This is a genomic window from Bacteroides sp., from assembly GCF_028690125.1.
Taxonomy (GTDB): domain Bacteria; phylum Bacteroidota; class Bacteroidia; order Bacteroidales; family Bacteroidaceae; genus Bacteroides.
On the sequence record NZ_JAQVBV010000022.1, the window covers coordinates 1 to 57,671 of the forward strand.

The 57,671-nt window shown below is 38.0% G+C and carries 41 protein-coding genes, 2 pseudogenes and 1 riboswitch (1 of these 44 running past the window's edge); of the genes and pseudogenes, 25 read left to right on the plus strand and 18 right to left on the minus strand.

Going from position 1 to position 57,671, the window contains the following annotated elements:
• Positions 1-655: 655 nt before the first annotated feature.
• Positions 656-1,507 carry an RteC domain-containing protein gene (locus PHO71_RS14710; RefSeq protein ID WP_300204762.1) on the minus strand — a complete coding sequence of 284 codons (852 nt, stop codon included), beginning with the start codon at positions 1,505-1,507 and terminating at the stop codon, positions 656-658.
• Between the two features lie 168 nt (positions 1,508-1,675).
• On the opposite strand from PHO71_RS14710, the gene PHO71_RS14715 reads away from it, so the two are divergent.
• Positions 1,676-3,094 carry a PLP-dependent aminotransferase family protein gene (locus PHO71_RS14715; RefSeq protein WP_300204764.1) on the plus strand — a complete coding sequence of 473 codons (1,419 nt, stop codon included), beginning with the start codon at positions 1,676-1,678 and terminating at the stop codon, positions 3,092-3,094.
• Here the strand turns inward: PHO71_RS14715 and PHO71_RS14720 are convergent.
• On the minus strand, positions 3,086-4,282 hold the full coding sequence (locus tag PHO71_RS14720) for a PLP-dependent aminotransferase family protein (protein WP_300204767.1): 1,197 nt from the start codon (positions 4,280-4,282) through the stop codon (positions 3,086-3,088). The genes PHO71_RS14715 and PHO71_RS14720 overlap by 9 nt on opposite strands.
• A gap of 720 nt (positions 4,283-5,002) precedes the next feature.
• On the opposite strand from PHO71_RS14720, the gene PHO71_RS14725 reads away from it, so the two are divergent.
• Genes PHO71_RS14725 through PHO71_RS14735 form a run of 3 tightly spaced genes read left to right on the plus strand, consistent with a single transcriptional unit; the run spans position 5,003 to position 6,664 of the window.
• A complete protein-coding gene (locus PHO71_RS14725; RefSeq protein ID WP_300204770.1) occupies positions 5,003-5,317 on the plus strand; it encodes a hypothetical protein in 315 nt (104 codons plus the stop codon).
• The gene (locus tag PHO71_RS14730; RefSeq protein ID WP_300204773.1) at positions 5,310-5,690 is read left to right on the plus strand and encodes a transposase; all 381 of its coding nucleotides are present in this window, start codon (positions 5,310-5,312) and stop codon (positions 5,688-5,690) included. The genes PHO71_RS14725 and PHO71_RS14730 overlap by 8 nt, the downstream gene beginning before the upstream one ends.
• A 41-nt stretch (positions 5,691-5,731) precedes the next feature.
• Positions 5,732-6,664: an IS3 family transposase gene (locus PHO71_RS14735; RefSeq protein ID WP_300204877.1), complete on the plus strand. Its 933-nt coding sequence runs from the start codon at positions 5,732-5,734 to the stop codon at positions 6,662-6,664.
• Between the two features lie 487 nt (positions 6,665-7,151).
• On the opposite strand, the gene PHO71_RS14740 is transcribed toward PHO71_RS14735, so the two are convergent.
• The gene (locus tag PHO71_RS14740) at positions 7,152-7,499 is read right to left on the minus strand and encodes a DNA alkylation repair protein (RefSeq protein ID WP_300204776.1); all 348 of its coding nucleotides are present in this window, start codon (positions 7,497-7,499) and stop codon (positions 7,152-7,154) included.
• A gap of 70 nt (positions 7,500-7,569) precedes the next feature.
• Positions 7,570-8,802 (minus strand): PLP-dependent transferase, encoded by a 1,233-nt coding sequence (locus PHO71_RS14745; protein ID WP_300204778.1) that lies wholly within the window; start codon positions 8,800-8,802, stop codon positions 7,570-7,572.
• Positions 8,803-9,211: 409 nt separating this feature from the next.
• On the opposite strand from PHO71_RS14745, the gene PHO71_RS14750 reads away from it, so the two are divergent.
• A complete protein-coding gene (locus PHO71_RS14750) occupies positions 9,212-10,102 on the plus strand; it encodes a DMT family transporter (protein ID WP_300204781.1) in 891 nt (296 codons plus the stop codon).
• A 26-nt stretch (positions 10,103-10,128) separates the two neighbouring features.
• A complete protein-coding gene (locus tag PHO71_RS14755; protein WP_300204783.1) occupies positions 10,129-10,974 on the plus strand; it encodes a hypothetical protein in 846 nt (281 codons plus the stop codon).
• 20 nt (positions 10,975-10,994) lie between these two features.
• On the opposite strand, the gene PHO71_RS14760 is transcribed toward PHO71_RS14755, so the two are convergent.
• Positions 10,995-15,044: a response regulator gene (locus tag PHO71_RS14760; RefSeq protein WP_300204786.1), complete on the minus strand. Its 4,050-nt coding sequence runs from the start codon at positions 15,042-15,044 to the stop codon at positions 10,995-10,997.
• Between the two features lie 150 nt (positions 15,045-15,194).
• Between PHO71_RS14760 and PHO71_RS14765 the strand changes: the two genes are divergently transcribed.
• The gene (locus tag PHO71_RS14765) at positions 15,195-17,606 is read left to right on the plus strand and encodes a TonB-dependent receptor (RefSeq protein ID WP_300204789.1); all 2,412 of its coding nucleotides are present in this window, start codon (positions 15,195-15,197) and stop codon (positions 17,604-17,606) included.
• A 38-nt stretch (positions 17,607-17,644) separates the two neighbouring features.
• Complete coding sequence (locus tag PHO71_RS14770; RefSeq protein WP_300204791.1) at positions 17,645-18,496, plus strand: DUF1080 domain-containing protein; 852 nt, start codon at positions 17,645-17,647, stop codon at positions 18,494-18,496.
• Between the two features lie 261 nt (positions 18,497-18,757).
• Here PHO71_RS14770 and PHO71_RS14775 read toward each other — a convergent pair.
• Positions 18,758-19,108: pseudogene (locus PHO71_RS14775) on the minus strand (arginase family protein); the annotation flags it as partial.
• Between the two features lie 204 nt (positions 19,109-19,312).
• Here PHO71_RS14775 and PHO71_RS14780 point away from each other — a divergent pair.
• A complete protein-coding gene (locus PHO71_RS14780; protein WP_300204794.1) occupies positions 19,313-19,552 on the plus strand; it encodes a hypothetical protein in 240 nt (79 codons plus the stop codon).
• Positions 19,553-19,738: 186 nt separating this feature from the next.
• Here PHO71_RS14780 and PHO71_RS14785 read toward each other — a convergent pair whose 3' ends face one another.
• Positions 19,739-20,644 carry a mechanosensitive ion channel domain-containing protein gene (locus PHO71_RS14785; protein ID WP_300204797.1) on the minus strand — a complete coding sequence of 302 codons (906 nt, stop codon included), beginning with the start codon at positions 20,642-20,644 and terminating at the stop codon, positions 19,739-19,741.
• A gap of 131 nt (positions 20,645-20,775) precedes the next feature.
• A riboswitch (TPP riboswitch) is annotated at positions 20,776-20,873 on the plus strand.
• Between PHO71_RS14785 and PHO71_RS14790 the strand changes: the two genes are divergently transcribed.
• The 5 genes from PHO71_RS14790 (at position 20,873) to PHO71_RS14810 (ending at position 28,152) form a co-directional block, all read left to right on the plus strand.
• A complete protein-coding gene (locus tag PHO71_RS14790; RefSeq protein ID WP_300204799.1) occupies positions 20,873-23,110 on the plus strand; it encodes a TonB-dependent receptor in 2,238 nt (745 codons plus the stop codon). (Overlaps the previous riboswitch by 1 nt.)
• 9 nt (positions 23,111-23,119) lie before the next feature.
• Positions 23,120-23,719 (plus strand): nicotinamide riboside transporter PnuC, encoded by a 600-nt coding sequence (gene pnuC, locus PHO71_RS14795; RefSeq protein WP_300204801.1) that lies wholly within the window; start codon positions 23,120-23,122, stop codon positions 23,717-23,719.
• A 5-nt stretch (positions 23,720-23,724) separates the two neighbouring features.
• The gene (locus PHO71_RS14800; protein WP_300204804.1) at positions 23,725-24,354 is read left to right on the plus strand and encodes a thiamine diphosphokinase; all 630 of its coding nucleotides are present in this window, start codon (positions 23,725-23,727) and stop codon (positions 24,352-24,354) included.
• 171 nt (positions 24,355-24,525) lie between these two features.
• A complete protein-coding gene (locus PHO71_RS14805; protein ID WP_300204806.1) occupies positions 24,526-25,377 on the plus strand; it encodes a TIM barrel protein in 852 nt (283 codons plus the stop codon).
• A gap of 282 nt (positions 25,378-25,659) precedes the next feature.
• Complete coding sequence (locus PHO71_RS14810; protein WP_300204879.1) at positions 25,660-28,152, plus strand: glycoside hydrolase N-terminal domain-containing protein; 2,493 nt, start codon at positions 25,660-25,662, stop codon at positions 28,150-28,152.
• Positions 28,153-28,760: 608 nt separating this feature from the next.
• Here the strand turns inward: PHO71_RS14810 and thrC are convergent.
• The 3 genes from thrC to thrA all read right to left on the minus strand — a co-directional run bounded on the left by thrC (position 28,761) and on the right by thrA (position 33,823).
• A complete protein-coding gene (gene thrC / locus PHO71_RS14815; RefSeq protein ID WP_300204808.1) occupies positions 28,761-30,062 on the minus strand; it encodes a threonine synthase in 1,302 nt (433 codons plus the stop codon).
• A gap of 87 nt (positions 30,063-30,149) precedes the next feature.
• The gene (locus PHO71_RS14820; RefSeq protein WP_300204809.1) at positions 30,150-31,358 is read right to left on the minus strand and encodes a cofactor-independent phosphoglycerate mutase; all 1,209 of its coding nucleotides are present in this window, start codon (positions 31,356-31,358) and stop codon (positions 30,150-30,152) included.
• Between the two features lie 29 nt (positions 31,359-31,387).
• Positions 31,388-33,823 carry a bifunctional aspartate kinase/homoserine dehydrogenase I gene (thrA, locus tag PHO71_RS14825; RefSeq protein WP_300204811.1) on the minus strand — a complete coding sequence of 812 codons (2,436 nt, stop codon included), beginning with the start codon at positions 33,821-33,823 and terminating at the stop codon, positions 31,388-31,390.
• A 396-nt stretch (positions 33,824-34,219) separates the two neighbouring features.
• On the opposite strand from thrA, the gene PHO71_RS14830 reads away from it, so the two are divergent.
• The 3 genes and pseudogenes from PHO71_RS14830 to PHO71_RS14840 all read left to right on the plus strand — a co-directional run.
• Positions 34,220-34,495 carry an asparaginase domain-containing protein gene (locus PHO71_RS14830; protein WP_300204813.1) on the plus strand — a complete coding sequence of 92 codons (276 nt, stop codon included), beginning with the start codon at positions 34,220-34,222 and terminating at the stop codon, positions 34,493-34,495.
• Complete coding sequence (locus PHO71_RS14835; RefSeq protein ID WP_300204814.1) at positions 34,492-34,689, plus strand: hypothetical protein; 198 nt, start codon at positions 34,492-34,494, stop codon at positions 34,687-34,689. The genes PHO71_RS14830 and PHO71_RS14835 overlap by 4 nt, the downstream gene beginning before the upstream one ends.
• Positions 34,602-34,901: pseudogene (locus tag PHO71_RS14840) on the plus strand (L-asparaginase 1); the annotation flags it as partial. The gene PHO71_RS14835 and the pseudogene PHO71_RS14840, both read left to right, overlap by 88 nt.
• 434 nt (positions 34,902-35,335) lie before the next feature.
• Here PHO71_RS14840 and PHO71_RS14845 read toward each other — a convergent pair.
• The 7 genes from PHO71_RS14845 to PHO71_RS14875 form a co-directional block, all read right to left on the minus strand.
• A complete protein-coding gene (locus PHO71_RS14845; RefSeq protein WP_300204816.1) occupies positions 35,336-36,205 on the minus strand; it encodes a hypothetical protein in 870 nt (289 codons plus the stop codon).
• A gap of 80 nt (positions 36,206-36,285) precedes the next feature.
• Positions 36,286-36,564: a PqqD family protein gene (locus PHO71_RS14850; RefSeq protein WP_300204818.1), complete on the minus strand. Its 279-nt coding sequence runs from the start codon at positions 36,562-36,564 to the stop codon at positions 36,286-36,288.
• Between the two features lie 31 nt (positions 36,565-36,595).
• Positions 36,596-38,083 (minus strand): MBOAT family protein, encoded by a 1,488-nt coding sequence (locus PHO71_RS14855; RefSeq protein ID WP_300204819.1) that lies wholly within the window; start codon positions 38,081-38,083, stop codon positions 36,596-36,598.
• Positions 38,061-39,344 (minus strand): GDSL-type esterase/lipase family protein, encoded by a 1,284-nt coding sequence (locus PHO71_RS14860; RefSeq protein WP_300204821.1) that lies wholly within the window; start codon positions 39,342-39,344, stop codon positions 38,061-38,063. The genes PHO71_RS14855 and PHO71_RS14860 overlap by 23 nt, the downstream gene beginning before the upstream one ends.
• A 19-nt stretch (positions 39,345-39,363) precedes the next feature.
• Entirely contained in the window at positions 39,364-40,809 is a 1,446-nt protein-coding gene (locus PHO71_RS14865; protein WP_300204823.1) for a hypothetical protein, read from the minus strand.
• A gap of 236 nt (positions 40,810-41,045) precedes the next feature.
• Positions 41,046-42,179: a helix-turn-helix domain-containing protein gene (locus tag PHO71_RS14870; RefSeq protein ID WP_300204824.1), complete on the minus strand. Its 1,134-nt coding sequence runs from the start codon at positions 42,177-42,179 to the stop codon at positions 41,046-41,048.
• Between the two features lie 779 nt (positions 42,180-42,958).
• Complete coding sequence (locus PHO71_RS14875; protein WP_300204826.1) at positions 42,959-44,938, minus strand: tetratricopeptide repeat protein; 1,980 nt, start codon at positions 44,936-44,938, stop codon at positions 42,959-42,961.
• A gap of 546 nt (positions 44,939-45,484) precedes the next feature.
• On the opposite strand from PHO71_RS14875, the gene PHO71_RS14880 reads away from it, so the two are divergent.
• The 6 genes from PHO71_RS14880 (at position 45,485) to PHO71_RS14905 (ending at position 53,380) form a co-directional block, all read left to right on the plus strand.
• A complete protein-coding gene (locus tag PHO71_RS14880; RefSeq protein ID WP_300204827.1) occupies positions 45,485-46,246 on the plus strand; it encodes a hypothetical protein in 762 nt (253 codons plus the stop codon).
• Positions 46,246-47,613, plus strand: a complete 1,368-nt coding sequence (gene radA, locus PHO71_RS14885; RefSeq protein ID WP_300204829.1) for a DNA repair protein RadA — start codon at positions 46,246-46,248, stop codon at positions 47,611-47,613. Before PHO71_RS14880 ends, radA begins: the two co-directional genes overlap by 1 nt.
• Before the next feature lie 42 nt (positions 47,614-47,655).
• Positions 47,656-49,314 (plus strand): NAD(P)/FAD-dependent oxidoreductase, encoded by a 1,659-nt coding sequence (locus PHO71_RS14890; protein WP_300204831.1) that lies wholly within the window; start codon positions 47,656-47,658, stop codon positions 49,312-49,314.
• Positions 49,315-49,353: 39 nt separating this feature from the next.
• A complete protein-coding gene (locus PHO71_RS14895) occupies positions 49,354-50,211 on the plus strand; it encodes a hypothetical protein (RefSeq protein WP_300204832.1) in 858 nt (285 codons plus the stop codon).
• Between the two features lie 8 nt (positions 50,212-50,219).
• Positions 50,220-50,822 (plus strand): LuxR C-terminal-related transcriptional regulator, encoded by a 603-nt coding sequence (locus PHO71_RS14900; RefSeq protein WP_300204834.1) that lies wholly within the window; start codon positions 50,220-50,222, stop codon positions 50,820-50,822.
• Positions 50,823-50,980: 158 nt separating this feature from the next.
• Positions 50,981-53,380: a TonB-dependent receptor gene (locus tag PHO71_RS14905; RefSeq protein WP_300204836.1), complete on the plus strand. Its 2,400-nt coding sequence runs from the start codon at positions 50,981-50,983 to the stop codon at positions 53,378-53,380.
• Positions 53,381-53,512: 132 nt separating this feature from the next.
• Here PHO71_RS14905 and PHO71_RS14910 read toward each other — a convergent pair whose 3' ends face one another.
• The gene (locus PHO71_RS14910; protein ID WP_300204837.1) at positions 53,513-54,415 is read right to left on the minus strand and encodes an AraC family transcriptional regulator; all 903 of its coding nucleotides are present in this window, start codon (positions 54,413-54,415) and stop codon (positions 53,513-53,515) included.
• A 203-nt stretch (positions 54,416-54,618) separates the two neighbouring features.
• Here PHO71_RS14910 and PHO71_RS14915 point away from each other — a divergent pair, with 203 nt between their 5' ends.
• Positions 54,619-55,659, plus strand: coding sequence for an efflux RND transporter periplasmic adaptor subunit (locus PHO71_RS14915; RefSeq protein WP_300204839.1), 1,041 nt, complete (start codon positions 54,619-54,621; stop codon positions 55,657-55,659).
• A protein-coding gene (locus PHO71_RS14920; protein WP_300204840.1) for an efflux RND transporter permease subunit crosses the window boundary here: on the plus strand, positions 55,659-57,671 show its 5' portion. 1,158 nt of this gene lie beyond the right edge of the window; 2,013 of the gene's 3,171 nt are visible here — the first part of the coding sequence; it begins with the start codon at positions 55,659-55,661; the stop codon falls past the right edge of the window. The genes PHO71_RS14915 and PHO71_RS14920 overlap by 1 nt, the downstream gene beginning before the upstream one ends.

Sequence of the window (57,671 nt, forward strand, 5' to 3'; positions counted from 1 at the left end):
TGTGATAAAAAAAAATGATATTATAGATGGAGAGCCGTATACATGGAGACGTGTAAGTACGGTTCGGGGGCAGGCTGATGGAAACCTACCACTGCAAGGTGGCAAGGCGCCATCTGCCGAGCCTACGGATTACCGATGTAAAGGTTAGCAATGATATGGAAATGTTGGCACAAAAGTTAGATATTGCCAAATGAATTTCAGATTACTGAAATTTGTTATCGTCAGATAACAGCAAGGTGTGTTCAGAGCTGCGGAGAATTATCTCCGCAGCTCTGAACCTTTTAGGAAAATCACTCCGAAGTCGTGTTTCCAATGGAAGAAAAGTTACTCAATTAAACCATTCTTCGCTCGTCGGGACGGGTGGTCCCGCCCCTTGCCGCTGGGCGTTCCCCGACCTATGAGCTTTTAAGTGAAGTATTGCAATGTTCTTTTCTTGAAATATTGATGGCTTGATAACTTGTTTTCTTGTTTCTTTGATTTCAAGATGGCAAGATTACAAGATAGCATGAAAGCACTATTGCAAAATAGCTGGATTGGCAGACTGCATTATATCTTTCGCATACAGATAAAAAACACTTTCTCTTTTCAAAAGTCCATATAGTTTATGAGGGACTTGCGAAAAAAGAAAATAATTTAGTAAAACCTTATAGTCAAGTTAAGTATCGTTTTCGTCCATTTTCCGCAGGAGCTTTTCGATGAGACTATTAAGAAAGGCTGTCCTATCTCTTTTACGCTCCCTAATTGTAAGATAAGTACGATAGTAATCACCTAAGTCTACTTTGAATGATGCCTCTATATAGGTCATTATTTCCTTTATATCAGCATTTCCATTGTTTAGAACTCCGGCAGCATATATTGCATATCCCAATTCAATAGCAGCAACTTTAGTTCCTGTCCATCGAAATGGATTATCAGGCAAAGAAGCTCGGCTGGTTTCTATCACTTCTGTTCTCTCTACATCCTGTAATCTCTGATGCAAATAGATTTCCAACATATCATAAGCCAGCATCTTGGCTACCCTATGATCACAACAAGTAGAGAACAAAGGGTCTCTATCCAATAAGCCACAATTATGGCATAACTTGTAGTTCTCATGCCCTCTGAGAAAGTAATATTTATCCAAATGTATTGCTTTGGAACGATAATATTGATAGAAGTCAAGATTATTATTACAGAAGTCTACGATTGCCGATTGCTTTTTCTTGTAATGCTCCTTAACTACCTCTTTATTGCCATTTGGCTTTCTTAATTCAAGCGTATAAATATCATTGTAGTATATTAGTTTGCTTAGAATTAACGGTTTGCTATTTTTAAAGAAGTCTATCTCTTCCTCGTTATCCCGAAAGTTATATTTGTGTATATACTCTCTTAGTTCTTCAAACAATGGTCTGATGAAATCAATCATATACAGAGCCTTACTTGAAGATATATCACTATCTATACAAAATGTTTCTATCTCTGCGTTGATTTTCAATATCAGTTCATTGGAAACCTGTTTTACTGTCATTTTATCTATTATATAGGTTTATATTATACGGCTAAATATAATACTCTATTTTCCTTTTATTTAGAATATAAAGAAGAGCATTAAAATCAGTTTGCAAAAGTAACTCTAAATCAAAAGCAGATACAGATATAGTTTTTGTATATTTGCAGGGTACAGATTAGGTGAATTATGAAAAAGGAAGTCTTATATCAAGAAATAGCGAGAAATATTGCTTGGCAGATAAAAAAGGGTGTATGGAAAGTTGGTGAAAAGCTGCCCTCTTTACGCACTATAAGTAATGAAAATGGGGTAAGTTTAAATACGGCAATTCAAGCATACTATGAATTGGAAAAGGACGGCTACATAATATCACGCCCTAAATCGGGATATATTGTCAATTATAAGCCAATACGCTTATCTGCTCCAGCCACCACACAACCATCTGTGAAAAATGAAAGTAAAGAAGTCGTGGAATTAATTGCTGAAGTATATCGTTCATTAGAAATTGGAGATAAGTCTATTACCCGATTTTCTTTAGGGATGCCTGAAGATGTTTTATTACCAATAGCAAAACTCAATAAGGAACTAATAAGAGCAATACAAACACTTCCGGGTAATGGTACTCGGTATGATGAAACACAGGGAAACATCCACTTGCGTAAGGCTGTAGCTCGCTTCACTTATAGCTGGAATGGAAATTTGACAGAAGAAGATATAGTAACTACAGCAGGAGTCACTAATGCTGTTGCTTTAGCTTTATCTGTGATTGCCAAGGCAGGAGATACGATTGCCGTCGAAAGTCCAGTTTATTTTGGAATGTTACAGCTTGCCAATAGTTTGGGATTACGTGTTTTAGAACTACCAACAAATCCCGAAACAGGCATTGATCCCGATGCTCTAAAAAGAGTTTTGCCACAAATTAATGCTTGCCTGCTTATAAGTAATTTCAATAATCCATTAGGAAGTTGTATGCCTGATGAACACAAAAAAGAGGTTGTCAATATGTTGGCTGAACATAATATACCACTAATAGAAGATGATTTGTATGGCGACATATTCTTTGGAAATTCAAGACCTAAACCTTGTAAAGCGTTTGATAAAGAAGGAAATGTATTGTGGTGTGGGGCTGTATCTAAAACGCTAGCACCGGGGTATCGAGTAGGTTGGATTGCTCCCGGAAGATTTAAAGAGGCTATTATTCGTCGGAAAAATATACATCTAATCTCTACACCTACTCTTAATCAGGAAGCCGTCGCTAACTTTATGGAGAATGACAGATACGAAAATCATTTGCGTAAACTTCGTCGAGAGCTTTGTGCAAATAGTATTCATTTTGCTCATTCTATTATGGATCATTTCCCTGAAAACACAAAGATTGTAACTCCACAGGGGGGATTTATGCTTTGGGTGGAGTTAGACAAGCGAATTGATACAACAGAGCTTTATTACAGGGCTATGCAGCGGAAAATAAGCATAGCCCCCGGACGTATGTTTACCTTACAAGAACAATACACGAACTGTATGCGCTTAAGTTATGGGCAACGATGGACTCCACTCCTTGAAGAACGTTTAAAACGATTAGGCGATATAATCAAAGAGTCACTCTGATGGGCTGATGTGTACCTGTAGAACTTCTCCTATGATTTGAAGCCCCTTTATTATTCGTTCTTCCGGCATATTGGAGTAATTCAGTCTAAGTGTATTTTCTTTGTGTTCGACAGGATAGAATGAGCCACCAGGAACAAAAGCTATTTTTCGTTCTATACACTTTTTCAGAATCTCACGTGCTGAAATTTCTTCGGGTAATTCAATCCAAGTGAATAATCCGCCTTGTGGATAGGTATATCTGATGTTGTCAGGAAAATAGCGTTCTATACACTCCATAGCTATATCTCTACGTTTTCTGTAAACTTCTACGATTTTGCCAATATGTTTATCAATATCATACCGTTTCAGATATTCGGTAATAGTCATTTGAGCTATCGTGTTACACTGCAAATCTGTACCCTGTTTAACTAGAACATACTTGCGGATAATATCTTTATCGCCTGCAATCCAACCAATACGAAAGCCAGGACAAAAGATTTTAGAAAAACTACCGGTACACAAGATATTACCTACCTTATCAAATGATTTTATAGAGGGCAAATATTCTCCCTCAAACCTTAATTCTCCGTAGGGATTATCTTCAATAACAGGAATATCATACCGGGCAGATAGTTCCGCAAGTTTTTTGCGTCTCTCCAAGCTCCATGTTTTTCCGGTGGGGTTCTGAAAAGTGGGTATTACATATATTAATTTCACTTTTGGGGTATTATTCAGTACATCTTCCAATACAGTCATATTCATGCCCTCTTCGTCCGTAGGTATCTCCACAAAGTTGCATCCGTATGACTTAAATGCGCTAATTGCAGCTAAATAAGTAGGACTTTCACATAATACGATGTCACCATCATCCAAGAAAACTTTACCTGACAAATCCAATCCTTGCTGTGATCCATGTGTGATAAGAATATTATCTTTATCAAACGATGTTCCTAAACGTTCATTCATTCGTTGGGCAATCCATTCACGTAAAGGAGAGTACCCCTCAGTAGTAGTATATTGGAGAGCTTTTGCTCCTGCTTCCTTTAATACTATTTGAGTCATTTGATTAATTTCATCTATTGGAAATAATTCAGGGGCAGGTAGTCCACCAGCAAATGAAATAACATCTTCTTGCTCTGTCACTTTGAGTATTTCTCGTATTTCCGAAGCCTTTATATAAGACATTCTATTTGCAAATTTCAACTTCATAATCATTAAATGTATTTGAGAACTAAAATATTGCAAAGTAAAGCATAAAAGAGAAACAGAAACAGATACAAATTATGCAATATTAATAGATACAGATTTTCTAAGGCAAGTGAGTTTTAGATACAAGGCGTAAGCATAGATATGCATACATCGTGAAAATGTAGAACTTAGTATTGACAAGCAACGGGATCAGCAAAATCAAAAGTCACCAATTCAAGAAGAAAACCAACCCCGGAAATCAGACAAATATAGATTTTATCCCAAGTTATTTCAAGTTTTTTACACTCTTAGTTCACAGACAGGGCAGGGCGAGGAATGCGACCACAAATATTGTCTTCCGCTGGATAGAGTTAAACAGTCCGGCGATGCAGTTGAAATTAAACAATATTTTATCGATCATGCCACTAGCACCTTATACCTTTATTGCGTTATAACAGAGCTAATATCACCACAAACAGGATACTTAACACCCGCCATAAAGTCCATAGCTTTTACCCAACCTCTCAATTCATCTTCTTGCTGTATAATCAATTCGTTTTTAATTGTTCGACAATGGAATTAAAATGCGAAAGCAAGAAGATAAAGATGTCCCGAGGCTACGTTTGCACAGTGTGGTAGTTTGTGGCGTTATTACATAAAATTAAAGTATATAAGAGGTTATACTTTCTGTTTCTTAAATATTTGCTAAATTTGTAGCCATACAAATTTTAGAGATATAAAATGAAAGACTGGAAACAGCATATTGAACAACGATTACAACAGCAGATAAACAGTGTTGCCAAAATCAACATTGACAAAGTGACTGTTCACTACTCTGAGAAAATTAAACAGAACAGGGTTTTAAAATCACTGACAGGTGACGAAGAGGTGGTAAGAGCATTTCTTCTTGACCGCTTAGTTAACGAACTTGACTACAAGCCTGAAAACATCGAAATAGAAAAAGAATATTCGGTAAAAGCAGGACACGGAAAACTGACTTGTCCTAAAATAGCTTTACACAGTAATAACTATAAAAAGTGTACAAGTTATGATTAGACGAGAAAGGAAATTCTATTCAGAAGAATTCCGTGAGCGTGTTTTGACTGCTTACTACAACAGTAATGAATCAGTCAATATGATAGCCCGACGCTTTCAGGTAAAGAGAGATACGGTCAGTAGTTGGGTTCATCGTAAAAGAGTTGCTTCCAATCCAGAAGAAAGTAGTAAATTCGTGGTATCAAGTATAATACCTATGAAAGAAGAAAAGCTACCTATTGAAGCAATGGAAGAACGTATCCGTGAACTAGAGCAACAACTGGCGAAAGAAAAAATGCGTTCCACTTGTTTAGATACTATGATTGATATTGCGGAACGTGAGCTAAAGGTTGATATAAGAAAAAAATCTGGTGCCAAACAGTCCAAGAAGTAAGGCAAAAGCATCCATCATATAAGATAGATGTTTTATGTCGGCTGTTTGGCAAAACCCGTCAGGCTTACTATGAAAAGTCTCATTATGTTGCCAATAAGAATGTGGAAGAAGATGTAATCTTGTCTCTGGTACACAATGCTCGAAAAGATTTTCCACGTATGGGTGCGAAGAAGTTATTAATCTATCTTCAACCTACATTCCAAGTGATGGGTATACACATAGGTCGAGATGCTTTCATTGAATTACTGTATCGTAATTATTTATTAGTCAGAAGGGTGAGAAATAAGAGAAAAACGACTTTTTCCAATCATTGGATGCGTAAATACCCCAATTTGATAAGGGATTATACACCAACGGCTCCCAATCAATTATGGGTAAGCGACATTACTTATATTGAGATGGCAGGGCGTTTTGCTTATCTAGCACTTGTAACAGATGCCTATTCTCATAAGATCGTTGGTTGGGAGCTTGCTCCATCACTTCGTGCTTGCAATGCTCTTGCTGCCTTGAAAATGGCATTAAATAGTTTACCGGAAGGATATTCCAGGCTTATTCATCATTCAGACAGAGGAAGCCAATATTGCAGCGCCAGTTATGTTAATTTGCTAACGCAGCATAAGGTACAAATTAGCATGACGGAAAGTGGCGATCCACTTGAAAATGCAATAGCAGAAAGAATAAATGGCATTCTGAAAACAGAATGGATATACGATGTTAAGCTAAAATCATGGCAGGAAACTATTAACTTCATTAGTCGAATTATTGATTTATATAATAATCAAAGACCACATCAGAGTATCAGTTATATGGTTCCTGCCTTGGTTCATCAAGCAAATATTAAAACAGAACGTAGATGGAAGAATTATTATCGAAAGAAGAATGTACTTAATGAAGAAGTTCCTATCTTAGATCCGAAGTGTAAAGGCATAGCAGGACTAAAACACTCAATTCCTGATAATGTCAAGCTCATATAGGACAAAGTAATATAATCTGTAAAGTTTTTCTAGGACAAGATAACGGTTTAGTGCAAGGTGCAAGCGTATATGTATATATACGGCTTGCACCTTGCACTTGAATTTAAGTATTAACTATCAATGACTTGCATATTTAGGAAATAATGTATACTTTTGAGCCCAAGATATAAGCAGACAGGCACTGGACAGAAGTGGAGAGTTTTTTAGGACTAAAACGTGGCAGGTACAAGGCTTATAACTCCAAAGATATTGATTTATAGGAGAATATACCACAAGGTTCATGAACCAGGTGGACCACTGAAAACAAAAGAAAAATCAAGCAAATCCCTGATAATCAAACATTATCGGGGATTTATTTTTTCTAGCAGGTAGCATAAAATAGCCATTTCAAGCATATTATGGGTGGATAAATCGTGGGACTAAAATTTAGTTCAAAAAAGTCCCACGAATTTGCATCTTTCTCACTGATTAATAGTATTTTGCACAATCATACTTTGGAAGAGAATACATAGTTTTGTAACTTTAAAAACGATGTAAAAATGGCTCGTAAATCATTTTTTATTTTGTTCTTCAGCAGATCACATAGTGCAAATATCTCCGCTTTTGTTCTTCCACTCGCTTCTTTATAAAATTCTTTGGCTATCTTTCCAACCTCACACATTCTGACTCCATGAACTTTCGCCTGCTCACCTTGTTTGAAAAAGCGGTCGGACGATCCTAATGTCTTTGAATCAATACTCTCTTTGAGCATTTGGCGCACTACTTGAATGGAATCTTCTGCCAGCATAATATTTTTGTTTGAATATCCAATTAGATTTATTTCATCTGAAAACATAATATAATTGGTAACATATTCACCTCCACTCTACTTCATAACTGTCTTATATAATATTACCCTACCAATATTAAAACAAGGCTTGCATAATATCGTTGAACAAATCATCACCAGCTTCCAGACCAACGGACAAGCGAATTGTCTGCTGGCTAATCCCCATTTCCTGACGTTCTTCCTCAGTAAATGTACCGAAAATAGTACTTGCCGGATGGATAGCCAACGTCTTGTTATCAAAAAGATTAGTAGCCCGACGTATTAATTTCAGTCGGTTCATGAATGCAAAACACGCCTCGCGTGAAGACAAATCAAAGGTAAGCATTGCACTTGGATATGCACCAAACTGAGCTGTACTCAACTTGTAATAAGGATTATCTTTCAACCCGGTATAATTAACGGAGACAATCCCATCCAATGTTTGCAAGCGACCTGCCAGTTCCAAGCAAGTAGATGCCATCCGTTCAAAACGGATCTGCATTGTTTCCAGTCCAAGAGTTTGCATATAAGCAACTTGTGGTGTCATATAAGCACCCAGATTCCGATGAATTTCCTTTCGCATACGAGCAGTAAAAGCTTTGTTACCAAACTCTTCATACCATTTTTTCAAAGTAATAGAATGACTGTAATCGAATGTTCCATGGTCCAATATCAAACCACCCAAACTCGTAGCCCCACCGGAAATATATTTCGTACTGGATATTATTTCTATATTAATACCAAAATCCTGTCCACGGAACACTGAAAAAGGCACAACAGTAGTATCGGCTATCAACGGAATATGACATTCCGTTGCAATCGTAGCAAGCGCTTTCAAATCAGCCACTTCAAGTTGTGGATTAGTGATCACTTCCAGAAAGATAGCACACGTATTATGATCAACATTAGCCAATACCTCCGACATATTAGTCAGATTACAAAAACGAACTTCTAAACCGAAAGCAGAAAGCGTATTTTTTAATAACGATACTGTGTTGCCAAACAAATGTGGAGAGGTCACAATATTTGCACCGGCTCTACCAAGTGTCATCAAAACATGGGTGATAGCAGCCATTCCGGAATTAAGAGCTGTAACGCTCATGGCCTCAGTCACAGCACGTACACGATTTTCAAAATACTGGACTGTCGGATTTGTTATTCGTGAGTAAGCATAATCCATAGTGCGTCCACAGAAAGCAGCTTCCATAGCTTCAGCCGACTCGAATTCATAAGCTGCACAGTTGTAAACCGGCATTGACAAGGCATTATATGCATCTTGCTTCTCGAAAGTCGTGTGAAGCACTTTTGCTTCAAAACTGATATCTCCCATTTTCGATGATATATAGTTATGTTTCTATTTGACGCTACAAAAGTAATGTTTCCTATTGACATTATATAGTTTGAAAGCTGGTAAAGTGACATGATCCATTCCAATTGAAACTATTTTAAATCTGATAAACAGACAAGAAGTATATACAAAAGTATCCTTTTAGGCTCCCTACTTCCATTTTGGAATAATGAATACTTCTCAAAATTTCAATTTGAGTAATGATTAAGGTTTTCTCATTTACTTGAATTCCAAAGAACTTTCGTTCACCAAATTTATTTATTGAATGACGTATTTTCACTACATAATCTTTGTTACTATTTTAATATCACTTAATTTTGTCCCGTTTTGCAAAACATAAACGGGACAAAAAAATATATTTAATAATGGATACACAATTAATCAACCTTTTATGAATCGTATAAAAGGTATATTATATGCGGCAGCATCCTCATCTACCTTTGGATTAGTGCCATTTTTCACAATTATTTTGTTGATTGACGGGTTTTCTATATTTGAATTGTTGGCATATCGGTGTGGTGTGGCTGCACTTGTCATGTGGTTGGCAGGAAAACTTTCAGGTAAAAGTTTTCGTTTAACGGGAAAAGAATTTTGTGTTGTTTTTATGCTGAGTTTATTTTGTGCGATTACCGCCTTTAGTTTGGTGATAGCTTATCAAAATATTGCGAGTGGAGTAGCTTCAACTATCCATTTTATGTATCCTTTAGCTGTAGCATTGACTATGATGTTCTTTTTTAAAGAAAAGAAATCAATATGGGTGATAGTGGCTATTTTGATGTCATTAGTGGGAGCCTATTTGCTTTCTTCAGGAGATTCAACAGTAAAAAATGGAAATACATTCCTCGGAATAATGACAGCTTGCATTTCCGTATTTTCTTATGCAGCTTATATTATTGGAGTCCGAAAAACAAGAGCAGTGCGGATTAATTCTACTATATTGACTTGCTATGTCATGGGAATCGGAACTATATTCTATATTATCGGATCCTTTTGCACTTCAGGACTTCACCTTGTGACAGATTGGTATATCTGGTTGTTAATTCTTGGATTGGCTATTCCGGCAACAGCTATTTCAAATATTACATTAGTTTTGGCTATCAAACATGTAGGACCAACATTAACAGCTATTTTGGGAGCCTTAGAACCTCTAACTGCTGTAATAATTGGAGTTTTGGTATTTCAGGAAACATTCACAGTAAATAGTGCACTTGGTATTTTATTAATTGTGACAGCTGTGTGTATAGTAGTACTCAGAGAGAACAGAACAAAAGGAAATAGATAGCGAGCTATAATTCAAAACATAATAACATGAAAACTAAACATTCATTCAGGATATTTCTTTTGCTCCTATGCATAATCAGTTTGGAAGGCTGTAACGATGACGATCAAACAGCGATAACTCTTGAGTACGAAGATCCACATATTATTTTTAATAACGAAGGCCGTTCTATGACTCTGACGCCTTTCAGTGGAGAAACAATAGCTTTGTATATAAAAGGAGGCGACGGAAATTATACAGTTGTGAATAGTAATAAAGAGGTTGTACAAGTCAATTTTGATGGTGAAAAGATCACCTTTAACCCTCTTAGATTGGGAACAGTATCAATCAAAATTGAAGATAAATCAAACAACATATACATATTAACCATTACAGTAAAATACTGGGAAGAGACTAACGCTGTTTACCAAAAGAAATATATCATCCAAGGAGATAATATAACCGTAGGTGATAAAACTAAACTGGAAAAAGAAATAGAAGTATCAAACATAGAGAAAGGATACAATTTTGTCTACAAGGAGCCTGAAGAAGCCGGAGGAACCATACGAATTTATTATCAGAATGGTCAATCAAAAGAAACTGATTTTAAGAAAGAACATATTATTTTAGACGAAGAAAGTGCAATCACCATTATTGAAAACACAAAACTTTATGACTATTGGCGTGTAACAGTCAAAGATGATAATAGCGTTTTCTATATTACACGAAATTTCTTTCAACTCATCGAGCAACAGCACCTAAGAGCCAACTTTACTCCTGCTCCGACATATTGCTATATCAAAGATGTAACGAAAAAATATATAACAAAATACCCGGCTGTTGAACACGTATACATCATTTATGAAGTAGTTGGAAAGAAGAACACCGGAGTGTAGCATGACAATCTGTATGCATCTTACATTTCAATGTTATATGTGTTCCTATATTCCGTAGGTGTGCAATTATATTTCTTCGAGAAAGCTCTATAAAAAGTAGAGCGATTCGTAAAGCCGGATTGAAAGACTATTTCATCAATCGTTAGTTTAGTTTTCACGAGTAGGTCAGCCGCTTTTACCAGTCGGCAACCGTTTATTAATTCAGCAAGAGTCACACCTTCAATCTCCTCCAACTTACGATAAAAAGAACGAACCCCAATATTCATCTTTTCAGCGATGAAATGAGCAGACAATTCCTTATTACTAATATTCTTATTGATAATTTTCAAAATTTCATTGATAAATTTCCGATGTTCTTTATGAGAGAGTTTTCCATTTTCTAAAGTATATGAACTCAATGGAGAAGAAAAATATTCCCTCAAGCTTTCTTTCCTTTCCAACAAACGATGCACCGAAGATTTTAAGTAATCAACATTAAAAGGTTTTGTTATATATACTTCCGCACCTGCATTCAGTCCCTCCGTCTGTACTTCAACATCTCGCTTTGCAGACAAAAGAATAAAAGGAATATGTGCCGTTGCCTCATCCGATTTCACCAATCTGGAAAAATCCAAGCCATCCATTTCTTGCATAACCACATCACTAATAATAACATCCGGAGAAATATCCTTCAGTATCTCCGTGGCTTCCTTAGGACTAGCCGCTGTCAGCACATTATAATCATCCTTAAATATATCGACAATAAGCCACCGGATCTCTAATTCATCATCGACAATTAAAATAGTTGGCTTTAATTTATCAAAACTATTTTGTGGAATTTGCAAAGTAGAATCTGTGAAATGATATTCAAGCCCATGATCAGGCAATGCAATCACCTCTTCCTTATTTAATTCAGTCCGAGATACTTCAAGATAAGGTAACAGTATCCGGAAATGAGTCCATTCATTTGGAATACTTTCCACCTTTATCGTACCATTCAACAGACGAACCATATTATTAGAAATAGCAAGCCCCAACCCATTCCTCGACCAGAAGTTATCATTTTGCTCAAAATTCTGTAAGATACGATAACGGTCAAACAATGATGAAATATCTTTTTCTGCTATTCCTTTACCTGTATTGGAAACAGTGATACACAAATTATCCTGATCAATTTGAACCTTTACTCTTACCACCCTCTCGTTCTCCGTATATTTAAACGCATTTGATAAAAGGTTTAGAAGAATAGTTACTATAAAATCTTTATCAGAATTCCACCTTAAAGAAAGAGATATCTCCTTTTCAAAAACTATATTACGAGATTCAGCCATATCTGTAAACGACTCCACCAGCTTTCCAACCGTATCAGTTATATCAACAGACACAATAACAGGCTTCTTATATCCTGATTCAATTCTATTAAATTCAATCAGGTCCTGAATCAAAGAATTTAGTCTTTCAGCATTTTGTTTGATTACAGAAGTATACCTTTTAGCAGCATCAGTAAGATTTTTCTGCTCCATAAGACGGTTACAAGGAGCATAAATCAACGTAAGTGGCGTGCAAAACTCATGCGATATATTTGTAAAAAACTGAAGTTTGGATTCATATATTTCCTCTCTGTGCTTTTGTTCCATCTTTTGCAGACGATCTCTTTTCTTTTTTTCATTCCGAACCATCCACATTCTTATCATCAATAACACTATACCTAACGTCAATAAGACATAAAGCAAATATGCTAATGGGGATGCATACCAAGGAGGGAGTATTTTTATATCCATTTTGCAGATATAACTTTCTTTCCCCAACGCCTTATTATAGTACTTCACATATAATCTATATTTTCCGGGATGCAAATCAGCAAACGATACCACATTGGAATTTCCATTGTAAGTCCATTCCTTCCCAGCACCATCCAACCTATAATAATAAGAATAACTATTCCCGTTCAAATGATCAATTGCAGCAAAAGAAAGGGTAAAGAAGTTCTGTTTATAAGATAAACTCAGGAAAGTCTCATCTCCTGACTGCGAAAGAAATTTTTCAACCGGATATTGTTGATCCCGTATGGTTATGGTATTAAAATCAATAAGAGGCATATAGTGCTGGCCTTCATCGAAATAGTTTCTTCTAATAGTTACAAGACCATTGACCCCTCCAAAAAAAAGAATTTCATTCTTCTCATCCTTAAATGAAGCCCCTTCTTTAAATTCCAATACCGAAAGTCCGTCATGGTGATCATAAACTCTGATAGATTCTGTATCTGTATTATATGAAATAAGTCCCCGGTTCGTACTTAGCCAGTAATCAGAATTAGAATCGAACAGAATACCATACACACTATTAGTCAAAAATCCATCAACATTATTCAATATTTTATGTTTATTGGAACTATACTTCACAAGCCCTGAACTTGTTCCAATCAGATAGTCTCCATGATAATCTTTACATATCACATTCGTTTCATTAGTTGTATACCTTCCAAAGCGTATATTCTCCATTCTCGATGTGAATATATTTAGCCTGAAAGCTCCTTCACCTTCATTCATACACCATAAAATAGAATCATTCCCTAAATAAATATCCTGAAAATGATTTGCTAACTCATCCCTGTCTTTTACAGTGAACCGCCTGGCTACAGTCAGTGCAGGTTTACCATTCGTCCATGCAAGATCTACTTTAAAGATTCCCATTCCTATCGTAGAAATCCATAATAAAGAATCCTGTTCATATATATCTGAAATATATTTTACCTCTTTTCCCTCATATGACAATTTCAAAGGATTAATGCGCTGCTTTTGATAATCAAAATAACTAAGCCCCGTTTCACTTCCGATCCATAGATTACCTAACCGGCTTTTTGCAATAGAAAGAATTGTATTATCTCTTAATTGACTATTACCAGCTGTTATCAACCTTGTACGATGATCCTTTACTTCTTTATCAATCTGAAAATTAATGACCTGTAGAATACCGTCTCCATTGCTACCCACCCATAAATTATTCTCTTTATCTACATATAAAGCATTTACAGGCTGGCGAAAATCAGGAACCATATCAGTCAAAAGAATAGATTGGATAGAATACATATCTATAGAGTAAGTATATATCCCATGTCCCGAAGTTCCAATCCACACAATATCTTGATATTTATCCTTATACAAGCAATCAACCCCTCCCGAAACATTTATTTTCTCGCAGCTGTATCCCCGATCATTTTTTCTAAGCAATGATAATCCTTTCGTTTTAAAACCAATAAAATAGTCATTATGGAATTTTAAAAGAGAAGTAATATCATCTTCTCTGGATATATACTTCTTCAAATCACAAACAAAAAGAACTTTATGAGTAACGGTATCATATTCATAAAGAGAATAGGTATCATCCACTAAATATAATATATGTTCTCCCCCATTCGTACAATACAAAATATTCGCCTTATGTTTATAACCGGTTACAGGTTCCAGTTCCATATTCCCTTCTTGGCTGATTTTTATAGCAAAGCAGAGATTATCACCATTCCGTTGAAATACCCATAACTTATCGGTATTGTCAATAAAAAGATGAACAATATCATTTGCCCTCAGGTCAGGAATAAAAATTTGTTCAAATCGTTCCTGATTTTTCAATTTATAATAAATGCAATGGTTGCCCTGTATCAAGAAAATATTTCCATAACGATCCTTATCAAGAAAAGCAATCCGGTTAAACATATCAAAAGACGTTATAACTGAAGATTCAAGATTAATCTGATGCAGACCATGATAAGTCTGAACCCACAATAAAGTATCCGTAGTTTGTGTAATTGCGTCAATCCGGCTCCCTGTAAAAAAGTTTTCGTTGAGTTCTGGGCAATACTTCATCACACGTTTACCATCATAAATGTCCACCCCGCGATTGGTTCCGATCCATATCAGTCCTTTCTCATCCTGATGAATGGAAGAAATAATATTGCTGGAAAGGTTCTCCGAGTTATTTATCCTTCGCAAGTTGAAGGCTCTCGCAGGAATAATCACCTGCAAAAGAAAAAAAGAAATCAGCAAACAGATGATCGTTTTCTTTCTACTACCAATGTCGATAAATGAAATCATGGACAAATATAGCCATATTTCTTCTCTTTATTATGTCTTACAGTGACAAATGTATCTCTCTCCATGACATCAGTATTTATACCAAACTCCCTATTATTCAGATAAAAATGACTTGATTAGCTTTGCAGAACAAAATAAAAAACTACAATCATGAAAAGTACATTTATTCTCATTCTTTTTATTTTCAGTTTCAATTCTATTATGGCAATTACTCCACAAATTAAAGGAGTAGTCCGAGAGAAAGGCACAGGTAATCCAATCGAGTTTGCAGATGTCATATTATTAAAGAATGGTACTGTGACCGTATCTCATACCCTCACAGAAGCTAACGGATATTTTCAATTATCAGGCATTGAAAATGGAAAGTATTCATTAATGGTGAGACTTATTGGTTATGATATTTATACAAAAGACTCGCTTACTCTCAGTTCTTCGAAATCGACTTTAGACTTCGGAGTCATTGAATTAAAGCCCTTAGAAATCGGCATAGCCGAAGTAGTAATAAAAGGGGCTAAAAGACAGATCGTTTATAAGTTAGATAAAAAAATTATAGATGCATCAAATACTTTGATGAGCAGTGGCGGCACAGCAGTCGATATTCTCGAAAACACTCCTTCGGTTCGAGTCGATGTAGATGGAGAGGTTACTTTTAGAGGAAGCAGTGGTTTCAAAGTATACATCGACGGCAAACCTAGTTTTTATTCAGGTTCGCAGGCACTGCAACAGATACCCGCCGGACAAATTGAGAACATAGAAATTATTACTACCCCTTCTGCACGTTACAATACAGACGGAGAAGCCGGAATGATTAATATCATTACCAAAAAGAGCCAACAGCAAGGAATTAACGGAATCGTCAATACCTATGGCAGCACTGCACTTTCAAATGGAATTGACTTCCTCATATCTCAACAGCACAATAAATGGCAGTGGAATTTCGCCGGACACTGGAATCAACCGATACGTGAAAGTAACTTTGAGCAAAAGAAAACTACAATTGTTGATAATATAACCACTACCTCCCTATCGGACGGGCCCAGAAAAGGAAAAAATTACCACTATGGATTACGGGGAGGCGTTGAATATTCTTTCTCTCCCCGGACATCTGTTAATGCAGAACTACAGGTATATTACGATAAGTTCACCCGTCAAGGAGATTTGAATTATACAGAAACTCATAAAAATGGAAATGAAGAATCAGACCCATTCAATTATAACAGTCAAGATGATTTCGATCTACATTCAACTGTAAATATGGGAAAGGCAGGATTCTCCCATAAATTCAATGATGAGGGACACACACTTACCGGTAGTTTTATGTTAGGTTACGAAGGAGATCCTCTTGAGTATTTCCAAAGTGATCTATTGGACAAAACCGGCCAACGGCAACAGGGACATCGCGCTTGGGAGGATGAAGTTCGTTGGACAGTTCAGGGGAATATAACCTACAATTATCCTTATAGCAAAACCGGACTCTTGGAAAGTGGTTATCAATATCATTCCTACTTGGAAGACGGAGATTATAGTATGCAATTCTGGAATCCTGAGAAAAGAGAGTTTTATTGGCGGGAAGATATATATAATACATTCTATTTTCAACGGGGAATCCATTCTGTTTATCTGATGGGTAGTGACAGCTACAAAGCTTTCGACATACAAGCCGGAATAAGGGGGGAACATACACACCAAGTATTAAATAGTTCTATAAAGGGAGCCAACCGGAAAGTAAACCGCTTTGAAATATTTCCTTCAGTACATATCGGATATACGCTGCCACATGAGCAAAAGCTCACATTTGCCTATTCTTATCGGACCAATCGACCGGAACTCTTTTACATGGAGCCCTATATTACTTATCGTGATTATTATACGGCCGAAATTGGAAATCCTGATATACGTCCGGAATACATTCACTCCTTTGAACTAAATTATAAAAAGAACTTAGGTAATCAGGTGATACAATCCAGCTTATTTTATAGATCACGAAAAGACAAAATTGAGCGTTTACGTATTCCTTATCAAGCAGGAGTTACTTTAGATTCAATGGCAAATGTAGGAAATGACCATTCACTGGGCATGGAACTTAGCGGACAATTAACGCTAAACAAATGGTGGGGGCTGAACATAAACGGGAATGTATATTATTACAAAGTGGTAAACAATATCAATTCGGGAGGAAAAAAAGAAACCAGTACTAATTATGATTTTACGGTAAACAATCTTTTCCGTGTTCATAAGAACACCCGTATTCAGTTGGATGGAAACTTTGTTGGTCCTTCTGTCACTACACAAGGACGCTCATCATCCTTTTGGTTTGTCAATTTGGCTATCCGTCAACAATGGTTCAACTCCAACTTACAATCCACTCTGTCCTTCCGTGATATATTCAATTCCGCTCGTTATAAAAATGAGATCACGACACCCACTCTGGAATCAATCACACATATACGACCGAAATTTCCCGTCATCACTCTGTCCATCAGCTACACCTTTAACCATTTTAAACGAAATTCACAGAGTTCACGAGATAACCGAGACTTGTTTGAAGGTGTCAATCACTAAGAAAAAGCTATATTTACACCCGATAAATTCATTGAATTATGAAACAAATCTATCAATTGGCTTTTCTTATCTCTATTTTATTCATTGCAATATCCTGCAATGGACGGCCATCATCATGGCATCAAAACAAGGTTACCAATAAAATAAGTCCGGAATTTGAAGATATAAAAAAAGAGCTTGTCAATCTATCAGACTTTCCAACTGACAAAGAAGGTTTTATCTGTTTATTCGACGGCAAATCTTTAAAAGGATGGCGTGGATACGGAAAGAACCATTTACCGGAAAAATGGTCAATTGACAATGAAACCTTGGTTCTCCACAGTTCGGGAACCAAGGAGGGTGGAGATATCATTTTCGCTTCACCCTTCAAGAACTTCGAATTGGAACTGGAGTGGAAAATATCAAAAGGAGGAAATTCCGGCATTTTTTATCTTGCACGTGAGATTATGACTAAAGACATCAATGACAAAAGTCGCTTAGAACCTATTTATATGTCCGCTCTTGAATATCAGATTCTTGATGATGAGAACCATCCGGATGCTAAGTTAGGAAAGGGAAACAATCGGATATCCGGTTCTCTTTACGACATAGTTCCTGCTATTCCGCAAAATGCAAAACCTTTTGAAAAATGGAACAAATCCAAGATTATAGTCAATCATGGTCACTTAATTCATCAATTAAATGGAGAAAAAGTAGTCGAATGCCAGCTCTGGACTTCAGATTGGAAGAAAAAGCTCCAAGAAAGTAAGTTCAGCGAGACAAAATGGCCGTTGGCCTTTGAATTGATGAATAACAGGGATGAAAATGCAAGAGAAGGATACATCGGATTACAAGATCATGGACATGATGTATGGTTTCGCCATATCAGAATAAAAAATATCACAGAATAATATATATTAAAATCCCTCTTATCAATGTTTTAATAGATCAGACAAAACAAACATAAAATCAGATTACACATTTAACAAAGTTATTAACAGGCTAATCTTTCCCTATTGTTCATAAACGGCTGTTAAAAACCCACATATATCTATTAAACAGCCAATTAACCTGTTAATAACTTTGTTGGTTATCTATAATTTCTTGACCTCACCAGCAGGTTATAAAAGCCAATTATACATATTTCAATATTACTTCTGCTCTTACCTCTACATTCCATCCGATTCAACACCTATGCCGGCAATAATTTCAGCAGGGTCCAACACATCCAAATCGAAGTGGACAACCACTTTAGAAGCACCCCTATTCTTTAGCCAATCTAATATAGCCGAACTATTATCAGTAACTTCTGCCGGAGATAATCCCATGATACCTAACTCCTTTTAAAGATCTTCCATTCCTTCATCCCAAGAGCGAAGACTTACAATCAATACTTTAGAAACTTCCACCTTCCGCGGTAACAAATTCATAATCTCCTCATCTCCCATTCCCATACAAGCAGCATGATAATCTTTATAATCATCATATGGCAAGTTTACATCAGGATGTGCATCCATCCAAATAGATCAAACGAAGGGTAGACATATTATTTTCCATTTCTTGATTGTTAGTTAATGTCCTTTCCTACAAATTTACAGAAAAAAGTCCGGTAAACAATGTTGTTAAAAAAACTATTCTCTATTGAAGGTTCTGAAAGTGAATTTCCTCCCTTGAACTTTCCATCCTTACGGAACGTTATAACAATGTAACTTTAAAACATTGCAGTTATGGAAAGATATTTAATACACAGCAACGAACTACATCTGATAGAAACAGAAAAAATCCATCAGGCAGTAGAAAAAATGGTAGAATCACTCGATATGGCCGCAGGATCAACCAGTAATTTCGACCTTTATCAAGTCGTGGAAAAGTACTTCAGGGACCTGGAAAAAAGGAAAAAGATTAATCACCTGCTAGGGATTAAAGAAGACAAGTATGAACTGGTTGAAGATTTCGGCATACTATAAAAAGCTCGGATTACTCATCAAACCAGACATAATATTAATATCATAAATCACCACAGATTACACAATTTACAGACAAGCGTATAGCTATCCGATTATTATATTCAAAACGATTTGAATATTTGTGTAATCTGTGGTGAAAATATTTTCTGTAATAACTTATCGGTTTGTTATATCCGATAAAGTTTATCAATTGGCTTTGTGTACAGTAAGTTGAGGGAAGGGGAAATTGATACCTTTCTCATTGAAAGTCTCATAAATCAATTTGTTGATATCAAAATAAACTCCCCAATAATCTTCACTTTTCACCCATACACGGGCAACAACATTCACACTGCTGGCATCCAACGCATGAAGCGCAACAAACGGAGCAGGATCACTCAGAATACGTTTATCAGTATCCAGCACATCATTTACAATTCGTGCTACCTTTTCATAATCCTCACCATAATCAACACCTATGATCCATTCTACACGGCGAGTCAACTGGTGACTGTAGTTTATCACTACTCCGTTACTCAATGCACCGTTAGGAATATAAATTATTTTATTATCCGCTGTGGCCAGGATCGTATGAAAAATCTGAATTTCTCTTACTGTGCCCGAATAGTTTTGGCTTTCTATCCAGTCACCCACTTTATAGGGTTTGAACAATAAGACAACCAATCCTCCGGCGAAGTTCTGCAAGTTACCGGACAAAGCCATACCGATAGCCACACCGGCAGAAGCTAACAAAGCTGCAAATGATGTCGTTTCTACTCCCAACGCACCGACAACAGAAATTATCAATAAGATGGTCAGCATAATATTCACCAGACTTCTCACGAATGTCTTGATACTTATATCGACCTTTCTTTTCTCCATCAACCTCACTACAAATTTGTTGAGCATCGAAATCAGAAAACGTCCTACAATAAAAACAACAACTGCAATCAAAATACGCTCACCGGCACGTATTCCAAAATCAATCAATTGTTGTGTGATGATTGACAATTTATCCAAGCCATCAGCATCAGCTATTGCTTGTTTCATTAATTCCTGAGCGGCTACCTGTGTAGAGTCTGCCGTCTGAGTTACTTGAAATAATAAAAACATAATTTGTATGAATTAGAGTAAATACTTTGTCTGTTTGTCTCTTTCAACAAAACGCAAAGTTACATTGTTTTAAGTAAATCTAAAAGTTATTTTTGTTTTCCTGGTGCAAAAGCTGTAAATTTGCCGTTGATTCACCGAGAAGGGGGTGCCTTAATATGACGGGCTGAGAACATACCCATAGAATCTGAACCGGGTAATGCCGGCGTAGAGAATTAATAAATAAGCAAAATGAAAAAGATGATTATGATGACCGCTGCCTTGATAGGCACAGGCATCACTGTCCATGCACAGACGAGTGTGACTTCCGACAGTATGAAAGTAATAAACCTGCAAGAGGTGCAGGTAGTTTCTACACGTGCTACGTCTAAAACACCTGTAGCTTTTACAAATATAGGCAAAAACGAACTGAAAAAAGTAAACTTCGGACAAGATATTCCTTATCTGTTGAGCATGACTCCTTCTACCTTAACTACTTCCGACGCCGGCGCCGGTATCGGCTATACTACGCTTCGTGTCCGCGGAACGGATGGTACTCGCATCAACATTACTGTAAACGGAATACCGATGAACGATGCCGAAAGCCATAACTTGTTTTGGGTGAATATGCCCGACTTTTCTTCCTCCGTAAAAGATATCCAAGTACAACGTGGAGCAGGAACGTCAACTAATGGCGCAGGTGCTTTTGGCGCCAGTGTCAATATGCAGACTGAGGGTGCTTCCATGAAACCGCATGCAGAGTTTAACGGCTCTTATGGCTCGTTTAATACACATAAAGAAACTGTAAAAATAGGAACGGGCTTATTAGACAATCATTGGACTTTTGACGCACGGCTCTCCAATATCGGTACGGACGGATACATCGACCGTGCCTCAGTAAATCTCAGTTCATATTATCTACAAGGAGGATATTTTGCCGGAAACACATCAATAAAACTTATCACATATGCCGGAAAAGAAAAGACATATCATGCTTGGGGATATGCTACCAAAGACGAAATGAAGGAATTCGGAAGACGATATAATCCTTGTGGCAAGTATACGGACGACGACAAAACTACTCATTATTATGATGACCAAACAGACAATTACCTGCAAAAGAACTATCAGCTACTTTTCAATCATACCTTCTCTACAGCATGGAATCTGAATATAGCACTGCATTATACAAAAGGAGATGGTTACTATGAAGAATACAAAGAAGACAGATCATATCCGGAATATGGTTTAAAACCCTTCATATATGATGAGAAAGAAGTAGAAAAAAGTGATCTTGTACGCCGAAAAAAAATGGATAATAAATTCGGTGGTGGAGTGTTTTCTCTCAACTATGCAACCGCTCGCCTGATAGCCTCTCTAGGGGGTGGTCTTAACCAATATCAGGGAAATAACTTTGGGAAGGTGATTTGGGTAGAAAATTATATAGGTGAGCTTTCTCCAAATCATGAATATTATCGAAATAAATCCAAGAAAACAGATGGAAATATCTATTTGAAAGCCAGTTACGACCTAACTAGTGGGCTGAGTGCTTATAGTGATTTGCAATACCGCCACATTGATTATACCATCGATGGAACGAACGACAAATATGACTGGAATAAAAATACCCCACAGCCGTTAGCAGTAAATAAGGAGTTTGATTTTTTCAATCCCAAAGTCGGATTAAACTGGAATATTACTCTCAACCACCGCGCTTATGCTTCTTTCTCTGTTGCGCAGAAAGAGCCGACACGAAACAACTATACAGAAGGTAATCCCGAATCATATCCAAAAGCAGAAAAACTACTCGATTACGAAGTGGGATACAGTTTTTCAAATCCTTGGCTCACAGCAGGAGCCAATTTCTATTATATGGATTATACCGACCAACTGGTGCTGACGGGAGCCTTGAATGAGATAGGCGAACCATTAACGGAAAACGTTCCGAACAGTTATCGCATGGGATTAGAGTTGATGTTAGGAATCAAACCGTGTAGATGGTTTCAATGGGATATTAATGCTACATGGAGTAAAAACCGGATAAAGGACTTCATAGAAACCGTACCTATATACGACGCAAAAGGATATTTATTGAATGTTGTTAGCACTCAGCACAAAAGCACTCGTATTGCGTTTTCACCCGATTTGTTACTTAACAATCGTTTCTCGTTCAATTTCAAAGGGTTCGAAGCAGCATTGCAATCTCAATTTGTAGGAAAACAATATATGACGAATGCAGAAGTGGATGCACTGACATTGGACAAATACTTTGTTAGTAACCTGAATCTCGCTTATACATTCAAGCCAAAGAAAATAGTGAAAGACATTACTTTCGGAGTTACTATATACAACCTATTGAATGAGGAATATGAAAATAATGGCTGGGCTTCCAGTTATTACATGAATGATGTAAATCATAGAATAGATGATGCCGGCTATGCTGCACAAGCAGGAACCAATGTTATGGGACATCTTTCCCTCCGTTTTTAGCTATATAATATGGAACTGAATTATCTCGAAATATTCGGAACAATTGTTGGTTTGGTCTACCTATGGTTAGAGTACCGGGCAAGTATCTATCTGTGGATTGCAGGTATTATCATGCCTGCTATTTATATATTTATTTACTATAATGCAGGACTTTATGCTGATTTTGGCATAAACATATACTATTTGATTGCTGCTATTTATGGATGGTTCTTCTGGATGTGGGGACACCGAAAAGAAAAAATCGACCATGTCCAAAAAGAAACAGTCGGCAAACCCAAAGAATTGCCTATTGTACATACTCCGTGGAAATATTATCTCCCGCTGACGTTGGCATTCTTCATTTCTTTTATCAGCATTGCCTGGATATTAATCAAATATACAGACAGTAATGTCCCTTGGCTGGATAGTTTCACCACCGCATTAAGTATCGTCGGTATGTGGATGCTGGCACGTAAATACATTGAGCAATGGTTTGCCTGGATTCTTGTTGATATTGTTTGCTGCGGACTCTATATTTATAAAGATCTTTATTTCACCTCTGCACTGTACGGACTTTACTCCATTATCGCTATCTTTGGCTACTTCAAATGGAAAAAACTAATGAAATAACTGCAATGATAAACGAACAATTCATACCGGAAGCCGTGATACTTGCCAATGGTGAATATCCAACGAGTCCCCTTCCCTTAAAGATACTGAAGGAAGCTAAATTTGTAATTTGTTGCGATGGTGCTGCCAATGAATATATAGCTCAGGGACATATCCCTGATATTATCATCGGTGATGGTGATTCTCTTTTACCTGCTAATAAAGAGCGTTTCTCCTCTATTATATACCACATCTCCGATCAAGAAACGAATGACCAGACGAAAGCCGTCTATTTTCTTAAAGAGAAAGGATTTCATAAAATTGCCATTTTAGGAGCTACCGGAAAGCGGGAAGATCATACTCTTGGAAACATAAGCCTACTCATCGATTATATGAAAAGTGATTTGGAAGTCCGAACAATCACAGATTATGGCGTATTTATTCCGGCTCAGCATACACAAACTTTCGCCTCACAACCAGGTCAGCAAATCTCAATTCTTAATTTCAGTGCCAAAAACTTAAAGGGAGAAGGTTTAGTTTATCCATTAAGCGACTTCACAAATTGGTGGCAAGGCACTTTGAATGAAGCTCTAGCTAATAAGTTTACAATACATTGCAGCGGAGATTATCTTGTTTTTCTCACATATCAAATTTGAGAGAGAAGCTTTATTAACCATCATAATGGAAAAGTTGATTGTAGTTTTTAATGTCCAAATATAATTTAACGCTTAGCGTTATCGTACACGAAGAAAAAGACACTATATTTGCTACCATTAAAAAACAACTTATTCCGACGCAATTAAAGGACAACTTATATTACTAATATCATGGAGAAATCAAGAAGAACATTTCTTAAGAGAAGCCTTGCCGGTGCCATCCTTTTGGGAACAGGCGGTATGGCTCATGCTGAATTACCGGAACCGGCAAAATTAAAGGCTCCGAAGTCTGTTAATCCATTCCATTTAGGAATGGCAGGTTTTACGTTTGCTAAATTTGACTTGGATACTACTTTAAAAACTTTGGAACGCCTGGATGTTCATTATCTATGCATCAAAGATTTCCATTTGCCATTGAATAGTACTGATGAACAAATTAAAGCTTTTCATGAGAAATGTACCACTCATAAAGTTACGGGGTATGCTGTAGGGCCCATCTACATGAAAAGTGAAGCAGAAATAGATCGTGGTTTCGAATATGCCAAACGTGTTGGTGTAAAAACAATTGTGGGAGTTCCTAATTATGAATTGCTTCCTTATGTCGATAAAAAGGTTAAGGAATACGATTTTAATTATGCCATCCATCTGCATGGACCTGATATTAAGATCTATCCTGATGCTACAGATGTTTGGAAACATACAAAAGACTTAGATCCGCGTATTGGTATGTGTTTGGATATAGGCCATGATTTGCGTAATGGTTGTGATCCGGTTGCAGACTTGAAAAAGTACCATACTCGTGTCTTTGATATGCATATCAAAGATGTAACAGATTCGACAAAGGCTGGACACGCCATCGAACTCGGACGCGGAAAAATTGATTTTCCGGCATTGATTAAAATGATGCGAAAAGTAAATTATACAGGAATGTGCAGTCTGGAATATGAAAAAGATATGGGAGATCCATTTATGGGTATAGCCGAATCAATCGGTTATTTCAAAGCTATATCAGATATGTCATAAAAAAGATAATAAAAATAATCAATTACAGAAATAAACCCACTGTTTTACCTTAATCTGTTAACAATAAGTCTATTTTTGAACTAGCGGTTGAATTAGTTTTATTGATTAGAGGCTTAAATTTTACTGAGGAAATATTTATTTTGAAGTTCATAGACCGAAACCTTCACACCGGAAAGATAGTGGATAATCGTGATTTTTCCCTATGCCACTGGCATATAAATCAAGGTATTTATGTAAATTTGTACAGTTTATAAAGTAAAACAGACTTTTAATACTATGAAAATGAAGAAACTCTATCTGCTTCTTATCAATGTGTGTTTATCTTTCTCCGGGCTTCAGGCAGGAGAAACCGACTATACACAAGGACTTTCTATTTGGTTTGACACTCCAAATACCTTGCAAGGATATGCCGTTTGGTATAATGGAAGACCGGATATACCGAAAACTCAAGACGAACTGGAAATAGCCGGAAATACCAATAACAATCCGGACACCAGTTGGGAATCAAAATCATTACCTATCGGCAATGGCAACATTGGGGCAAATATCATGGGGTCTATTGAAGCGGAACGCATTACTTTTAATGAGAAAACTCTTTGGCGAGGAGGTCCTAATACAGCCAAGGGAGCCGATTATTACTGGAACATCAATAAAGAGTCAGCCCATATTTTAGACGAAATACGGAAAGCATTTACAGAAGGAGATCAGCAGAAAGCAGAAAAGCTGACTCAACTCAACTTCAATAGTGAAGTAGCTTACGAGCCCGATGGGGAAAAGCCGTATCGTTTTGGAAGCTTTACAACTATGGGAGAATTTTATGTAGAAACCGGATTGAATACCCTCCATATGAATGGATATAAGCGTATCTTATCTCTGGATTCTGCCATGGCGGTAGTACAGTTTAAAAAGGATAATGTGGCTTATCAACGTAATTACTTTATCTCTTATCCGGCAAATGTAATGGTAATGCGCTTCAGTGCAGATCATCCGGGAATGCAGAACCTGATATTCAGTTATGCTCCCAATCCCGTATCCACTGGAGAAATGAAGGCGGACGGCAAGAATGGTTTAGTATATACCGCCTCTTTGAATAACAATGGAATGAAATATGTAGTCCGTATCCAGGCAGAAGCTAAAGGCGGACAACTGACAAACGAGAATGGAAAACTGATTGCCAAAGGAGCGGATGAAGTCGTGTTTTATATTTCCGCGGATACCGACTATAAAACTAATTTTAATCCGGACTTTAAAGATCCGAAGACTTATGTTGGCGTCAATCCGGCTGAAACAACACGTCAATGGATAGACAATGCCGTAGTTCAAGGATACAAAGCTTTGTTTAAAGAACATTATGATGACTATGCTGCATTATTCAACCGCGTTAAGCTTAACCTGAATCCTACCATAAAAACGGATAATTTACCAACCGGACAACGGTTGAAGAACTATCGACAAGGACAGCCGGATTATTACCTGGAAGCACTGTATTATCAGTTCGGCCGTTATTTGCTTATTTCCAGTTCCCGACCGGGTAATATGCCGGCTAATCTACAGGGAATCTGGCATAATAACGTAGGTGGCCCCTGGTCTGTGGATTATCATAATAATATCAACATACAGATGAACTACTGGCCTGCCTGCTCCACTAATCTGAATGAGTGTATGCTGCCTTTGGTCGATTTCATCCGTACATTAGTGAAACCGGGCGAGAAAACCGCACAAGCATACTTTGGGGCAAGAGGGTGGACAGCTTCCATCTCCGCCAATATCTTTGGATTTACTACCCCATTGGAAAGTCAGAATATGTCGTGGAACTTCAATCCGATGGCAGGACCTTGGCTAGCTACGCATATCTGGGAATATTATGACTATACGAGGGACCTGAAATTTTTAAAAGAAACAGGGTATGAACTGATAAAAAGCAGTGCGGATTTTGCCGTCGATTATTTATGGCACAAGCCCGATGGTACTTATACAGCTGCTCCGTCTACCTCTCCCGAACATGGTCCCATTGATCAGGGAGCTACCTTTGTACACGCAGTGATACGTGAAATCTTATTAGATGCTATCGAGGCAAGCAAAGTGTTAGGAGTGGATAAAAAGGAACGAAAACAGTGGGAACATATACTAACTAATCTGGCTCCTTACAAGATCGGGCGTTACGGACAGTTAATGGAATGGTCGGTAGATATCGACGACCCGAAAGATGAACATCGTCACGTGAATCATTTGTTCGGACTGCATCCGGGGCGTACCATTTCACCAATTACCACTCCGGGGCTGGCAAAAGCAGCTAAAGTAGTTCTGGAACATCGCGGTGATGGTGCTACAGGCTGGAGCATGGGATGGAAACTGAATCAATGGGCACGTCTACAAGACGGAAACCATGCATATACTTTATTTGGCAATCTGCTAAAAAATGGAACATTGGATAATTTGTGGGATACCCACCCTCCTTTCCAAATTGATGGAAACTTTGGCGGAACGGCAGGAATCACTGAAATGTTGCTGCAAAGCCATACAGGATTTATTCAGTTACTGCCAGCTCTGCCGGATGTCTGGAAAGATGGTTCTATTAGCGGCCTGTGTGCAAAAGGAAATTTTGAGATAGCTATGATATGGGAAAATGGCAAATTGAAAGAAGCTACTATTCTATCAAAATCCGGAAGCAACTGCACTATAAAATATGCAGGAAAAACGCTGTCTTGGAAAACAGTAAAAGGACATAGTTATCAACTTAAATATGATAAAACAAGAGGATTGTTCAGAACTTAATGAGATTAATAAAGAGCACTCTTATTTCAATTAATATTTTATTTCCAGCTTGTTACACACTAAATAGGAATGGGTCGTAACAATTAACAAGTCGCATCGTTACTTTTAAATTGTCGCTTTGCAGTACGTAAGTATTTCATTGCCTAACCATTTTTCGTTCCACTTAAGTGGAACGAAAGTTCTATTATAGTAGTTCGCTAGTTCTACTTAAGTAGAACGAAAATTAATTAGGTAATAAGAAAAATAATTCATGCAGAGGAGAAAAATAAATATAGAACTGTTATAGCTAATTGTTTATGATACAAGAGATGGTCTATTTTCCATACGTTATTTCAGTCCTTTCACGAAACGAATATGAACACAATTAGTAGCGGTAATCCCAAGGCTAGAAATTAAATCAGTCATATGTCCCAATACTATGAATAAAGTGAAATTCTACATGCCTATAGCATAATTACATTTTTAAATTAACCGATTAAAATATGAAAAGGATCTATTTGAAGAGTCCAATATTCCTATTAGAAAAAATCTCCTTATTTTAGCCCTGTTTCATAAATGAGATAGGGCTAAAATAAAGAGACTCTCTTTTAATACAACAATTTTTTTTATCAGATAGAAAGCAAATACTGTTTAAAGTCCGCAAACTCCTTCGTCATCGGCAAACTTTTCTTTTCTCCTTTCATAAAAGCCTGTAGCTTAGCCGGAATTTCGACTGTTTCACCAATAATACCTTCTACTGTTTCAAGGAACTTAGCCGGATGAGCTGTTTCAAGAAAAACTCCTGTTTCTCCGGGTTTCAATCCTTCTTGCAAAGCACGATAACCGCAAGCTCCATGAGGATCGAGCAGATAATGATATTCATTCCATGTAGCTTTCACGGTTTCACGAATTTGTTCATCATTATAAGTGCAGCCTGAGATTTCAGCAACAATATCTGCATGGGAACTACCATATAAATCAAGAACACGGGCAAAATTACTAGGATCACCCACATCCATTGCATTTGCAATGGTGGCAACGGACGGACGAGGATTATACTGACCGGTTTGAAGATATTGATAGAAAATATCATTGCGGTTATTAGCAGCAATGAAACGTTTAACAGGCAATCCCATTTTCCTTCCAAATAACCCGGCAGTAATATTACCAAAGTTTCCGCTCGGTACACAGATAACAGCATTATCTGCTTTTCCGGTGCGTTTCAATTGAGCGTATGCATAGAAATAATAAAATGCTTGAGGCAGGAAGCGCGCTACATTGATAGAGTTAGCCGAAGTCAGAGACAAATGCTCGTTCAGTTCTTTATCCATGAAAGCAGCTTTCACCAATGCCTGACAATCATCAAAAGTACCTTCGACTTCAAGAGCCGTAATGTTCTGCCCCAACGTGGTAAATTGCTTTTCCTGGATTTCGCTGACTTTTCCCTTCGGATATAGCACATAGACATGAATTCCCTCTACTCCCAGAAAACCATTTGCCACAGCGCTACCTGTATCACCGGAAGTAGCAACTAATACATTCACATCCTTCTGCCCTTCTTTCCTGATAAAATAGCCTAGCAAACGGGCCATAAAGCGTCCACCTACATCTTTAAAAGCCAGTGTTGGTCCATGAAATAATTCTAATGAATATATATTCTCCGTTACTTTCACCAAAGGAACATCGAAACTTAACGTGTCATATACAATCTGCTTCAATGTATCTGCGGGAATATCTTCACCAAAGAAAGCATCGGCTACCCGATAAGCTATTTCCTGAAAAGACAATGTATCAATTGTATCGTAAAACTCCTGCGAAAGAGGTTTGATAGTCATGGGCATAAAAAGTCCTCTGTCAGCAGCAAGTCCTTTCACCACAGCTTCTTGCAATGAAGCCATCGGTGCTTGTTTATTTGTACTGTAATATTTCATTATATTATATTTTAGAGTCCAAGACAGATTATACAGATTTAACCAGACATGAAATACTAAGAAACAGTCTGCATAATCCGTAGTGAATTACTTCATAAATTCTTTTATAAACTCATCCTCTTTCATTACTCCATAGCTACCATTACAAGAAGCTACTTCATCAAAAGTCTGCACTTCATCAGATTCAATACCCGGATACCAGATTAAGAACGGAACAGGTTCGGCAGTATGAGTACGAAGTTCGCAAGGAGTCGGATGGTCCGGCAATACAGCAATGGCAACCGGCTCTTCCCAATCCTTCACTGCTTCATAAATAGGTCCAACAGCACGTTTATCCAGATTTTCAATCGTCAGAAGTTTCAGGTCGATATCTCCTTCGTGTCCTGCCTCATCGCTGGCTTCAATATGAAGATAGACAAAATCATCTGTCTTCAAAGCTTCCAAGGCAGCAGCAACCTTATTTTCATAATTTGTATCATAAAGTCCGGTAGCTCCTTCCACAGCAATACGAGTTAAACCTGCATAAAAGCCAATACCGTTAATCAAATCCACAGCGGAGATAACGGCTCCTTTCTTTATCTGAGGAAAAGTCTCTGAAAGTGTAGACATCTGCGGACGATACCCCGGACTCCAAGGCCAGATACTGTTTGCAGGATCTTTACCTTCTTCCATTCGTTTTTTATTCAAAGGGTGATCTTTCAGCAATTCCTGAGACTTTAGGATCAACTCATTAATCAAATCTGCTGTTTCCTTAGCTTCCGGCACCAAAGGCTTAACCATCAACGGACGGAAAGGTTTCAAAGGAACATCGTGGGGAGGTGTACAATCCAACTCTTTATTTCCTCCTTTAATAACCAGTAAATGACGGTACTGCACGCCCGTGTGGAAACGTATCTTGTCATTTCCTAATTTCTCTTGCAGATAGTTGATTAAGATATCGGCTTCCTCCGTAGAAATATGACCGGAAGAGTGATTCTTCAGAATATCTCCTTCCACACAAATCAGATTGCAACGCATTGCCATCTCTCCCGGTTGAAGATCAACACCGATACTAGCAGCTTCCAGGGGTCCGCGGCCTTCATACACCTTCGGAAGATTGTATCCCAATACAGACATATTAGCTACTTCACTACCCGGATGGAAACCTTCGGCCACAGTCATCAGCCGTCCGTTTCGCCCCATTCGGGCCAATTTATCCATATAAGGCGTCTTCGCATATTGCAGGAGCGTCTTTCCTCCTAATGACTGCACCGGCCAATCGGCCATCCCGTCACCCAATATAATAATATGTTTCACTTTTACTTAATTAAGAATGAAGAATGATGTTAGACGTTTGCGATACTCATGATATCAGCAAATACTCCGGCAGCCGTTACTCCGGCACCGGCACCGTATCCCTGAATCATCATCGGATATTCTTTATAGCGTTCCGTAGTCAGCAATATAATATTGTTGCTACCTTCCAATCCGTAGAACGGATGGTTGGCATCTACTTCCTGCAAACCAACTGAAGCTTTTCCATTTTCCAGTTTAGCTACAAAACGCCAATGTTTATGTTCTTTTTCCAATATTTGACGACGCGCTTCAAAATCGGCATCAAGACTCGGAACCTTCTTCCAGAAGTCGTCCAACGAACCGTCAAAGAAGTCGTTCGGAACAAAAAGATTCTTTTCCACATCTTCCTGTTCGATACGGTAGCCGGCCTCACGCGCCAGAATCACCAGTTTACGGATAACATCCTTACCACTTAAGTCGATACGTGGATCCGGCTCAGAATACCGTTCTTCCTGTGCCATCTTAATAGTACGGCTAAAAGGAATATCAGCACTGATTTTATTAAAGATATAGTTCAACGTACCCGAAAGTACAGCTTCTATCTTCAGAATCTTGTCTCCACTATGAATAAGGTCATTGATGGTATTAATAATCGGAAGTCCCGCACCTACATTAGTTTCAAACAAATATTTTACTCCACGCTGACGGGCAATCGTTTTCAGTTCGCGGTAATTATCGTAAGCCGAAGAAGCAGCAATCTTATTGGCAGCCACTACAGAAATATTATGTTGCAAGAAGTCCTTATAGAGTGACGCAATTTCTGCACTTGCCGTACAGTCTACAAACACCGAATTGAAGATATTCATACCAATCACCTCCTCACGGATTGACTGAAGATTACTATCTTTTCCTTTCTCTTTCAACTCTTCACGGTAATTAGCCAAATCGAAGCCGCCACGACTAAACATAGCTTTTGCAGCGTCAATAACACCTACTACGTGCAATTTCAACCCGTTTTCCATCATCAACTTTTGTTGCTGGCAACGAATTTGTTCCACCAAGCTTCCTCCTACAGTTCCGATACCGCAAATAAACAAATTAAGTACCTGATATTCGGAAAGGAAAAAAGAGTCGTGAATAACGTTCAATGACTTACGCAATGATTTTCCATCAACAACAAAAGAAATATTTGTCTCCGAAGCACCTTGCGCACAAGCTATTACATTAATACCGTTACGTCCCAGTGTTCCGAACAACTTACCTGCAATACCCGGTGTATGCTTCATATTTTCGCCTACAATAGCCACCGTTGCCAAATCTCTCTCGGCAAGAATGGGTGAAATCTCACCCATTTCGATTTCTTTGGCAAACTCTTCGTTCAATACTTCACAGGCCAGATCAGCATCGGCATTACGCACACCGATAGAAGTACTATTCTCGGATGAAGCCTGCGACACAAGGAATACACTGATACCATTCTTAGCCAACGCCTTGAAAATACGGTAATTGACACCAATCACACCTACCATACCAAGACCTTGAACAGTAATCAGACTAGTATCATTGATAGAAGAAATACCTTTAATAGCCTTGCTGTGAGGATTGGAAACTTCTTGTTTGATAACGGTTCCTACTCCTTCCGGATTGAAAGTATTCTTTATCAGAATAGGAATATTCTTATGGTATACCGGATAAATAGTAGGTGGATAAACCACTTTAGCACCAAAGTTACAAAGCTCAGTAGCCTCCACATAACTCAATTCGGATATTGTATATGCAGTGGAAATAACACGTGGATCAGCCGTCATAAAGCCATCCACATCTGTCCATATTTCTAAAGAATCCGCATCAAGAGCAGCAGCAATAACAGCAGCCGTATAATCCGAACCGCCACGACCGAGGTTCGTTACATCTCCCGTCATTTTATCGGATGAGATAAATCCCGGAACCAAAGCTACTTTCGGAATAGAACCGAATGCCTTCTTTACCAATTCATTGGTCAGATCAGCATCGATTGTATGCTTATTATGTTTCTTTTCTGTTTTAATAAAAGTACGTGAGTCAAACCATTCGGCTTCATCAATCAGTTCGGCAACGATGATAGAAGAGAGCCGCTCTCCATAGCTGACAATAGTATCCGAAGTTTTGGGTGAAAGGTCCTTTATCAGATAAATACCTTGAAAAATGTCTTTCAATTCATTTAACAACTCTCCAATACGGCGTTGCAACGCCACTTGACCTTCTCCGAGAGGAATTACTTCCTTTATCATTTCCACATGGCGATAAACAATCTCACGAAATTCGCCTTCATAGGAAGAATCTCCAACTGCTGCCATTTTCGATGTGTTTATCAATTTATCAGTGATGCCTCCTAATGCGGAAACGACTACAATTACCGGCTCATTTGCCGACTCAACAATTCTCTTTACGCTTAAAATGCTGTCCACGGAACCTACGGATGTTCCGCCGAATTTCATTACTTTCATGAAGATGTTTATTTAAATGCAATGTGCTGTATATACTAAATAACAGTACGATTGGTTGTTTACAAAAAATAGATATTGAATTTTGCTTTTTCAAAAAGCGTGAATCACGTAGATACACAAATATTATCCTCAACCCCTAAGGGTCATGGTACACATGGATGTGACTGTATGTGGATAATACTTCATCATTGTCCTTTGTTCTACTATTGTTTTTGATAAGTGTCGCAAAAGTAATAATAAAAACATTCAAACTATCACTTTTTTCGATATTTTTCTGATAAAAAGAATCTTCTCTCTTGCTTCTATTCTAAAGTACGGCCGCACTTTTATGGCATTTTGCTATTAAACATGGATTATATTACTATATTCGCAAAAATAGAAGCATAAAATCAGCACATGAACCTACAATATACTTCCGTATTGTTAATATACACAGGCGGTACGATTGGAATGATCGAAAATGCCCAGACAGGTGTACTCGAAAACTTCAACTTCGAGCAACTGCAAAAACACATACCCGAATTGCAGAAATTCAACTTCCCGATCAATACTTATCAGTTCGATCCTCCAATGGACTCTTCGGAATTGGAACCGGATATGTGGCGGAAGCTGGTATTCATATTAAATATAATAATGTACAGATTCACACCCATAAAAAAGAACGCGAATTGAAACCGCATTATCTGATGGATACTAATGTAGTGGTACTTAAACTGTTCCCGGGGATTCAGGAAAATGTAGTAGCTGCTATTCTAGGAATTCAGGGGCTAAAGGCTGTTGTACTCGAAACGTATGGTCCGGCAATGCTCACCGAAAAGAATGGTTTATACAACGACTTTGCCAGGCTAGTGCACAAGGAATTGTGATAGTCAATGTGACACAGTGCAACGCCGGAATGGTAGAAATGGAACGATACAAAACAGGATATCAGTTATTGCAAGCAGGTGTGGTATGCGGCTACGACAGTACGACGGAATCAGCGGTTACCAAATTAATGTTTCTATTGGGACATGGTTATACACCGGACGAAGTACGCGACCGGATGAATAGGTCAATGGCAGGAGAAATTACGATTTAAGACTTTGCTATAATCAAAAAAGTAGCCTCCTTTTGATCCATTAAAACCTATCGCCATTATTACTTGCAATAAGTAATAATATAAATCACTGATTAAAAACACCTGCCAATTCAGCTCGTTAAAATATTATTAGTCAGTTAATCACCTTATCACAATTCCACAAGCACACTAAATATCAGAATATTATAAAAATAAAACTAGTATTTTTTCTAATTATGACTCCCAATGAGAAAGAACAGTTGAACCGGAAGACACTCATTGAGAGGAGCCAGCAATTAGCAAAGCCAGTACTTCAAAAATGAATAATTTCGATTAATCAATCTTCTTTCCTATTATTGAGAAATACTCAACGACATGATGTCCATATTATGATTTAGAAATCCTCCCATACAAACCAAAAGACAGTTGGTAACCAACCAGTATTCTTGTTTTTCTTAGATTTTGGGGAACACTGTTGTGTACAATAGTCTCACCGCTTCCTCATCTGGCAGACATTCCAACTGCCAGACTGGAACGAAATTAAGTACTTCAGAGATTGTGTCGCAAGTATGCCTAGACAATTCCTTGTCTTCAGCAAACACTGACGGACAAGAAGGGAGTATGGCACTAACAGCTTCAAGCATCCATAAACGGTACATTTGGTTATGTGATGCTTGTGAAAGGTGAACAATGCCCGCCAGAGGAATACACTTATTTTGAAAACAGGGTGTGTTTTTACTCCACGGAGAACCACATATATAGGGTGTTGAGCTATCCCTTAAAATGATGAAACCATTGTCGGTAAGCAGAGTTGAACCGGGAATGTGTTTTAACCACAAGTGGGTATGAGTACTTTTCACAGTGTCCGAGTCGGCCAAGAAAACAATGGCTTTATTATCGAATACAATGACCGAGGCATATATAACGATGGCTTGCCCGGCAATAAGCATTCCGAAGGCTGCCCAGAGGGCAAACTGAAGCAGATCAGGTTTCATCAAACCACCCAGAATACACTCGCGACAGCCGAGACGATAATTTAAAAACAACGGTTTGTCATCTTCGGGGGACATTATAGTAAGCTGGTAAATATCATTTTGCAGACGGACAAAATGTCCGACAATATTCTCAAAATCAATTCTATAATGCAGAGCAGATTCCTCCTCAACTAATAATTCTTTATTCGTTTTATGCGTGAGGTAAAAAGTAAAATAGGGTTTCCCGGGTTTGACCTCAAAAGGTTCAAAGCTGCAAACACGCTGGATAGCCTCAGCCTTTTCACCTGTGACACAAATCAAAAATCCGGCTATGTTGTAATACTTATCCATAATTATTCAATAGTTAGAACATTGTTTTTTGGGTTGCCAACCCACACAGAGCAAAGGGCATTCTTTTTTTTATTTCAGTTTTACAATTCGAGAATATTGTGCCGTAAGAGTACGTCAATCCATCTCCGAACATCAGAGATAATGGTAGGCAGATCCACCTCAATCTCCAGATCAAATCTAAACAGAAGTAGGCAGATAACATCTTCTTCAGTAAAATCGACTCCCGCCAGTTGTTCCCACAACCATACGGCATTGGGATTGAGAGAGAGGATGCGGATGGCTGTTCGCTTCTTACCACGGGCAATGACTAAGTTTTCACCGGCAACGGAATGGATATGGTATTCATTTTTAATTCTCATATTATTAACTGCATTTCGAATGATTGGATTATCAAAACTGAAAATAAATAAAGGGTTGTAACTCTGATGACTTCACTTGTGCAATGAGTACAATGAGCAGCACCAGCAGAAGTGTTTTCATCTGCCATGACATATCAACTACTTTCTGCCTGGACCAGCCAACCACTTTTTCCGGGATAAACTGACCTATGAGACATAAGCCAATCAGTAATAAAATAACGGAGTACTCCTTTACAAAAGGTAAGAAAACCGAACCGTTAAAATGCAAGAAAATCTGCGATAATACCCCCATCCCATTTTCCATACTCTCCGCCCGGAAGAAAATCCAACCTAAGCAGATCAGATGAAAGGTGAGTACGGTTCCAATAACCCGCTGCCAAAGAGGCATCTCTGCCCCGTTTGACTTCAAGGAAGGAAAGACAGACATCAGAAACTTATGAGTAACCAGATAGACCCCATGCAAAGCACCCCATAAAATGAAGCGTAAAGAAGCTCCGTGCCACAGCCCACCCAGCAACATTGTCAGCATCAAATTACCATACGTTCTCATTTTTCCCTTTCGGTTACCTCCCAGCGAGATGTATAAATAATCCTTCAGCCAGGTAGACAAAGAGATGTGCCATCGTTTCCAAAACTCAGTGACCGAAGCCGACCGATAGGGCAAATTGAAATTGATGCAAAAGCGATATCCAAATAACAACGCAATACCGATGGCCATATCCGAATAGCCGGAGAAATCACAATAGATTTGTACAGCATAACCATATACAGCAAACAAATTCTCAACACCAGAATAAAGCGTCGGGGCATCAAATATGCGGTCTACAAAGTTGACACTGATATAATCGGAAATAATACATTTCTTGAATAGTCCCAACACGATGAGCATAAAAGCTTCAGCCCATATTTCTTTTGTCAACGGAACCGACTGATGTATCTGAGGAATAAAATCTTTTGCCCTCACAATAGGTCCCGCTACCAGTTGCGGAAAGAAAGACACATAAAAAGTATAGTCAATGAGCCGATGCAAAGGTTCCAACTTGCCCCTATAAACGTCAATCACATAACTCAACGATTGGAATATGAAAAACGAAATACCTATTGGCAACATGATATCCAATGGTTGAAACGGACGGTTGATGACGTTGAAGAATAAGTCAAGCAAAAAATTCGTATATTTAAAATAGAACAAAATGCCCAAATCAAATACCAGACTTAACACCAGCCAAACCTTTTTCATTTTTTTGTCGACCGTTTTATAAATGAGATGGGCTGCCAGATAATCAATCACAACAACTGTAAGTATCAGAATCAGATATAAACCGTTCGTCTTATAATAAAAATAAAAGGAACACAACACCAAAAAAGCTACTTTATAAGGCTCGTACTTCCGAATAAAGGCATAGAGCAACAATGCTCCTGTCAAAAAAAACAAGAAAAAAGAACTATTAAATAAAAATGCTTCCGCCGGATTATAGCGGAAGATATCTACTAACTTATTGAGATCGACGTTGAACATAGTCGGAATAATTACTGATTAATGCATCATAAAATAGATTTCCAAGGATAGTATAACCGCTTTTTTTGAAGTGAACTCCATCTTCAGCCAAGTAGCCCGCCTGATAAAGTTTATAAGCAGAATCATCTCCTCCAAGAATAGAATAAAGATCCCAATACGCATATCCTTTTGCGGTGGCATAACGAATCAATGACTGTCGGACATAGCTAATATTTGTATTGCTACTTTGGGTTTTCTTTACGTTCTCTCCGAGACAATCGGGAGGAGTCGTGATCAGAATCGAAGCCTGAGGATTTGCTTTGTGTATGGGTTCTATAATCCGGTCAATCTCAGCAAAAAAATACTTCTCTTTTAACTTACCTCGAAAAGCCTCGTTGGTACCTAGAGAAAAGATAAATAATTGTGGAGCCAAAATCGTCATTTGTTGCGCAAAGTGCTGTACACTGGCATAGTGGCGAAATTGTGCCCCATTTAGCCCTACAGCATGATAAAGAATACCGCTCTTGCCATTCTCCAGATTAAATCCATAGTAAATGGCAGAGTCCTTCTCAGAGCGGACGGTAGAAGTTAAATGAAGTTTATTGACCCACTTATCAAGGCAAACAACGGAAGCAAAGGGATACTTACTTTTTTCGCAATGAGATTCTATACCAATATCTGTGACAACAAGTTCCGGGGCTTTTTCGTGATGAAATACTGTCACCTTATTGAAAGAATGATCTGCATCATTATTTCCTACAGATGCCCTTATCTCAAACGTAAATTGCTCGTCGTACGTCTCAATCGATAGTCCACCCAATCCCATCGGAATCTTATGCGTACTATGTACGCAAAGTGATTTGTTCCATTTTGATTCAGAACGAATCAGATAGTCGTAAGGCTCATTGGTACGTGCCAGTTTCAATGGAAAAATCAATCCACGCCCCGCACTGCCAAAATGCTGTTGCAAACGGTTCATAATCGTTACGGTTAAGAAACCTGCTTGTATATGAGAATCTCCGATGTGCATGATAGATACTATATTCGGAGTACTTCCTTTTTTATTTCCCATCTGCCGCTGAAACTGTGACAATTTATTTAGTTTATGATAAAACGGTTCCAGCGCAAAGGATGGATCTGATATCTTATTCAAATCGGTACGAATAAGAGATGGATTTCCTGCATTTGCCTTTTGCCCCGTGTGCTGTCCCCACACAAAGGATGGCACCATCAATAAACAGACATAGCAACTCCAAAAAACAAGCAAACAATTATCTTTCATTATATATTACCTCTCTACTTTAAGGGTTAAGACGTTTTTTTTCTTTCATTAGAGACTCAAACAGTTGCTCAGCTATTTTGTCTCCACCCAAATAGTTGATATGTGTATAATCTTTTGCAGCCATAGGAGGTTTGTGATCTACAAACTGCGCCATACTTTTTTCTCCTCCCATTGCCTTATAAGTATTCCAAAAGGCAATACCCGCTTCACTAGCTGCCTGTCTTTGCGCTTCAATAAGCGGCAATACTCCCGGATGTGTAGTGATACCTTCGGCACTTTTACTTCCTTTATCACCAACACTCATCATTAAAATAGGTACGCCCGGATAACATTCCTGCAAACGTTGTATGGCATTTACCATTAGTTTCTTGTACGATGGATACCATTTCTTATCGGTCGCTATCACGTTAAGCCCATACTGTATCACCAACAAATCGTAGGGTACATGCTGAGTGAGTTGCATAGAAAGCTCCTTACTCATCGTTGACAGTACGCTACCGGAGGAACCTCGTACCGAGAAGTTATCTACATAAATTCCGGAAGTGTTGTTCAGGTACATACCAAATGCGGTGAATCCATCCACTTTCTTAACCTGGATGCTCACGGATTGAATAGCCGGATCGGAGAATACCAATTGCTGAACAGACTCTGACGATTCAGGTTGATACTCGACAGAAGGCTGGTTATTGATACTCACCATGATTTTAGTATGTTTCTGATTGATAAAGAAAAAGGAAATCATGGTCACCGGCTCGTTCTTCACCGTTTTCAAAGAAACGGAGGCACCTTCCTTGTTGGGAGTAAAGTAAAATCCTGAAAGGCAGAACTTTTTCCAGTCGGCTTTTTTATAATAAACCATTGAATAAGTAGTCCAATCCGAAAATGTATGCCGTATCGTCTGCCTATATTGCGCGGCCGGCGAAGCTATTGGAACAAAACCGACCCCTGAGCCTCCATAACGAGACTGCAAAAGTTTCCTAAGTTTAGCTGTGATGATATCAGCCTCGATAAATGAGTCTCCCAATACACCTATACGTACCGGACGGGTCTTGATGTCATTCTGCAAAGCTTTATAAAAAGAAAAAAGTGCTTTTTTATTCGGTGAATAGTCTTCAATAGGAACCCCATCTGAAGGGACAGAAGTATTTACGTCAGCATTGGATGGTGTGCATCCCGATACTTTCAGGCTGTCTTCACCATTACATAGCTTTGATCCGAGAGAAGGTTTCCCTCCTAAGCTATCTTTTGCCAATAATAATAGTTCTTCCTCATTTTTATCAAACGACGTTTCCATTAATGATTTATCATCCGATTCTTTTTCTAGGCTATCAGTTCTGAGTATGTCGGACAAAATATTAAAATGTTTGTATTTGATCTCAAAATCGGGAACTACTCCAAGTAACAGTAATAGAATAATGGTTGCACATAGAACCGTCAATCCCTCTTTTAAATAATTTCCTTTCATTAATTAATAGTTGGTTAGTTATAATAGTTAAAACTTTCATTTAACTTAGTTTTATCCACTATTTTGTTTTGATATTTTATCCATTATGTTTTATTTTCCTTGTTTGTTTAAATTGCCGGCAAATATATAATACTGTCCTCTTCCACGCATTATTGATTTTTGCTCTTCATTTATTGATTTTTGCACAAAACCCTATATTTAACTAAAATCGGGTAATGACAGGTAAGCAAATAATGTTATTGATTGACTAATATTCTATATTCCGATGGATTCATTCTTTTTATTTTTTTAAATGTACTACTCATATTGGAAAGATCAGAAAATCCCGTTTTATACGCAATTTCTGATAAAGTCATCGTACTACTTTCCTTATTCGACAAAATCCTCTCCACCTCTTGTACTCTGAGAGTGTTAATCCATGAATTAAAGCTTAGATTATAGTGTAGATGAATAAAATCAGCAAGCTTCCGTTTAGGTATTCCAGTCATCAGAGAAACCTCCTGAATCGTCAGCCCATTCTTTAAATAAGCCTTCTCTTCGTCGTTAATCCATTTCTCAATAGATTCATGTATCATACGATATTTGTTTTCGCTTCGTATCACTCTTTGCTGGGATTGCTCTTTGATGGCATCATCTGCTGAGGATTTGTTTGATTTTTCCTGCCTACCTTTTTCGATCACTTCAAACTCATTTTCAATCGGCTTTTCCTGTTTGGTTTCAAGGCTCTCAGTAACCGATTGGATAGTATGCAGCAGGTATTGATAGTTGATAACCTTCATGGTATAGAAGATTACAATAAAAATAAGCATGATATCGTAAACAAAATTATAGTAGATTGAATTGACGACGTAGGACAATGTGACAAAAAACAGGATCGGAATAATTGAATAAAACATTTTACTCATCCATCCGGAATACTTTAACTCATTGTTCCTAAAGAAATCCTCCAATACCTTTTCGTATATTCTTCGAGCTTTAAAACATTGTGCTACAGAGATTAGCACACAGACAACAGTTGTACCTAAGATGGCCGTTCGTATAATTAATATAGGTGAATCGGCAATTGTATTAACATATTGCTGCATTGAATAAATCTGTAAGTTACCTTGAGAAGCTACCATAATATGATGAAGAAGCACTAGAAAAAAAGGAAGTGAAAACGACCATATTAGTCTTTGTCTGAAACTTTTCCTAGCATTACATAGGTATAAGAAGGAGTACATTCCAAGAAAACAACCTATTGGGAAATTCGTTATGCTGTATATATTCAATATTTCTATTTTTTCACCACTGAACTTTCCTATCGTCAAAGCAATGATAATGGATATACTCGACAACCACCACATAAACGCTATATAGCGTTTAGCCATACGATAAGGTTTATCGTATGGATGAGGTATTGTTTTTAAGAAAAATAAGATTATCCCATTTATAATTAAAACGAATGTCAGCATTAAATTAGATAGAAGTGTTAGGGAACTCATAAATAGTTATATGTTTTATCTTTGGATATTTCTATTCTTTCGATATTGTCAGGCAAATATAAAACAATATCACACCTTTTACTTTATTGATTTTTGCTTCTATTTATGGATTTCAGCGTATAATGCCTTATTATTGGAAATCTGTAAATATTGCCAAATAAGAGAGTTTGTATTTGAATAAACACTCTTCCTTCGAAAATCACAATTTATTTTTTTGTTTATATCATTTGATTCAGTAACCATTTTAATTCTTCTTTTTATTTACGAGTTCTTTGATCGATTTATGAATATTCGCCAAAGACCAGATACTTTAAGTTTAATAAAACAATTAATATAATAAGTATTTTAAAAAAAAACACAAGTCGAAACATCATGCAAAGAAGCACAAATAACCCTCTGTCTATTGTATTGCAAACATAGACAATCGTTAGTATTGTAGATGCATTGAGAGGGGGGACAAAAAGTGGACAGGTGAAATAATACTTAATTAGATAATATTATAATGCTCATTTTCAGTTATTCATATTATTATGCAAACTTGCCACATAATGCGCCAAATAATATTGCAAATCTCAATTGGATAAAAAACGAACCAATATGCTTTTTAATTTTAGTTGCCATTTGAAGTTGGAATTACTCTCTAAGTTTGTTTTTCGGACTCCTTATTAAAGATTTAGAATGAAAGATGCCAGATTTTCATCACGATCAAGTTCCAGCTTTTTGCGCAAACGCATACGGGCTTTCTTTAGTGCTTCATCGGATTGGAAGGTAATTTGCGCAATATCTTTGTTTGTCATGTTCAACTTCAGGAAAACACAGAGTTTACGTTCATTGAGCGTAAGCGTGGGGAAAGATTTGTTGAGTTTGTCATAGAAGTCGGAATTCACTTTGAGAAATAAGGTTTCAAACTCTTCCCAGTTGGAGTAAACAGACTTATTTTTATAGTAGCTAATAAGTGTACGTATGTTTTTCTCTCCTTCTTCATCGGTATTCTCAATACTTTTCAGCATTTTCATACAGTAGGCATCACTTTCAGAGTTCTGCACCAATTGAAGAGTGGCTGAAACCATCTCTTTCTGGCTGTATTCCAGTTGACTATTTATCTGATCAATTTCTAACCGGAGTGCTTTCTTCTTTAACCTATTAGAAAGATAAAGCTGATACAAAAGGATAAAGACCAAAAGGGTCACTGCTATGAGGGAAAAAATGATATAACGTTGGTTTTTTATCTTCAACTGCTGATTTACTTTCTCCATCTCGTACTTCTGCTTCTCTTTATCGTATTTATATGTACTTTCCAGTAAAGTCATCTTACGCACATTTTTCTCATTAAACATACTGTCATTCAACTGTTTGAAGTTCGCGTGATTGAGATAGGTACCTTTATAATCACCAGTAGCGACATAGATATCGGCAAGTAATTTATAGCTATTTTTCTTTAACTCTTGATACTGTATCTCGCTGCCCACCTGCAGTGCACGGTTTGTACATTCGATGGCACGAGTATATTGCTTTTGAGTATAATAGAGGATACCCAACTCGCTTAATGCTTCGCCACAAGCATATTTTAATTCTGCCTTCTGTGCTAAAGCAAGCGCTTCTTTAAGATTTTTTTCCGCTTCGCTAAATTTCTTCTGCCCCGTATAAACAGAGCCGATACTACATAGCAGGTTGATGGTTTTATTAATTTTCTTTCCTTGCACCATCTGAAGGGCTTTTTGAAGATAGTACAAGGCTTCAGGATGCTTCATCTGTTGGTAGATACTACCAGTTTTGGTGAAGCATATAAATATCATGCTGGAATCGTTCATTTCTCTAGCAATTTGGAACGCTTGATCAACGTTTTTCAGTGCATCTTGACAATTATTCAAAGTAGACTTGATGTCTGCAATGTCGATAAGAACGTTGAAAATTCCTATTGAATCATTGTATTGCTCAGAGATATGGAGAGAGGAAAGTTTATACTCCAGTGCCTGCGGACTATTGCCTTGCCGTTGGAAGATAGAACCCATGGCAAGATAGGCTCTCGATAACATCAGTTGATTGCTTGTCTCTGTTGCTTTGTCAATCACTTGCTGAAACTTTGTGACTGCTTCAAGATACTGCCCCTTTCTCATCAGATTGTTTGCAGTGCTATACAGTAATTTGATATAGAGAGATTGATCTTCTAAACCGGAGGCTATTTGCAAAGCCCTGTCGAATGACCGGTCGCTAGTTACGACATCACCCAAGCCTTGAGCCGCATTGCCAATAGCCAAGAGGTAGTTGCAAATACCTGTTTGATCGTTCACCTGTTCTGCTATATGAAGTGCTTGCTTGTAATAGCTAAGTGCCAACTGCTTATCTTTTGTATGATAACTCATCCCCATAGTCCATAAACTAGCGGCTTTGCCTTCAAGATAGTTCAATTGATCAGCCATCTTCTGTGATTGCTCGGCATACGATATTGCCTTTTTCGGATTACTTCTATGAAGTTCGAAAGCTAGCTTATTGAGCATATTCACTTTGGCTGTGTCTGTACGTGTATAACCAGCTAAAACAACCTCAAGGCTGTCTACTGGGAAGAACTGCGAAAAAGCAGAGAAAATAGATAGAAAAGTAAAAGACAATAGAGACAGGATTGCCCTATTTCGTATTGTATCCATAATTAACTCAGAAATTTTTTTTATGATTGCAAAGATAGTGTTCACTTTGTCCAGTTGCAAACTTATTGCTGATTAATTTATTTAATCGCCTCTTTTCATTTTTTATAAAAAAACATCTCAGCAAAGCTTTTTGATTTAATTGTATCCAGTAATATCTACGAAATTATTGGTCGTTATCTCACCATTAAATTCCATGCTTATTTTGACAAAAATATCATAATAATAAATCATAATGTAGTCAGAGCCAGAATAGAAATAATACCGTTTTACATAATAAAATCTGAGATAAAAATAGAAATATAAAACGATTTCGGGAATAAAATGGGTTTATATCAGATAAGTGTCAGAACAGCATCCGGACGATAGTATATACAATGAGAAAATAGCGATCGTATTCATTTGTTTTTTCAACATTAGAGTCTAAATCAACTATTGATTCACATTAATGAAAAGAATATCTTTTCTCCAGAAGAAAGAAAAGATGCACAAAACTGCTATCTTTGTAAAATAATCAATGATGATGAAAAATAATCAATAAAGCAAATTATGGTACATAGAACTATTTATTTTATACTGCTAGCATATTTTATTGGTACATCTTCAGTATACGCACAAGAGAAAGTTACCACTAAACAAGGACCATTTGTAGAAAACGATACTACATTTCTACTTAAAAAGTATTATTCCGGTTTTACTCAAAGCATATATATAGAAAAAGACAAGGAATCCAGGCCTTATAAACGTCTACTAAATTTCACTATGAGTAACTATGATATTGATCAGTATAATGAACTTGTAGAAATTTACACGAAAAAAAATCTTGGTCCGCTTAAGACACACAATTTATTTAATTTACCCGGCAATTGGGTTCCTCTCTATCTATATCAAGGAGAATATTATTTGTATTCCCCAAGCGAAGGAGGACTTAATGGAAGGAGACAAATCAATGATTCCACATTAATCTGCAATTATATAGATGGTCCCTATCCATATATTATCAACTCGGTGAAACAACCCTCTCCAGCAATCTATCACATAAGCACCTTAGAGTCTTACTCCAATACAGATTTACTCCGTAAGCCCAGTGATTTATATATTTATATGATCGATCCTGTCAATGAAATTGCAGTCTGGCAATATACAGCCAATGATGGAAAGCCGTCTTATACTTTGTATGTTTCGGAGAATAAAGCCAGAAATTTCAATATGATTGTATGGAATACTCCATACGAAAAAGAATTTGATGAATTTGAATTCGACCAGATTGATTTCAAGAAGTTAATAGAGCAATGCAAAAATAAGCAGTAATGGCTAAAGAAAAAACGGTATATGTATGTAGTAACTGTGGACAGGAATCTCCGAAATGGGTAGGCAAATGTCCATCATGCGGAGAGTGGAATACGTATGTCGAAGAGATTGTACGAAAGGAAACGCCTAACCGGCGCCCTGTTTCCGGTATCGAAACTCAGAAAGCGAAACCACTTACTCTTAGTGAAATAGAAGCAGATGATGAACCACGTATCAATATGCACGACGATGAATTGAATCGTGTTTTAGGAGGCGGACTTGTACAGGGTTCTTTGGTCTTGATCGGTGGTGAGCCGGGAATCGGTAAATCAACCTTAGTGATGCAAACCGTACTCCATATGCCGGAAAAAAAGATTCTCTATATATCCGGAGAAGAAAGTGCCCGGCAATTGAAACTTCGCGCCGATCGTCTGTCCGAAGTTTCCAGCGACTGCCTCATTGTTTGCGAGACTTCATTGGAGCAAATCTATGTACATATAAAAAATACCCGCCCTGATCTGGTGATTATCGACTCCATTCAGACTATCTCTACGGAAAATATAGAGTCTTCTCCGGGAAGCATTGCTCAGGTACGCGAATGCTCGGCTTCTATCCTTCGTTTTGCCAAAGAGACCCATACTCCGGTATTGTTGATCGGGCATATAAATAAGGAAGGAAGCATTGCCGGGCCGAAAGTACTGGAGCATATTGTAGACACCGTCCTTCAGTTTGAAGGAGACCAACACTATATGTATCGCATTCTTCGTAGCATTAAGAATCGTTTCGGGAGTACTGCGGAATTAGGTATTTACGAAATGCGTCAGGATGGCTTGCGTCAGGTTAGTAATCCTTCGGAATTATTACTGAGTCAGGATCACGAAGGGATGAGTGGTGTTGCTATTGCTTCTGCCATCGAAGGAGTCCGTCCATTTTTGATTGAAACACAGGCTTTAGTCAGTTCAGCTGTTTATGGAAATCCCCAACGTTCGGCAACAGGTTTTGATATACGAAGAATGAATATGCTATTGGCTGTTCTTGAAAAGCGGGTAGGTTTTAAACTTGCACAAAAGGATGTTTTCCTAAATATTGCGGGAGGATTGAAAGTAAATGATCCGGCTATTGACCTAGCAGTTATTAGTGCTATTCTTTCTTCTAATATGGATGCAGCTATCGAACCGGAAGTTTGTATGGCAGGTGAAATCGGTTTGTCAGGAGAGATACGTCCGGTAAACCGCATCGAACAACGCATCGGAGAAGCTGAAAAACTGGGCTTCAAACGATTCTTATTGCCTAAATATAATTTGCAGGGGATAGATACAAAGAAGCTAAAAATAGAATTAGTGCCCGTAAGAAAAGTGGAAGAAGCTTTCAGGGCATTGTTCGGATAAAATAAAATCAGAAATCGTAATCATATAACCAATCGAGTAACAATGATCCAAGAATATCAACTCCGTATCCTTCCCGAAATTGCAGCCAATGAACAACGGCTGAAAGAATATCTTGTGAAAGAGAAAGCGCTAAATCTACGTGAAATTAACGCTACCCGCATCTTAAAGCGAAGTATCGATGCTCGCCAACGCACTATCTTCGTTAATCTGAAAGTACGCATTTATCTCAATGAGATGCCTGCGGATGATGAATATGAGCATACTATATACAATAATGTGGAGGGAAAGCCACAAGTTATTGTAGTCGGTGCAGGCCCCGGCGGATTATTTGCAGCATTGCGCCTTATTGAACTCGGTTTACGCCCGGTAGTCATTGAACGTGGAAAAGATGTACGTGAGCGGAAAAAGGATCTGGCACTGATTAGTCGCGAACATATGGTAAATCCCGAGTCTAATTATAGTTTCGGCGAAGGAGGTGCAGGAGCTTATTCTGACGGCAAACTCTATACTCGAAGCAAGAAAAGAGGAAATGTAGATAAGATACTGAATGTATTCTGTCAGCACGGAGCTTCTACGGCAATATTGGCAGATGCACATCCACATATAGGCACGGATAAACTGCCACGTGTCATCGAGAATATGAGAAATACCATTATTGAATGTGGAGGTGAGGTACATTTTCAGACACGAATGGATGCTTTGATTATTAACAATGACGAAGTAAAGGGAATAGAAACAAATACAGGAAAAACATTCCTGGGGCCGGTCATCCTGGCAACAGGGCATTCCGCCAGAGATGTATATCGCTGGTTAGCGGCTAATAATGTAACTATCGAGGCAAAAGGAATTGCAGTTGGTGTTCGCTTGGAACATCCGGCTATGCTTATTGACCAGATACAATATCACAATAAAAACGGAAGGGGAAAATATCTCCCGGCAGCCGAATATAGTTTTGTCACTCAAGTAGAAGGACGAGGAGTATACAGTTTCTGTATGTGTCCCGGTGGATTTATTGTCCCTGCTGCCAGCGGACCGGAGCAAGTAGTAGTAAACGGTATGTCTCCTTCCAATCGCGGTTCACAATGGAGTAACTCGGGAATGGTTGTGGAACTTCAACCGGAAGAGGTTATTGATGAAGAATTAAGAATGAAGAATAAAGAATTAGTTGCGCAGCAAGATGAACAGTTGCTTGCATTTAATCCTAATCTCACGGAAGTACAACTTTCAACAATTAATTCACAGATTCTTCCGGTGCTGCATTTTCAGGAAGAGTTGGAAAGACAATCTTGGTTGCAAGGAGGTAGACGGCAGACAGCACCAGCACAACGAATGTTAGATTTCACTCGTAAGAAGTTAAGTTATGATTTGCCGGAGTCTTCATACAGTCCGGGATTGATTTCTTCTCCGCTTCATTTTTGGATGCCTGAGTTTATTAGTAAGCGATTATCACTTGGATTTCAACAGTTCGGTAGAAGTAGCCATGGATTCCTGACGAACGAAGCCGTCATGATTGGTGTGGAAACACGTACTTCTTCTCCTGTCCGGATCGTGCGGGATAAGGAGACATTGCAGCACGTAACTATTCGTGGACTATTCCCTTGTGGAGAAGGAGCCGGATATGCCGGTGGGATTGTTTCTGCAGGAGTGGACGGGGAGAGATGCGCAGAAGCTGCCGCTCTTTATCAGAAAACTAAAATATAAATGATTAGATATAGAAAAAAGTAACACAAATATAAGATTATGAAACGCTCATTCCTTTTTATCATGCTAGTTGCCGGATTACTAACCGGAATAATGTCTTGCACATCAAAGACTGCCAGTAATAAACAAACAGATTCCACAGCTATTGACAGTATAAGACTCACACTTATAGAAACAGTCCCCGTTCAGATTACTGACTCTACAGATTCTGTAAAGAAAGATACGTTCAGTTACGAAAAAAAAGGACCATTTGTTGAGAATGACACTACATTTCTATACAGATTCGCAACAAACAATGATGGATATTACTGTTTTGAAGATGCCTATATAGAAAGAGATCGTCAATCGAAAAGTTACCAACAAATACTTAATTATGCCTCTACTTATCTATTAGATCATTCGGATGTTGAACAATTTGATTACGAATTAAAATATCTCCGAGAAAAACACCCACAGTCTTTCCCTAAGCATACATTATCAGATGACTTTCCAAAAACCTGGATTCCAATTTGCTCTTTTCAAAACACATATTATATCAATGAGTTAAATGCTTCTTACACTTCTTTCTTTACTGACTCCTTATATATTAAACAAAATATGGACGGTCCAATGCCTTACATCATTCAATCATTCAAACGAGTTACCCCAACTCACTATTTTTTTGATTTAATACGTCATGACAATCTATGTCATCTTGACTTGCAAATAATAGATGCAGAACGTAAAATAGCTATTATCACAACGGAGGATCAAGAGAGTCACAGAAAATGGCACACATTATATATAGCTAAAGATACAGCTCCTCTACTCGATGCAATATGCTGGAATTCTACTGATATGCCTGAAGACTCTCACGTTGATTTTGATAAGATTGATTTCGAAACGTTACTTAAATAACAGAAATTATGAACCATCAACCAGAAATAGCTATTGTAGAAGCAAATACTCTCACCTGCCTAGGGTTAAAGTCCATATTAGAAGAAATCATTCCAATGGCAATCATCCGTATCTTCCATAGTTTTAATGAACTAATGGATGATACCTCAGACATGTATGCTCATTATTTTATTTCAGCACAAATCTATGTAGAACACAATGCTTTTTTTCTTCCGCGGAAACGAAAAACAATTGTACTGGCAAGTGACAGTCCACAATTCCAACTTTCCGGAATCCCGGTTTTAAATATCTACGAACCCGAAAAGGAGCTAGTAAAAAACATTCTGAAACTCCATCAACACGCTCATCACAATGGTTATCCAGTAAAAGATATGCCACCAATTCATACAATTGAGCCTCATCAGGAAATTCTTTCTCCCCGTGAAATAGAAGTGCTTGTATTGATAACAAAAGGGTTAATCAATAAAGAGATTGCCGACAAACTGAATATCAGCTTAACAACAGTTATTACACACAGGAAAAATATTACAGAAAAACTTGGAATCAAATCCGTATCCGGTCTGACTATTTATGCTGTGATGAATGGATATGTAGAGGCTGACCGGATATAAACAGTAGAAATCAACATTGATAGACAGAAAAGTGATAAATATCTGTCAGATAACACTCAGAATAAACAGATTTAACTGTCTGAAGCCAATATCCTAATAAATGAGGATTGATTAACCGGATTATTTGCCTTTACTTTGCACCGACAAAATAACTGCAAATGAAGAAAAAGAATATCCTGATTGTCCTCACTCTTTTAACGACAGGGACTGTATGGGGAGAAGATCTCCCAAAAGACACACTGAAAGTGGTAGATATCGAAGAAGTGGTAGTGATTGCCGCTCCGAAAGAGAACCGTAAATTGCGCGAACTACCCACAGCTTCAACGCTTTTGTCTCAAAAAGATATGCAAGCGAATCAAGTTAAATCGGTAAAGAATTTGTCGGCTATTGTCCCCAATTTATTTATTCCGGACTATGGTTCAAAATTAACCACCTCTATTTATATCCGAGGAATCGGATCACGTATTAACACTCCGTCTGTAGGACTTTATGTCGATAATATTCCTTATATCGACAAGTCTGCTTTCGATTTCAACTATTGCGATATTGAACGTATCGATATCCTCCGTGGTCCCCAAGGAACTCTCTACGGACGTAACACAATGGCCGGATTAATTAAAGTACATACAAAATCACCATTTACCTATCAAGGAACAGATATACGTATGGGGGCAGCTACCTATAATGATTATAACGTTTCGCTGACTCATTATCACCGCATATCTGATCAGTTTGCATTCTCTACCGGAGGTTTTTATGAACATACAGGCGGATTCTTTAAAAACGTAGCACGTAGCAACGAAAGAGTAGACCGTGGCAATGCAGGAGGCGGACGTTTCCGAGGTATCTATATGCCCACATCGAACATCAAAGTCGATATGACACTGAATTATGAATACGGTGATCAGGGTGGTTACCCCTATGAATATACAGGTGTTACCGAAGGAGAAGAAATGCGCCCTGAATACATTGGCAAAATATCGTATAACAATCGCAGCAGCTATCGCCGTGGATTGCTAAACGCCGGAGTCAATATGGAATATCAAGCTAAAAATTTTATCCTTAGTGCCGTTACCGGTTATCAGAATTTAAATGACCGTATGTTCCTCGATCAGGATTTCACAGAGAAAGATATCTATACCCTTACTCAAAAACAAAAATTAAACATTATTTCCGAGGAAATCATTCTAAAATCAAAACCTAACAAAAAATGGCAATGGGCAACCGGTGTCTTCGGGTTATACCAATCATTAAATACAGACGGACCGGTATCTTTCGGCTCGGAGGGAGTAAAAGAAATGATTGAAGATAACGTTAATCAAATTTTTGCAGAGATGCCTCCTAGTGCTCCACAGTTGAACCTGAAAGTAAACAATCCGACGTTACTAGTCGAAGGTAATTTTGATACTCCGATATGGAATGCAGCCATTTTCCACCAATCGACCTTCAATGACCTTCTTATAAAAGGATTGTCATTCACTGTTGGTTTAAGAATGGATTATGAGAAAATGAAAATGAAATATCGCTCAGCAAGCGAACCTCTTGATTTTAATTTCAAAATGAGTATGCCACATTCGCCAATGGCTATTACTGCAAATAATCTGAAAGCGAATGCAGCCTATGACGGGAAATTATCAAATGATTACGTTCAGTTACTCCCTAAAATAGCTTTACAGTACGAATGGCAAAAAGGGAATAGCGTATATGCCACTGTTTCAAAAGGATATCGTTCGGGTGGATACAATGTACAAATGTTCTCCGACTTAATCACAGGGCAGCAAAGTAACTCCATGAAAGAAGCAATTAAAACAAGTCCGGAATTCTCTAAGTTTGTAGCTGCCATTGAAAAGTTTATGCCAATGTCTAAACTGCCGGAAGTCAGCGAAGCTACTCAATACAAACCTGAATATTCATGGAACTACGAAGTAGGAAGTCATCTAACTTTATGGGAAGGTAAACTTTGGGCTGACCTTGCTGCCTTCTATATGGATACACGTGACCAACAAATCTCCCAATTTGCAGAAAGTGGTTTAGGACGTATCACTGTGAATGCCGGAAAGAGTCATAGTTACGGTGCTGAAGCTTCTATCCGTGCCAGTCTGACTAGTGCATTGAGCTTAAATGCCAGTTATGGATACACTTATGCAACTTTTACTGATTACGTCATAAAAGAAAAACGAGAAGATGGAAGCTTCAATGTAAAAGCGGATTATAACGGTAAGTACGTCCCTTTTGTCCCCAAGCATACATTAAATATAGGTGGTGAATACGCTTTCAACTGCAATCCTCGTTGTATCTTTGACCGTATTGTCTTACAAGCAAACTACAATGCAGCGGGACGTATCTATTGGACAGAACAAAATAATGTCAGCCAAGCCTTCTATGGCACATTAAACGGCAGAGTAAACTTTGAAGTTGGGAATGCTATGGTCAGTCTCTGGACACGTAATGTACTGGACAAAGATTACGCCGCATTCTACTTTGAAACCATGAAAAAAGGATTCATGCAGAAAGGACGTCCGGCACAATTCGGAATAGATCTGCGTTGTCGGTTCTGAGTTTAGTCAATTCTTGAATTAGCAGAACCATATGTATTATAACCAACAAAAAAGTAATTTTGATCGGCTTCTTTGTTGTTTATTTCCGGTCTGCATTCGCACCTTTATTGGGTAGTTTCGAAGAGTTTTTATCTAACTATTCTTATATTCCTTCGGAGACATCCCAGCACAACGCTTAAAGAACTTCCCGAAAAAAGACTGATTCGGGAAGTTCAGTTGTTCGCTGATCTGTTGCACAGTCAGTTTTCCCGATTTCAACAACGTTTTTGCTTCCAGAATCACATAAGCATCAATCCATTCTCCCGCCAACTTTTGGCTAACTTTGTAAATAACGGAAGAAAGATACTTCGGAGAGATACACAATAAATCCGCATAGAACTTCACACTACGTTCTTTCCTGTAATACATCTCCACCTCATGAATAAACCGATGAAAAATCTCTTCCTGACGAGTCTGTGGATACTTCGATTGTTGCTCGGCCTCTTTGATCACTACGGGCGCCATCCGGTAATACATGATTTGTACATAGGATTGCAACATAGGAGTCCTGAAAGGATGATTCTCTTCCAGCAACGTCTCTTTTATATCACGATAAACTTTAATAAATTCGGGCACATCTTTCTCTTCAAAAGAAAAGCAATATCTATCCTGCAAACATTTATAAAAAGACATTACCTGCGTTGTCTTCTCTGTGACGGGCATAAAATTATTCCTAGTAGCTATCACAAATCCCCGAAAATCGTCAGAAATAGAAATTACTTCGAAGATCACTCCGGGAATGATAATGAAAAACATATTCGGATGCAGCACATATTCTTTTAATGCAATACGCATTTCTATTTTTCCCTCCAGACAAAACAACAGCATGGACATCTTTGCTTGCACAGGAAAAGTACCACGCGGTGGTTGATTCGTTTGTCCTGCGCAGGAAGAAGAATCTATATTGTCCAACAACACAATCTCCCCTTCAATAAAAGTAGCCTTGTCGATTTCAGTGAGATGCGAAATATCAAGTAAAAAGATAGAATGATCCATATTTTAATTAAAAATTAGAGTTATCGACGACAAATTTAATCTATTTGGAATATAAATTCTACTTAATTCGACTTAATGACCAAAAAAGCACTCCTTTTTACCTTGAATCATTCCTAAATAAGAGAGAATTTTGCATCCGAAAATAAAATGATTATTTATCAATCAAACTATAAACGACAACAATGAATGTAAAAAGGTGGTTTATGCCGGCAATGATCGTGTTACTGGCAGCTTGTAGTACCAACAAGGAAGAGAAGTTTGTACGAAGTGTAAAACTAGTCCAACCGGTAGCGTTAGGTAATGTATCTTATAAAAGTTTATCAGGAACAGTCAAAGAATCACGCGAAATTAGTCTGGGCTTTAAGACCGGTGGACAAATTGAAAAGATTTTAGTAAAGGAAGGTGACTTTGTACGTCAAGGACAAACAATTGCCATATTAGATCAGAAAGACTATAAACTTGGAGTAGACACTTATCAGATTCAATATGATCAAATGAAAAAAGAAGTAGATCGTATGAAACAATTATATGAAGCAAAGAGCCTTAACGGAAATGACTATGAAAAAGCTGTAGCCGGATTGGAACAAGTACGAGTGCAATTGCAAATAAACAAAAATAAGCTAGAGTATACGACTCTGCAAGCTCCAGTCAGCGGATACATACAAACTGTAAATTATGAAAAGGCAGAAATGGTACAAGCAGGCTCACCCATTGTTAATTTGCTAGATGTTTCTAAAATTGAAGTAGAAGTAGACATCCCCGCCAGCTTATATATGCAACAGGAAAAATTCTCAGGCTTCTCTTGTGCTTCTTCGTTGTCACCCAATGTCAGTTATCCTCTTACACTAATCAGCATCAACCAGAAAGCAAGTAGCACACAACTCTATAAAATGCTTTTGTCCCTCACAGACAGCCACATTACTAAACTAACAGCAGGCATGAACGTAGTGGTAAACATCTCACTAACAGATGGGCAACCAGACGCAAAAGGTTTCACTCTTCCAGTAAATTCAATCTTCAATGAACAAGAAAAGAGTTATGTATGGGTATTAGGAAATGATTCTACCGTCAGCAAACTCGAAATTAAACTACAAGGAATAGATGCCTCAGGAAAAGTCATCATAACAGAAGGTATTCAGGGCAATGAACAAATTATCAAAGCGGGAGTACATTCACTTACCGAAAATGAGAAAGTTCATGTGCTTCCCGAATCTGATAAAACAAATGTAGGAGGACTATTCTAATGAAATTTGCCTTAACCGAATATTTCATAAAGCGCCCAACACTGTTCTGGTCGCTAATGGCGGCTTTACTCATTGCCGGAGTACTGTCTTTCATGCAAATGCCAAAACTTGAAGATCCCGCTATCGGAGTAAAACAAGCGATGGTTGTAATCGTTTACCCCGGTGCTACGGCACATGAAGTAGAATTACAAGTAGCGCAAGTCATGGAAGATGAATTGCGTACGATTCCTAATGTAAAGAAAATCAGTTCGGAATGTACAAAAGGGATGGCACAGATCACTGTTGAATTTCAGGAAACTGTATTGATGACAGCCATTGAGCAGCATTTCGACCAACTAAGACGTAAAGTGAGTGGTTCTGTAAACAAACTTCCACAAGGATGCTATGAACCAATTGTGATTGACGACATGATGGATGTTTATGGTATGTTCTATGCATTGACTTCCGACGGTTACGAATATCCGGAAATGTATAAGTACGCCAAGATGATCCGCCGCGAATTACTCGGCATCAAAGGTGTAAAGAGAATCAATATTTACGGCAACCGGGATGAAGTAATCAACATTACCCTATCGAAAGAAAAGATAGCACGCAACGGTATTATACCAACACAGATCATGAGTGTTCTGCAAGATGCTACCAAAACGGTGGATGCAGGAAGTTATCAGGATGGTGACCAAAAGATACAACTGCGAATCACCAACCGTACTCAAAGTATGGAAGATGTCAAAAATCTGATTGTACAGACTTTAGACGGTAAACAAATGCGCGTCGGAGATATTGCTGAAGTAGAACGTACCTACAAAGATCCACAAGAGAACGGATTCTTCGTGGACGGTGAACAAGCGCTGGCTATCTGTATCTCTATGGAGAATGATGCTATCGTGCCGGATGTTGGCAAAGCAGTAGAAAGCAAAATAAAAGAAATCATGCCAAACATACCGGCAGGAATGAACATGGAAAAAATCTTTTTCCAACCGGATAAAGTAGACGAAGCAATCAGTTCATTCATGGTGAATCTGGTGGAATCTGTTCTTATTGTTATCATTGCACTGATCTTTACGATGGGATTCCGAAGCGGATTGATTATTGGTGCAGGCCTAGTGCTTACCATTGCCGGGTCCTTCCCTATCCTATTGATGTGTGGAACTACATTGCAACGTATTTCACTGGGTGCTTTCATCATTGCCATGGGTATGCTGGTGGATAATGCCATAGTTATCATTGACGGTATTCTGGTAGACCGTACACGAGGACTCGGACCGAAAGTCTACTTATATCGTATTTGTAAGGCTACTGCTATGCCGTTATTAGGAGCAACCTTAATTGCTGCTTCCGCTTTCCTGAATGTATTCCTATCGAAAGATACTGCTGGAGAGTATGCACGTGACTTATTCCTCGTACTTTGTGTCAGCTTACTCGTCAGTTGGATCTTAGCATTGACTCAAGTTCCGATGTTTACCAAATACATACTGCCACTTCATGTACGCAAAGTCGGATATGAAGAACAAATTGGTAAAATGCAACAAGTAGTCAGAAAGATTATTATCAAACTAATCAACTACAAAAAGCTGACTATCGGGATATCGGTAGCTATTTTGGTATTATCATTTGTTGGTATGACCAAGATCAAGAATCTGTTCTTCCCTGACTTTAGTTACAAACAGTTCGTCATCGAATACTTCACTCCTTATCAGACCAATCCCGAACAAGTGAAACAGGATTTGCTGGAAATGAGCAAACTAGTGAAAGAAAATCCGAATGTAGAACGGGTAGCTGCCTCAATGGGAAGTGCACCTGCCCGCTATTGTCTGGTTCGTCCCATGACAAGCGGTGGAGGTTGCTACGGAGAATTGATTATCGATTGTCCAGATTATGAAACAGTGGTAGAAGAACTGCCGAAAATACGCCAACAATTGCGCGAACGTTATCCTGATGCCTATATCCGTGCACGAAAATACAACTTCTCTATATCTAGTACTCACACAGTCGAAGTGGAATTTACAGGTCCC

Bases quoted from the DNA above. Each gene is read 5' to 3' on its own strand.
- PHO71_RS14790 (WP_300204799.1), top strand. From the start codon at position 20,873: ATGAAAAAGATGATTATGATGACCGCTGCCTTGATAGGCACAGGCATC.
- PHO71_RS14915 (WP_300204839.1), top strand. From the start codon at position 54,619: ATGCCGGCAATGATCGTGTTACTGGCAGCTTGTAGTACCAACAAGGAA.
- PHO71_RS14785 (WP_300204797.1), bottom strand. From the start codon at position 20,644: ATGTTTTTATTATTTCAAGTAACTCAGACGGCAGACTCTACACAGGTA.
- PHO71_RS14800 (WP_300204804.1), top strand. From the start codon at position 23,725: ATGATAAACGAACAATTCATACCGGAAGCCGTGATACTTGCCAATGGT.
- PHO71_RS14910 (WP_300204837.1), bottom strand. From the start codon at position 54,415: ATGGATCATTCTATCTTTTTACTTGATATTTCGCATCTCACTGAAATC.
- PHO71_RS14730 (WP_300204773.1), top strand. From the start codon at position 5,310: ATGATTAGACGAGAAAGGAAATTCTATTCAGAAGAATTCCGTGAGCGT.
- PHO71_RS14720 (WP_300204767.1), bottom strand. From the start codon at position 4,282: ATGAAGTTGAAATTTGCAAATAGAATGTCTTATATAAAGGCTTCGGAA.
- PHO71_RS14765 (WP_300204789.1), top strand. From the start codon at position 15,195: ATGAAAAGTACATTTATTCTCATTCTTTTTATTTTCAGTTTCAATTCT.
- PHO71_RS14740 (WP_300204776.1), bottom strand. From the start codon at position 7,499: ATGTTTTCAGATGAAATAAATCTAATTGGATATTCAAACAAAAATATT.
- PHO71_RS14890 (WP_300204831.1), top strand. From the start codon at position 47,656: ATGATCCAAGAATATCAACTCCGTATCCTTCCCGAAATTGCAGCCAAT.
- PHO71_RS14830 (WP_300204813.1), top strand. From the start codon at position 34,220: ATGAACCTACAATATACTTCCGTATTGTTAATATACACAGGCGGTACG.
- PHO71_RS14865 (WP_300204823.1), bottom strand. From the start codon at position 40,809: ATGAAAGGAAATTATTTAAAAGAGGGATTGACGGTTCTATGTGCAACC.
- pnuC (WP_300204801.1), top strand. From the start codon at position 23,120: ATGGAACTGAATTATCTCGAAATATTCGGAACAATTGTTGGTTTGGTC.
- PHO71_RS14850 (WP_300204818.1), bottom strand. From the start codon at position 36,564: ATGAGAATTAAAAATGAATACCATATCCATTCCGTTGCCGGTGAAAAC.
- PHO71_RS14715 (WP_300204764.1), top strand. From the start codon at position 1,676: ATGAAAAAGGAAGTCTTATATCAAGAAATAGCGAGAAATATTGCTTGG.
- PHO71_RS14780 (WP_300204794.1), top strand. From the start codon at position 19,313: ATGGAAAGATATTTAATACACAGCAACGAACTACATCTGATAGAAACA.
- PHO71_RS14855 (WP_300204819.1), bottom strand. From the start codon at position 38,083: ATGTTCAACGTCGATCTCAATAAGTTAGTAGATATCTTCCGCTATAAT.
- radA (WP_300204829.1), top strand. From the start codon at position 46,246: ATGGCTAAAGAAAAAACGGTATATGTATGTAGTAACTGTGGACAGGAA.
- PHO71_RS14880 (WP_300204827.1), top strand. From the start codon at position 45,485: ATGGTACATAGAACTATTTATTTTATACTGCTAGCATATTTTATTGGT.
- PHO71_RS14895 (WP_300204832.1), top strand. From the start codon at position 49,354: ATGAAACGCTCATTCCTTTTTATCATGCTAGTTGCCGGATTACTAACC.
- PHO71_RS14760 (WP_300204786.1), bottom strand. From the start codon at position 15,044: ATGATTTCATTTATCGACATTGGTAGTAGAAAGAAAACGATCATCTGT.
- PHO71_RS14710 (WP_300204762.1), bottom strand. From the start codon at position 1,507: ATGACAGTAAAACAGGTTTCCAATGAACTGATATTGAAAATCAACGCA.
- thrC (WP_300204808.1), bottom strand. From the start codon at position 30,062: ATGAAATATTACAGTACAAATAAACAAGCACCGATGGCTTCATTGCAA.
- PHO71_RS14900 (WP_300204834.1), top strand. From the start codon at position 50,220: ATGAACCATCAACCAGAAATAGCTATTGTAGAAGCAAATACTCTCACC.
- PHO71_RS14870 (WP_300204824.1), bottom strand. From the start codon at position 42,179: ATGGCTAAACGCTATATAGCGTTTATGTGGTGGTTGTCGAGTATATCC.
- PHO71_RS14750 (WP_300204781.1), top strand. From the start codon at position 9,212: ATGAATCGTATAAAAGGTATATTATATGCGGCAGCATCCTCATCTACC.
- PHO71_RS14905 (WP_300204836.1), top strand. From the start codon at position 50,981: ATGAAGAAAAAGAATATCCTGATTGTCCTCACTCTTTTAACGACAGGG.
- PHO71_RS14725 (WP_300204770.1), top strand. From the start codon at position 5,003: ATGAAAGACTGGAAACAGCATATTGAACAACGATTACAACAGCAGATA.
- PHO71_RS14755 (WP_300204783.1), top strand. From the start codon at position 10,129: ATGAAAACTAAACATTCATTCAGGATATTTCTTTTGCTCCTATGCATA.
- PHO71_RS14810 (WP_300204879.1), top strand. From the start codon at position 25,660: ATGAAGAAACTCTATCTGCTTCTTATCAATGTGTGTTTATCTTTCTCC.
- thrA (WP_300204811.1), bottom strand. From the start codon at position 33,823: ATGAAAGTAATGAAATTCGGCGGAACATCCGTAGGTTCCGTGGACAGC.
- PHO71_RS14805 (WP_300204806.1), top strand. From the start codon at position 24,526: ATGGAGAAATCAAGAAGAACATTTCTTAAGAGAAGCCTTGCCGGTGCC.
- PHO71_RS14845 (WP_300204816.1), bottom strand. From the start codon at position 36,205: ATGGATAAGTATTACAACATAGCCGGATTTTTGATTTGTGTCACAGGT.
- PHO71_RS14745 (WP_300204778.1), bottom strand. From the start codon at position 8,802: ATGGGAGATATCAGTTTTGAAGCAAAAGTGCTTCACACGACTTTCGAG.
- PHO71_RS14770 (WP_300204791.1), top strand. From the start codon at position 17,645: ATGAAACAAATCTATCAATTGGCTTTTCTTATCTCTATTTTATTCATT.
- PHO71_RS14875 (WP_300204826.1), bottom strand. From the start codon at position 44,938: ATGGATACAATACGAAATAGGGCAATCCTGTCTCTATTGTCTTTTACT.
- PHO71_RS14860 (WP_300204821.1), bottom strand. From the start codon at position 39,344: ATGAAAGATAATTGTTTGCTTGTTTTTTGGAGTTGCTATGTCTGTTTA.